Annotated in this window: 45 protein-coding genes (1 of these 45 running past the window's edge); 11 read left to right on the plus strand and 34 right to left on the minus strand. The window is 71.4% G+C overall.

Annotation, left to right across the window (positions count from 1 at the left end; translation table 11 throughout):
• The 5 genes from AB0D53_RS37805 to AB0D53_RS37825 all read right to left on the minus strand — a co-directional run.
• On the minus strand, positions 1-452 hold a 452-nt coding region (locus tag AB0D53_RS37805; protein WP_362453904.1), incomplete at its 3' end, for an NAD(P)-binding domain-containing protein.
• A gap of 100 nt (positions 453-552) precedes the next feature.
• Positions 553-1,080: an acetolactate synthase small subunit gene (ilvN, locus tag AB0D53_RS37810; RefSeq protein ID WP_148839397.1), complete on the minus strand. Its 528-nt coding sequence runs from the start codon at positions 1,078-1,080 to the stop codon at positions 553-555.
• Positions 1,081-1,102: 22 nt separating this feature from the next.
• Positions 1,103-2,959, minus strand: a complete 1,857-nt coding sequence (locus AB0D53_RS37815; RefSeq protein ID WP_329813950.1) for an acetolactate synthase large subunit — start codon at positions 2,957-2,959, stop codon at positions 1,103-1,105.
• A gap of 216 nt (positions 2,960-3,175) precedes the next feature.
• On the minus strand, positions 3,176-5,941 hold the full coding sequence (locus tag AB0D53_RS37820; protein ID WP_362453947.1) for an EAL domain-containing protein: 2,766 nt from the start codon (positions 5,939-5,941) through the stop codon (positions 3,176-3,178).
• A 346-nt stretch (positions 5,942-6,287) separates the two neighbouring features.
• A complete protein-coding gene (locus tag AB0D53_RS37825) occupies positions 6,288-7,250 on the minus strand; it encodes a 2-hydroxyacid dehydrogenase (protein ID WP_362453905.1) in 963 nt (320 codons plus the stop codon).
• A 169-nt stretch (positions 7,251-7,419) separates the two neighbouring features.
• Between AB0D53_RS37825 and AB0D53_RS37830 the strand changes: the two genes are divergently transcribed.
• From AB0D53_RS37830 to AB0D53_RS37840, 3 genes are all read left to right on the plus strand, one after another.
• On the plus strand, positions 7,420-8,376 hold the full coding sequence (locus AB0D53_RS37830) for an aldo/keto reductase (RefSeq protein ID WP_362453948.1): 957 nt from the start codon (positions 7,420-7,422) through the stop codon (positions 8,374-8,376).
• A gap of 189 nt (positions 8,377-8,565) precedes the next feature.
• Entirely contained in the window at positions 8,566-9,723 is a 1,158-nt protein-coding gene (locus AB0D53_RS37835; RefSeq protein ID WP_362453949.1) for a PQQ-dependent sugar dehydrogenase, read from the plus strand.
• Positions 9,724-9,754: 31 nt separating this feature from the next.
• The gene (locus AB0D53_RS37840) at positions 9,755-10,072 is read left to right on the plus strand and encodes a DUF6191 domain-containing protein (RefSeq protein ID WP_362453950.1); all 318 of its coding nucleotides are present in this window, start codon (positions 9,755-9,757) and stop codon (positions 10,070-10,072) included.
• A gap of 24 nt (positions 10,073-10,096) precedes the next feature.
• Here AB0D53_RS37840 and AB0D53_RS37845 read toward each other — a convergent pair whose 3' ends face one another.
• The 6 genes from AB0D53_RS37845 to AB0D53_RS37870 all read right to left on the minus strand — a co-directional run bounded on the left by AB0D53_RS37845 (position 10,097) and on the right by AB0D53_RS37870 (position 17,387).
• Positions 10,097-13,231 (minus strand): AAA family ATPase, encoded by a 3,135-nt coding sequence (locus AB0D53_RS37845; RefSeq protein WP_362453906.1) that lies wholly within the window; start codon positions 13,229-13,231, stop codon positions 10,097-10,099.
• 227 nt (positions 13,232-13,458) lie between these two features.
• Positions 13,459-13,644 (minus strand): hypothetical protein, encoded by a 186-nt coding sequence (locus AB0D53_RS37850; RefSeq protein WP_362453907.1) that lies wholly within the window; start codon positions 13,642-13,644, stop codon positions 13,459-13,461.
• 240 nt (positions 13,645-13,884) lie between these two features.
• A complete protein-coding gene (locus AB0D53_RS37855; protein ID WP_362453908.1) occupies positions 13,885-14,541 on the minus strand; it encodes a hypothetical protein in 657 nt (218 codons plus the stop codon).
• A 101-nt stretch (positions 14,542-14,642) separates the two neighbouring features.
• Positions 14,643-15,734: an alpha/beta fold hydrolase gene (locus AB0D53_RS37860; protein ID WP_362453909.1), complete on the minus strand. Its 1,092-nt coding sequence runs from the start codon at positions 15,732-15,734 to the stop codon at positions 14,643-14,645.
• Positions 15,735-15,844: 110 nt separating this feature from the next.
• Positions 15,845-17,095: a serine hydrolase domain-containing protein gene (locus tag AB0D53_RS37865; protein ID WP_362453910.1), complete on the minus strand. Its 1,251-nt coding sequence runs from the start codon at positions 17,093-17,095 to the stop codon at positions 15,845-15,847.
• Between the two features lie 64 nt (positions 17,096-17,159).
• Entirely contained in the window at positions 17,160-17,387 is a 228-nt protein-coding gene (locus AB0D53_RS37870; RefSeq protein WP_362453911.1) for a hypothetical protein, read from the minus strand.
• Positions 17,388-17,600: 213 nt separating this feature from the next.
• Here AB0D53_RS37870 and AB0D53_RS37875 point away from each other — a divergent pair, with 213 nt between their 5' ends.
• Positions 17,601-20,099: a helix-turn-helix domain-containing protein gene (locus tag AB0D53_RS37875; RefSeq protein WP_362453912.1), complete on the plus strand. Its 2,499-nt coding sequence runs from the start codon at positions 17,601-17,603 to the stop codon at positions 20,097-20,099.
• A gap of 15 nt (positions 20,100-20,114) precedes the next feature.
• Here the strand turns inward: AB0D53_RS37875 and AB0D53_RS37880 are convergent, their stop codons facing one another.
• The 13 genes from AB0D53_RS37880 to AB0D53_RS37940 form a co-directional block, all read right to left on the minus strand.
• Entirely contained in the window at positions 20,115-20,669 is a 555-nt protein-coding gene (locus AB0D53_RS37880) for a GNAT family protein (RefSeq protein WP_362453913.1), read from the minus strand.
• On the minus strand, positions 20,669-22,903 hold the full coding sequence (locus tag AB0D53_RS37885) for an MMPL family transporter (RefSeq protein ID WP_362453914.1): 2,235 nt from the start codon (positions 22,901-22,903) through the stop codon (positions 20,669-20,671). Before AB0D53_RS37885 ends, AB0D53_RS37880 begins: the two co-directional genes overlap by 1 nt.
• A 183-nt stretch (positions 22,904-23,086) precedes the next feature.
• Entirely contained in the window at positions 23,087-24,544 is a 1,458-nt protein-coding gene (locus AB0D53_RS37890) for a hypothetical protein (RefSeq protein ID WP_362453915.1), read from the minus strand.
• Between the two features lie 80 nt (positions 24,545-24,624).
• Positions 24,625-26,745: a phosphocholine-specific phospholipase C gene (locus AB0D53_RS37895; RefSeq protein WP_362453916.1), complete on the minus strand. Its 2,121-nt coding sequence runs from the start codon at positions 26,743-26,745 to the stop codon at positions 24,625-24,627.
• Positions 26,746-26,921: 176 nt separating this feature from the next.
• Positions 26,922-28,430, minus strand: coding sequence for an Asp-tRNA(Asn)/Glu-tRNA(Gln) amidotransferase subunit GatB (gene gatB, locus AB0D53_RS37900; RefSeq protein WP_362453917.1), 1,509 nt, complete (start codon positions 28,428-28,430; stop codon positions 26,922-26,924).
• A 15-nt stretch (positions 28,431-28,445) separates the two neighbouring features.
• Positions 28,446-28,685, minus strand: coding sequence for a hypothetical protein (locus AB0D53_RS37905; protein WP_362453918.1), 240 nt, complete (start codon positions 28,683-28,685; stop codon positions 28,446-28,448).
• A complete protein-coding gene (gene gatA, locus AB0D53_RS37910; RefSeq protein WP_362453919.1) occupies positions 28,682-30,184 on the minus strand; it encodes an Asp-tRNA(Asn)/Glu-tRNA(Gln) amidotransferase subunit GatA in 1,503 nt (500 codons plus the stop codon). The genes AB0D53_RS37905 and gatA overlap by 4 nt, the downstream gene beginning before the upstream one ends.
• A 6-nt stretch (positions 30,185-30,190) precedes the next feature.
• Positions 30,191-30,487, minus strand: coding sequence for an Asp-tRNA(Asn)/Glu-tRNA(Gln) amidotransferase subunit GatC (gene gatC, locus AB0D53_RS37915; protein WP_015036350.1), 297 nt, complete (start codon positions 30,485-30,487; stop codon positions 30,191-30,193).
• 383 nt (positions 30,488-30,870) lie between these two features.
• Positions 30,871-33,030 (minus strand): bifunctional diguanylate cyclase/phosphodiesterase, encoded by a 2,160-nt coding sequence (locus AB0D53_RS37920; protein WP_362453920.1) that lies wholly within the window; start codon positions 33,028-33,030, stop codon positions 30,871-30,873.
• A gap of 344 nt (positions 33,031-33,374) precedes the next feature.
• Positions 33,375-35,567 carry an NAD-dependent DNA ligase LigA gene (ligA, locus tag AB0D53_RS37925; RefSeq protein WP_362453921.1) on the minus strand — a complete coding sequence of 731 codons (2,193 nt, stop codon included), beginning with the start codon at positions 35,565-35,567 and terminating at the stop codon, positions 33,375-33,377.
• A 30-nt stretch (positions 35,568-35,597) separates the two neighbouring features.
• Positions 35,598-36,623 carry a methionine synthase gene (locus AB0D53_RS37930; protein ID WP_362453922.1) on the minus strand — a complete coding sequence of 342 codons (1,026 nt, stop codon included), beginning with the start codon at positions 36,621-36,623 and terminating at the stop codon, positions 35,598-35,600.
• Between the two features lie 52 nt (positions 36,624-36,675).
• Positions 36,676-37,365 carry an SDR family oxidoreductase gene (locus tag AB0D53_RS37935; protein ID WP_362453923.1) on the minus strand — a complete coding sequence of 230 codons (690 nt, stop codon included), beginning with the start codon at positions 37,363-37,365 and terminating at the stop codon, positions 36,676-36,678.
• A 29-nt stretch (positions 37,366-37,394) separates the two neighbouring features.
• Positions 37,395-37,934 carry a TIGR00730 family Rossman fold protein gene (locus tag AB0D53_RS37940; protein WP_362453924.1) on the minus strand — a complete coding sequence of 180 codons (540 nt, stop codon included), beginning with the start codon at positions 37,932-37,934 and terminating at the stop codon, positions 37,395-37,397.
• Positions 37,935-38,035: 101 nt separating this feature from the next.
• Here AB0D53_RS37940 and AB0D53_RS37945 point away from each other — a divergent pair, with 101 nt between their 5' ends.
• The 4 genes from AB0D53_RS37945 to AB0D53_RS37960 all read left to right on the plus strand — a co-directional run bounded on the left by AB0D53_RS37945 (position 38,036) and on the right by AB0D53_RS37960 (position 43,151).
• Positions 38,036-38,371 (plus strand): DUF427 domain-containing protein, encoded by a 336-nt coding sequence (locus AB0D53_RS37945; RefSeq protein ID WP_362453925.1) that lies wholly within the window; start codon positions 38,036-38,038, stop codon positions 38,369-38,371.
• 120 nt (positions 38,372-38,491) lie between these two features.
• Positions 38,492-39,292: an alpha/beta hydrolase gene (locus tag AB0D53_RS37950; RefSeq protein ID WP_362453926.1), complete on the plus strand. Its 801-nt coding sequence runs from the start codon at positions 38,492-38,494 to the stop codon at positions 39,290-39,292.
• 287 nt (positions 39,293-39,579) lie between these two features.
• On the plus strand, positions 39,580-41,223 hold the full coding sequence (locus AB0D53_RS37955; RefSeq protein WP_362453927.1) for an alpha/beta hydrolase: 1,644 nt from the start codon (positions 39,580-39,582) through the stop codon (positions 41,221-41,223).
• 482 nt (positions 41,224-41,705) lie between these two features.
• Positions 41,706-43,151, plus strand: a complete 1,446-nt coding sequence (locus AB0D53_RS37960; protein ID WP_362453951.1) for a hypothetical protein — start codon at positions 41,706-41,708, stop codon at positions 43,149-43,151.
• 55 nt (positions 43,152-43,206) lie between these two features.
• On the opposite strand, the gene mnmA is transcribed toward AB0D53_RS37960, so the two are convergent.
• Positions 43,207-44,340 carry a tRNA 2-thiouridine(34) synthase MnmA gene (gene mnmA, locus AB0D53_RS37965; RefSeq protein ID WP_362453928.1) on the minus strand — a complete coding sequence of 378 codons (1,134 nt, stop codon included), beginning with the start codon at positions 44,338-44,340 and terminating at the stop codon, positions 43,207-43,209.
• Between the two features lie 61 nt (positions 44,341-44,401).
• Here mnmA and AB0D53_RS37970 point away from each other — a divergent pair, with 61 nt between their 5' ends.
• Positions 44,402-45,082, plus strand: a complete 681-nt coding sequence (locus AB0D53_RS37970) for an N-acetylmuramoyl-L-alanine amidase (RefSeq protein WP_362453929.1) — start codon at positions 44,402-44,404, stop codon at positions 45,080-45,082.
• Between the two features lie 74 nt (positions 45,083-45,156).
• Here the strand turns inward: AB0D53_RS37970 and AB0D53_RS37975 are convergent, their stop codons facing one another.
• The gene (locus AB0D53_RS37975; protein WP_362453930.1) at positions 45,157-46,326 is read right to left on the minus strand and encodes a cysteine desulfurase family protein; all 1,170 of its coding nucleotides are present in this window, start codon (positions 46,324-46,326) and stop codon (positions 45,157-45,159) included.
• A gap of 358 nt (positions 46,327-46,684) precedes the next feature.
• On the opposite strand from AB0D53_RS37975, the gene AB0D53_RS37980 reads away from it, so the two are divergent.
• Positions 46,685-50,515, plus strand: a complete 3,831-nt coding sequence (locus AB0D53_RS37980) for a S8 family serine peptidase (RefSeq protein ID WP_362453931.1) — start codon at positions 46,685-46,687, stop codon at positions 50,513-50,515.
• 51 nt (positions 50,516-50,566) lie between these two features.
• Here the strand turns inward: AB0D53_RS37980 and AB0D53_RS37985 are convergent, their stop codons facing one another.
• The 3 genes from AB0D53_RS37985 to AB0D53_RS37995 form a co-directional block, all read right to left on the minus strand.
• Positions 50,567-51,577 (minus strand): helix-turn-helix domain-containing protein, encoded by a 1,011-nt coding sequence (locus AB0D53_RS37985; protein ID WP_362453932.1) that lies wholly within the window; start codon positions 51,575-51,577, stop codon positions 50,567-50,569.
• 198 nt (positions 51,578-51,775) lie between these two features.
• Positions 51,776-52,144: a DUF4190 domain-containing protein gene (locus tag AB0D53_RS37990; protein WP_362453933.1), complete on the minus strand. Its 369-nt coding sequence runs from the start codon at positions 52,142-52,144 to the stop codon at positions 51,776-51,778.
• A gap of 38 nt (positions 52,145-52,182) precedes the next feature.
• Positions 52,183-52,344: a hypothetical protein gene (locus AB0D53_RS37995; protein ID WP_362453934.1), complete on the minus strand. Its 162-nt coding sequence runs from the start codon at positions 52,342-52,344 to the stop codon at positions 52,183-52,185.
• A 117-nt stretch (positions 52,345-52,461) separates the two neighbouring features.
• On the opposite strand from AB0D53_RS37995, the gene AB0D53_RS38000 reads away from it, so the two are divergent.
• Positions 52,462-53,103, plus strand: a complete 642-nt coding sequence (locus AB0D53_RS38000) for a TetR family transcriptional regulator (RefSeq protein ID WP_362453935.1) — start codon at positions 52,462-52,464, stop codon at positions 53,101-53,103.
• A gap of 15 nt (positions 53,104-53,118) precedes the next feature.
• On the opposite strand, the gene AB0D53_RS38005 is transcribed toward AB0D53_RS38000, so the two are convergent.
• From AB0D53_RS38005 to AB0D53_RS38025, 5 genes are all read right to left on the minus strand, one after another.
• Positions 53,119-54,108 carry a YafY family protein gene (locus AB0D53_RS38005; protein ID WP_362453936.1) on the minus strand — a complete coding sequence of 330 codons (990 nt, stop codon included), beginning with the start codon at positions 54,106-54,108 and terminating at the stop codon, positions 53,119-53,121.
• A 45-nt stretch (positions 54,109-54,153) separates the two neighbouring features.
• Positions 54,154-55,032: a thioesterase family protein gene (locus tag AB0D53_RS38010; protein WP_362453937.1), complete on the minus strand. Its 879-nt coding sequence runs from the start codon at positions 55,030-55,032 to the stop codon at positions 54,154-54,156.
• A 104-nt stretch (positions 55,033-55,136) separates the two neighbouring features.
• Positions 55,137-55,808, minus strand: coding sequence for a trimeric intracellular cation channel family protein (locus AB0D53_RS38015; RefSeq protein ID WP_329813908.1), 672 nt, complete (start codon positions 55,806-55,808; stop codon positions 55,137-55,139).
• 18 nt (positions 55,809-55,826) lie between these two features.
• Positions 55,827-56,975, minus strand: coding sequence for a dipeptide ABC transporter ATP-binding protein (locus AB0D53_RS38020; RefSeq protein WP_362453952.1), 1,149 nt, complete (start codon positions 56,973-56,975; stop codon positions 55,827-55,829).
• A 101-nt stretch (positions 56,976-57,076) separates the two neighbouring features.
• On the minus strand, positions 57,077-57,671 hold the 3' portion of the coding sequence (locus AB0D53_RS38025) for an ABC transporter ATP-binding protein (protein ID WP_362453938.1). It continues 506 nt past the right edge of the window; 595 of the gene's 1,101 nt are visible here — the last part of the coding sequence; its start codon lies beyond the right edge, outside the window; it ends in the stop codon at positions 57,077-57,079.

Below are 57,671 nucleotides of genomic sequence, written 5' to 3' on the forward strand. Positions count from 1 at the left end.
ACGATGCACGGAACACCGCGGCCCTCCTCGTACTGACGGCGCACCAGGTGGCCCGGGCCCTTCGGCGCGACCATGCAGACATCCACGCCGGCCGGCGGCTTGATGAAGTCGAAACGGATGTTCAGGCCGTGACCGAAGAACAGCGCGTCGCCGTCCTTCAGGTTGTCCTTGATGGACTCCTCGTAGACCTGGGCCTGGATCGGGTCCGGGACCAGGATCATGATGACGTCCGCCTCGGCCGCGGCCTCCGACGGGGTCACCACGCGCAGGCCCTGCTCCTCGGCCTTCGCCCTGGACTTCGAGCCCTCGTGCAGACCGACCCGGACATCGACACCCGAGTCACGCAGCGACAGCGCATGGGCATGGCCCTGGCTGCCGTAGCCGATGACCGCGACCTTGCGGCCCTGGATGATGGACAGGTCGGCATCGTCGTCGTAGAACAGCTCGGCCACTGGGTTTCTCCTTGGTGTGCAGGTGTTGCGTCCCACCGTACGGCGGGGTGCGTCTCATACGTTTTCGGGTCTCGCCATACGAGCGGCGAGGCGGCGGTCGCTACGCCGTACGGTCGAGGGCGCGCAGCGAACGGTCGGTGATCGAGCGCGCGCCGCGCCCTATGGCGATGGTGCCGGACTGGACCAGCTCCTTGATGCCGTACTGCTCCAGCATCTTGAGCATGGCCTCCAGCTTGTCGGCGCCGCCGGTCGCCTCGATCGTGACGGCCTCCGGGGAGACGTCCACGGTCTTGGCGCGGAACAGCTTGACGATCTCGACGATCTGGGAGCGGGTCTCGTTGTCGGCGCGGACCTTCACCAGGACGAGCTCGCGCTGGATCGCAGCGGAGGGCTCGAGTTCGACGATCTTCAGGACGTTGACCAGCTTGTTGAGCTGCTTGGTCACCTGCTCCAGGGGCAGGTCCTCGACACTCACGACGATCGTGATGCGGGAGATGTCGGGGTGTTCGGTGGTACCGACCGCGAGCGAGTCGATGTTGAAGCCGCGGCGGGAGAACAGGGCGGTGATCCGGGCGAGGACACCGGGCTTGTTCTCGACCAGGACGGAGAGCGTGTGCTTGGTGGACATGGAGTCGGTCTCTCTCTGTCTCTCAGTCGTCTTCGTTGTCGCCGAAGTCGGGACGGACCCCGCGGGCGGCCATGACCTCGTCGTTGGAGGTGCCGGCGGCGACCATCGGCCACACCATGGCGTCCTCGTGGACGATGAAGTCCACCACGACGGGGCGGTCGTTGATGGAGTTGGCCTCCTCGATGACCTTGTCCAGGTCGGCCGGGTCCTCGCAGCGGATCGCGTAGCAGCCCATGGCCTCGGACAGCTTGACGAAGTCCGGGACCCGGGTGCCCTTCGCCGGGACACCCTCGGTGTCCGCGCCGGAGTGCAGCACGGTGTTGGAGTACCGCTGGTTGTAGAACAGGGTCTGCCACTGGCGGACCATCCCGAGCGCGCCGTTGTTGATGATCGCGACCTTGATCGGGATGTTGTTGAGCGCGCAGGTGGTGAGTTCCTGGTTGGTCATCTGGAAGCAGCCGTCGCCGTCGATCGCCCAGACCGTGCGGTCCGGCATGCCGGCCTTGGCGCCCATCGCGGCCGGGACCGCGTACCCCATCGTTCCGGCGCCGCCGGAGTTCAGCCAGGTGGCGGGCTGCTCGTACTGGATGAAGTGCGAGGCCCACATCTGGTGCTGGCCGACGCCCGCCGCGAAGATCGTGCCCTCGGGGGCGAGCCGGCCGATGCGCTGGATGACCTGCTGCGGCGAGAGGCTGCCGTCCTCGGGCAGGTCGTAGCCGAGCGGATAGGTGTCGCGCCAGCGGTTGAGGTCCTTCCACCAGGCGGCGTAGTCGCCGACATGGCCCTCGGTGTGCTCGGCCTGGACGGCCTGGACCAGGTCGGCCAGGACCTCGCGGGCGTCCCCGACGATCGGGACGTCGGCGGCGCGGTTCTTGCCGATCTCGGCGGGGTCGATGTCGGCGTGGACGATCTTGGCGTACGGGGCGAAGCTGTCCAGCTTGCCGGTGACGCGGTCGTCGAAACGGGCTCCGAGAGCGACGATCAGGTCGGCCTTCTGCAGCGCGGTGACGGCGGTGACCGCACCGTGCATGCCCGGCATTCCGACGTGCAGCGGGTGGCTGTCGGGGAATGCGCCGAGCGCCATCAGTGTGGTGGTGACGGGCGCTCCGGTGAGCTCTGCGAGGACCTTCAGTTCGGCGGTGGCCCCCGCCTTGATGACGCCGCCGCCGACGTACAGCACCGGCCGCTTGGCCTGGGTGATCAGCTTGGCGGCTTCGCGGATCTGCTTGGCGTGCGGCTTGGTGACCGGGCGGTAGCCGGGCAGGTCCTGGGTGGGCGGCCAGCTGAACGTGGTCCGCGCCTGGAGGGCGTCCTTGGCGATGTCGACGAGGACCGGTCCCGGACGGCCGGTGGAGGCGATGTGGAAGGCCTCGGCGATCGTGTGCGGGATGTCCTCGGCCTTGGTGACCAGGAAGTTGTGCTTGGTGACCGGCATGGTGATGCCGCAGATGTCGGCTTCCTGGAAGGCGTCCGTACCGATCGCCTTGGAGGCGACCTGGCCGGTGATCGCGACCAGCGGGACGGAGTCCATGTGGGCGTCGGCGATCGGGGTGACCAGGTTGGTGGCGCCGGGGCCCGAGGTGGCCATGCAGACGCCGACCTTGCCGGTGGCCTGCGCGTAGCCGGTGGCGGCGTGTCCGGCGCCCTGCTCGTGGCGGACCAGCACGTGGCGGACCCGGGTGGAGTCCATCATCGGGTCGTACGCCGGAAGGATGGCGCCGCCTGGAATGCCGAATACCGTGTCGGCCCCCACCTCCTCGAGGGAGCGGATGAGGGACTGCGCGCCCGTGACGTGCTCAACGGTGGCGGCGGACGGTCCGCCGTTACGGGCCCGCGGCTGGGGATGGTGGGCCCCGGTGGCCTGCTCGGTCATCGGCATTCTCTTCTCGAAGCTGAGGGTTTCTGCGGGTGTTTTGCAACAGTTTGCGTGGTGCCGGTGCAACAAAAAACCCCTCGTGCCGTGAGGCAAGCGAGGGGAGCGCGTCGGTGCGGTCTGCAGAGTGCCTGGTGGGACTCTGCTTCAGCCGACGCGCTTTCCAAGTACGAGAATTCGGGTGCGCATGGCATTGACCCTCTCTCCGACGCACTCGGCGTGTCAAGTGGGTGGGACAGGCGTCTCAGCATGTGAACCACTGAAGAGGGGGACGGAGCCGCCGGTCAGGACCGGCTGAGCCATGGTGCTGCCGGGCACCGGGAACTCGCCGCGGGCCAGGGCGCGGCGCAGCCGGTACTCGTCGAGCGGCCCGGAGAAGGCCATTCCCTGGCCGTGCGTACAGCCCATGGCGCGCAGCGCGAGGACCTGCTCCGGTACGTCGACCCCGTCGGCCACGGACTGCATGCCGAGGTCGCAGGCGATGCGCAGCAGGCCGCTGGTGATCTTGTGCAGCCGGGCGGACTCCACCACGCCCTCGACGAGGCCGCGGTCCAGTTTCAGTACGTCGATGGGGAGCCGGCGCAGGGCGTTGATCGCGGCGTAGCCGCTGCCGAAGCCGTCGAGCGCGATACGGACACCGATGCGGCGCAGGGCCACGAGACGCTGCTCCAGTTCGTCGAAGGAGATCCGGGGGTCGCTGTCGGCGACCTCGATCATCAGGGCTCCGGAGGGCAGACCGTGCCGGGTGAGCAGCGCCTCGACGGAGCCGTACGGCATCCCCTTGTCGAGGAGCCGGCGGGCGGACAGGCGCACGGAGACGGAGACCGGGTGTCCGGCCCTGGCGCGGTCGGCGGCCTGTTCGACCGCCTCTTCGAGGAGCCAGCGGCCGAGCTCGGCGGTGCGGTCGCCGTCCTCGGCGACGCGGAGGAACTCGGCCGGGGTGAACAGGATGCCCTGGGCGGACCGCCAGCGGGCCTGGGCGGCCACGGCGGCGACCGTGCCGCTGGCGAGGTGCACGACGGGCTGATGGAGCAGGGCGAACTCGCCGTCACGCAGGGCGGTGCGCAGCCGGGCGGCCAGCTCGGAGCGGCGCACCACCTCGGCCTGCATCTGCGGGGCGTACAGCTCGACGCGGTCCTTGCCGCCCGCCTTGGCGCGGTACATGGCGAGGTCCGCGTTGCGCATGAGGTCGCTGGGGGTGATGCCGGGCTCGGCGAAGGCGACCCCGATGGACGCGGCGACCCGGACCTCTCCGGTGCCGATCCGGTACGGCTGGGAGAGGGTGAGGCGCAGGCGGTCGGCGATCTCGTGGACCTGGCACTCCCGGGCGGACTGGTCGCGGGTGCCGTCGCCGAGGATGATCGTCGCGAATTCGTCGCCGCCGAGGCGGGCCGCGGTGTCGCCCGCTCGGACGGATTCCTGGAGGCGGCGGGCGGCCTGGACGAGGAGCTCGTCGCCGGCCTGGTGGCCGAGGCGGTCGTTGACCGCCTTGAAGCCGTCGAGGTCGATGAAGAGCACGGCGGTGCCGGAGTCGCCGGAGCGGCGGCCGCCGAGGGCCTGGCGGACCCGCTTGGTGAACAGGGCCCGGTTGGGCAGGTCGGTGAGCGGGTCGTGTTCGGCGTTGTGCTGCAGCTGGGCCTGCAGCCGGACCCGTTCGGTCACGTCGCGGCTGTTGAGGATCAGGCCGCCCTGGTGGCGGTTGACCGTGGATTCGACGTTGAGCCAGTCGCCCGTACCGGATCTGAAGCGGCACTCGATCCGGGTGGTGGGCTCCTCGCTCGGCGGTGCGGCGAGGAACCGGCGCACCTCGTGGACCACCCGCCCCAGGTCCTCCGGGTGGATGATCGAGGCGAGCTCGGCGCCGACCAGGTCGTCGGCTTCGCGCCCGTACACCCCGGCGGCGGCGGGGCTGACGTAGCGCAGCACACCGGTGGGGGCGGCGATCATGATGACGTCGCTGGAGCCCTGCACCAGGGATCGGAAGTGGTTCTCCTTCTGCGCCAGTTCCTGGGTGAGGGCGATGTTGTCGACGAGCATGATGCCCTGCCGGACGACCAGGGCGAGCACCACCGTGCAGCCGGTGAGGATCACGACGCGGTCCACCCGGCGGCCCTCGACGGCGTTGTAGAGAATGCCGAGGGTGCAGACGGCGGCGGCGAGATAGGGCGTCAGCGCGGCCAGCGATCCCGCGATGGGGCGGCTGGCGGGAAGGGTGCTCCGTGGCGGGAGGGCGTTGTCCGCGGCCCTGTTCGCGCCCCAGGGGGCGTACGCCAGGAGCAGCGAGCCGGCGAACCAGCCCGCGTCCAGCATCTGGCCGGAGTGGTAGGTCTGGCGCAGCAGCGGTGAGGTGAACAGGGCGTCGGACAGGACCGTCAGGGCGAGCGCGGCAACGGCGGTGTTCACCGCGGAGCGGTTGACGTTGGACCGCCGGAAGTGCAGGGCCAGCACCATGGAGACCAGCACGATGTCCAGCAGCGGATAGGCCAGCGCGAGCGCGGCGCGTGCCACGCTCACGCCCTCGGCGTCCACCAGATGCGCGGTGTGGGCGAGGGCGAGGCTCCAGGAGAGCGTGAGGAGTGATCCGCCGATCAGCCAGGAGTCCAGCGCGAGGCAGAGCCACCCGGCCCGGGTGACGGGGCGCTTGGCGAGGACGAGCAGCCCCACGATGGCGGGCGGCGCGAAGCAGACGAAGAAGACGTCGGCCAGGGAGGGGGTGGGCACCGGGAGTCCGAGCACCACCTCGTACCAGCCCCAGACCGCGTTGCCCGCAGAGGCCATGAACGAGGAGAGCGAGAAGAGCAGCCAGGCGGGCCGGAACCGGCTGCTGCCGGCCCGCGCGTAGCGGAAGCAGGAGACGGCGGCGATCAGCGCCGCCGCGCTGAGACCGAAATCCCCCATGACGAGCGCCAGTTGCGGCGAACCCCAGCCGAGGACCGCCCCCGCGGCATATCCGGCCCAGACGACGCCGAGCAGGACCTGCCAGACCATCGCGGACGCGCCGCCCACGGCCGTCCTCCGGGAGAGGAGCGCGCCGAGGGCGTCGGCCGGCGCGCTCACCGGGGCGCCCCCGGTGTCGTCGGGTGCGCTCGCACCCGGCGGCCCGCCATCCCCCGTCGGCTGTCCGGCGGTGTCGGATCATGCACCCATCGGCCGTACATCGCCCGTCGCCCCCTCGCGTGTCGCGTCCTCCCCGGCGCCGTCCCCTTCCCCGGCGCAGCGCCCCTTTCGGGACGATACACCAGACTGGTCACGCAGGGACATAGCTTCTCTACTCTCCGTGACGATCAAGGGTGCTGTCCGGAACAGTGTGCGACCGAGAAGCTCCGCAGCGTGGTCAGTCGATGGTGCGTACCACGTTCTGCACCGGTTCCCCCGCGGCGAACCGGCGCAGCTGCGCGGCCAGCAGGCGCTTGGCGCGTGGCTCGAAGGCCGATGTGCTGCCGCCCACGTGCGGGGTGATCAGGACGTTCGGAGCATGCCAGAGCGGGTGGCCGGCGGGCAGCGGTTCCGGGTCGGTGACGTCGAGGGCGGCCCGCAGCCGGCCGGACCGGAGTTCGAGCAGCAGTGCCTCGGTGTCGACGACGCCGCCGCGTGCGACGTTCACGAGCAGCGCCCCGTCCCGCATCACGGCGAGGAACTCCGCGTCGACCAGCCCCTGCGTGGACGGGTTCAGCGGGGTGGACAGCACGACGACATCGGCCTCGGGCAGGAGTGCCGGCAGGTCGTCGAGCGTGTGCACGGGGCCGCGTGCGGCTGTCCGTGCGGAGCGCGCGACGCGCGCCACCCGCGCGCACTCGAAGGCCGCGAGCCGGTCCTCGATGGCCGCGCCGATCGACCCGTACCCCACGATCAGCACGGACTTGTCGGCGAGCGCCGGGTAGAAGCCGGACCGCCACTCCTCCTTGTCCTGGCCGTGGACGAACCCGGGGACGCCGCGCAGGGAGGAGAGGATCAGTGTGAGGGCGAGCTCGGCGGTGGACGCCTCGTGGACCCCCCTGGCGTTGCACAGCCGCACCCCGGCCGGCAGCAGGCCGAGCCCGGGCTCGACGTGGTCGATGCCCGCGGAGAGCGTCTGCACGACCCGGACGCCCGCCATGCCGCCGAGCGGCCGGACCGCGACTTCGGAGCCCTTCATGTACGGCACGACGTAGAAGGCGCAGTCGGCGGGGTCGGCGGGGTAGTCCGGTTCGCCGTCCCAGAAAAGGTAGTTGAGCCCCTCGGGGAGCCCCTCGATCTCGTCGGCCGGGAACGGCAGCCATACGTCGGGCGTCTTCGTCACGTCGGAGGTCTTCGTCATGGTCAGGAGGCTAATCGGCGGAGGCCGTGCGAGGAGCGGCGGGCGGCAGAGGTTACTTTGGGGTGCGGTGCGGTCCCGTGGACGGCGGGGCATGGGCCCGGTTCGACGGCAGGGCCTGGGGAGGATCGGGGAGTTGGAGCGCAGGAGTCTCGGTGCGGCGGCGCTCGCCGTGGGGGCGGTCGGTCTCGGCTGCATGCCGATGAGCTGGGCGTACAGCGCCTCGCAGCAGCGCGGTGACCGTGCGTTGCGTACGGTGCACGCCGCGCTCGACGCGGGCGTCCAACTGCTCGACACGGCCGACATGTACGGCCCGTTCACCAATGAGCTGCTGGTGGGGCGGGCGCTGAAGGGCCGCAGGCCGGACGCGTTCGTCTCCACCAAGTGCGGACTGCTGGTGGGTGATCAGCACATCGTGGCCAACGGCCGTCCCGGCTATGTGCGGCGGGCCTGCGACGCCTCGCTGCGCCGGCTCCAGACCGATGTGATCGATCTGTACCAGCTGCACCGGGCCGATCCCGAGGTGCCGGTCGAGGAGACCTGGGGTGCGATGGCGGAGCTGGTGACCGCCGGAAAGGTGCGGGCGCTCGGGCTCTGCGCGGTCGGGGCACGGGCCTCGCGCCGGCCGGGCTCGCGGATGTACGACGAAACGATCCGTCAGCTGGAGCGGGTGCAGCAGGTCTTCCCGGTGAGCGCGGTGCAGGCGCAGCTCTCGGTCTGGTCGCCGGAGGCGCTGGAGTCCCTGCTTCCGTGGTGCACGGCGCGGGGTGTCGGGCTGCTGGCGGCGATGCCGCTGGGCAGCGGCTATCTGACCGGCACGCTGACGCCGGGGCAGGGCTTCGAGCCGGAGGACCTGCGCGCCCGGCATCCCCGGTTCACGGCGGAGATGATGGCGGCGAACCAGCCGGTGGTCGTCGGGCTGCGGCGGATCGCCGAGCGGCACGGGGCGACTGCCGCGCAGGTGGCGCTGGCCTGGGTGCTGCGGCAGGGGCCGCATGTGGTGCCGGTGCCGGGCACCAAGCGGGAGCAGTGGGCGGTGGAGAACGCGGGGGCGGCCGGGCTCACCCTGACCCCGCGGGATCTGGCGGAGATCGCCGCGCTGCCCAGGGCGCAGGGGTCCTGGGACTGAGGTCCCCCCGCCCCCGAGCACCGGTCGGCAGAATTGGCGGGCGTCGTGAGCCCCGGGGCGGGGCCGCGGTGTAAGAACAGTGGTCAGGTGGCCGTCGAAGGGATCGGTGCTGTGCGCGGTGTTCTGTTCGGATCTGTACGAGGCCCCGCCGGGCCGCGGGGCCGCCGCCGTGGCCTGCGCCGCGGGACGGTGGCCGCGCTGGCGGCCGGCTCGCTGGTGCTGATCTCGGGGTGCTCCTCGGACGGTGGCTCCGCCGGCACGGCGGGCGTCGGCGGGACGCCACCGGTCGCCCGCTCCTCCTCCGCCCCGAAGCCGTCCGCCTCGCCGTCCCTGCCGCCCGCGAAGGGCTCGGTGCGGGTGGTGTCGACGCTCACCGAGGGCCTGGACTCGCCCTGGGGGCTGGCGGCGCTGCCCGGCGGTGATCTGCTGGTCTCCTCCCGCGACAAGGGCACGATCACCCGGATCGACGGGAAGACCGGCAAGAAGACCCTGCTGGGAGCAGTGCCCGGGGTGTCGCCCGCCGGTGAGGGCGGACTGCTGGGGATCGCGGTCTCCCCCACGTACGGCGCGGACCACCTGGTGTACGCGTACTTCACGACCGAGTCCGACAACCGCATCGCCCGCATGCAGTACGACGAGAACGGCACCACGCCCGGCCGGCTGCTGGGCGCGCCGGACACGATCCTGCGCGGCATCCCCAAGGGGGCGATCCACAACGGCGGGCGGATCGCCTTCGGCCCCGACCACATGCTGTACGCGGGCACCGGGGACACGGGCGACGACTCCCTCGCCCAGGACAAGAAGTCGCCGGCCGGCAAGATCCTGCGGATGACTCCGGACGGGGAACCGCTGCACGGCAATCCGGCGGCCGACTCCGTGGTGTATTCGTACGGCCACCGCAATGTGCAGGGGCTGGCCTGGGACGGGCGGCAGCAACTGTGGGCGTCCGAGTTCGGGCAGGACACCTGGGACGAGCTGAACCGGATCGTGCCGGACGGTGATTACGGCTGGCCGGAGGCCGAGGGCCGGGCGGGGCGGAAGGGTTTCATCGATCCCGTGGCACAGTGGAAGACGTCCGAGGCGTCCCCGAGCGGAATCGCCTTCGTCAAGGGTTCGATCTGGATGGCCGGCCTGCGCGGGAAGCGGCTCTGGCGGATTCCGTTGTCCGGCAGCGGCGGGAGGGAACCTCTCGCGGCGCCGCAGTCGTTCCTGGAAGGGAAATACGGCCGTCTGCGTACCGTGCTCGCCGCGGGCGGCGACAAGCTCTGGCTCGTCACGAGCAATACGGACACCCGTGGCACCCCCGAGCCCGGAGACGACAGGATCCTGGAGCTGGCGGTGCGGTAGCGGCTACAGCAGGTGAAAGGGCGTGCGGCCGGTGTTCAACTTCTTCGAGGAACTCTTCGCACCGGGCCGCAAGCACGCCGCCGAGGAGCAGAAGCGGCTGGAGCTGACCCGGGTGGATCTCGGCGTCGGTGACCCGGGGCGCGGGCCGATAGACCTGGCCTCCGGAAAAGTGGTCGTCAGAGCCCCCGGCACGGACACCGACGCCGCGGCCGGCACGGACCGGGGACCCGAGCAGGCCACCGACGCCCACGCCGGCACGGAGCGGGGACCCGAGCAGAACCCGGGCGCCCATGCCGCCAAGGACCGGGGCCCCGGTCAGGACCCGGACGCCCCCGACGCCCGGGTCTGAGGGAGCGATGCGGGCCGGCCACGGTCAGGGGGTGTCCGGGGTGGGGTACAGCCGGAGCCGGTGGGCGAGGGCGGCCGCCTCGCCGCGGCTGGAGACGCCGAGCTTGGCGAGAATGCTGGAGACGTGCACGCTCGCCGTCTTGGGCGATATGTAGAGCTCCTCGGCGATCCTGCGGTTGGTGTGGCCCGCCGCGACCAGCCGGTGCACGTCCTGTTCGCGCCGCGTCAGCCCGAAGGACTCCACCGCGGCCGCGGCCGCCTCGCGCAGCCGGTCCTCGGTGCGTTCCCGGTCGACGGCACCGTCGCCGGTGCCGTCCTCGGCGGGGACGGTGACGGCGGACGGGATCCCGGGGGCGGTGTCGCGGTCCGGGGCGGTGAGGGCGATGCGGGCACGGCCGGCCAGCAGCTCGACGGTCCCGGTCAGCGGGCGCGCGCCGAGCCGCACGGAGGTGGCGTGCGCCTCGCGCAGCAGGGCGGTGACGGTGGACCGGTCACCGCCGGCGACGAGGAGGGCCTCGGCCCAGCGGTGCTGGATCCGGGCCAGCTCGTACGGGCGGTGCAGGGGCGCGAAGGCGGCAGCCGCGCGGGACCAGTGGCCGGGGGTGTCGAGGCCCTCCGCCCTGGCCAGCTCGGCATCGATCAGGAGACCATGGGCGGCCCAGACGGGGATGAGCATCGGCAGCCCCTTCAGGTGGGCGCGGATGCGCGCGAGAATCGCCGGCCGGCCCGGGTCGGCGGCGGGCAGGCCCCGGGCGTCGGCCTCGGCGGCGGCCGCGACATGGAGCAGCGGCAGGGCGTACCGCTGGGTGCCGGGCGGGAATCCCTGCTCCGATCGGGCCTCGAACTCGGCCCGCGCATCGGTCAGCCGGCCCTGTTGCACGGCAAGGGTCATGGCATGGCGCGCGGGGGCGATGACGTGCTGGGGCTGCGGGTCCCGGGAGCCGAAACTGCGCCGGGCCAGGGCGAGCTGCGCCTCCGCCTCGGCCAGGTCGCCCCGGGCCAGGGCGAGTTCGGTGCGGCGCGAGGCCACGATTCCATGCGCCTTGCCGGACCGGGCGGCGCGGGCCGCCGCGTCGGTGGTGGCCCGGCTCTCGTCCCAGTGCCCCAGGGAGAACAGCGAGTCCGCCCGGTTGCAGCGGACCCAGGCCTCCATGTCGGCGATGCCGTGGCTGAGGCTGATCTCGATGCCGTGGTCCGCGGCGGCCACGGCCTCCAGGGAGCGGCCCATGGATTCGAGGGTGGAGGGGAGGTTGATACCTGCCCGGCTCATGATGCCGACCAGGTGCAGTTCGTCGGCGCGGTCGCGGACGGCGTACATCTCGGCGATGCCCTCGTCGACGCCGCCCGCCTCGGCGGTGAGCCAGCCGCGGGTGAGCCGGGCGTGCAGCTCGATGTACTCGTCGCCGACGAGCCTGGCGTACTCCACCGCCCGGTCGGCGGCGAGCAGGGTCTCGGCGCCGGGGCGGTGCAGGGCGCCCCATCCCGCCACGCTCATCAGGACATCGGCGTGGACGGCGGACGGGGGCAGGCCGCGGACGAGCTTCTGGGCGGTGGCCAGCTCCTCCCGGCCGTCGCCGCGGGAGAGGTCCTGCATCAGCCGGGAGCGCTGGACCCAGAACCAGGCGGCGCGCAACGGGTCGTTCTCGCCCTCCAGGACCCGCATGACCTTCTTGGCGATGGCCAGGGCGCGTTCGCGCTGGCCGCCGAACCGGGCGGCGACGGTGGCCTCGGCCATCAGGTCGAGATAGCGCAGCGGGGTGGTGTCGGGGTCGCAGCCGCAGGCCGGGTAGCTCTCGGCGTAGTCGATGGGCCGCAGGGTGCGGCGCACGTCGTCGGGGGCGTCGTCCCACAGCTCCATCGCCCGTTCCAGCAGGCGGAGTTGTTCGGAGAACGCGTAGCGGCGGCGGGCCTCGACGGAGGCCTTCAGTACGGCGGGCAGCGCCTTGGCGGCATCGTGGGCGCCGTACCAGTAGCTGGCGAGGCGGGTGGCGCGCTCCCCGGCGCGGACGAGGGCGGGGTCGGCCTCCAGGGCCTGTGCGTAGCGCCGGTTGAGCCGGGAGCGCTCGCCGGGCAGCAGGTCGTCGCTGACGGCCTCACGGACCAGGGAGTGCCGGAAGCGGTAGCCGCTGCCCTCCGGGGTGGTGAGCAGCAGGTTGGCGCCGACGGCCGCCCGCAGCGCCTCGATGAGTTGGTCCTCGGTCAGCCCGGCGACCGCGGCGAGCAGTCCGTACTCGACGGCGGAGCCGCCCTCGGCGACGATCCGGGCGACCTGCTGGGCGTCGTCGGGGAGCGCCTCGACCCGTACGAGCAGGAGGTCGCGCAGCGAGTCGGAGAGCCGGGAGTGGTCACCGCTCTCCAGGCTGCAGGCGAGTTCCTCGACGAAGAAGGCGTTGCCGTCGGAGCGTTCGAAGATCTCGTCCGCGAGGGCGGCCTCGGGGGCGGCGGCGAGGATGCCGGTGAGCTGGCGGTGGACCTCGGCGCGGTTGAAACGGGCGAGCTCGATCCGGCGGACGGTGCGCAGCCGGTCCAGCTCGGCGAGGAGGGGGCGCAGCGGGTGGCGGCGGTGGATGTCGTCGGAGCGGTAGGTACCGATCACGACGAGGCGGCCGTTGCGCACGGTGCGGAAGAGGTAGGCGAGGAGGTGGCGGGTGGAGGCGTCGGCCCAGTGCAGGTCCTCCAGGACGAGGACGACGGCGCGTTCGGCGGAGATGCGTTCCAGCAGTCTGGCGGTGAGCTCGAAGAGGCGGGCGGTGCTGTGCTCGCCGGTCGCGTCCCGGTCGGCCTCGCCGAGCTCGGGAAGCAGCCGGGCCAGCTCGCCCTCCTGCCCCGCGCAGGCCGCGGCGACCTCCTCGGGCAGGGTGCGGCGCAGGGCCCGCAGCGCGGTGGAGAACGGGGCGTAGGGCAGGCCGTCGGCACCGATCTCGACGCAGCCGCCGACGGCGACGGCCGCGCCGCGGCGGACCGCGGCCGCGAGGAACTCCTCGACCAGCCGGGTCTTGCCGACCCCCGCCTCACCGCCGACCAGCAGGGCCTGCGGTTCGCCCGGGGTGTCGGCGCCCTCCGCGCCGGCGCGGGCGAGCGCGTCGACGAGCGAGGCGAACTCGCCCTCGCGGCCGACGAACACGGGACTGACGGACCTGGTCTCCACGTCGCCGAGCATCGCACACGGGTCCGGCCGCGCGGGCCCCGGACCAGGAAGGTCCGGGCCAGGAAGGTCCAGCCCCGGGGCAGGAACGTCCCGACCCGGACCGTCCGGCCCCGGACCAGAAACGTCCCGACCCGGACCGTCCGGCCCCGGATCAGAACCGTCGAGCATCGGTCCGGGTCCGTCGGACGCCGGTTCCGCGGTCATCGGTCCACCGGACACGAGGCGCCGTCACCCGGGCTTCACGCGGCGTGGACGAATCGTTTCCGGTCCGTACTCACCGGCCCCTCCGCTTCCTTGGGGCCGGGATGCCGGGCGGCCCTGCGGGCGACCCGGCGGGCGCGAGCGGCCTCCCGGACGAGTCGTTCCTGCTCGGCCCGGCGGTGCAGTTCGGCCATGCGCAGCGTGTGGAGTTCGAAGGTGTACATGTGTTTCTCCCGGAGGACGACGGCCCGTTGGGGCCTGATGGGGTCGGCAGTGGTTCTGCCGTGCCTTCACTGTCGTCCCCCGGGGGGTGTCGCCGCATCGGGCAGGATCCGCATCTTCGCGGGCGGGAAGCCTTAGAGAATCGCGGCCCCTGCCGTATGCGGGACCGGATCCCCCGGGCGGATGCCCTATGCCGTGCCCCCGGGGCGGATGTCCTGTGCCGTGCCCCCCGGCCGCTGTGCTCAGCCGGCGGAGCCCGCGGTCGGCAGCGGCACGATGAGGTCGAAGTACATGCCTGCGGAGATCACCAGGCCGAGGACACCGAGCGCGATGCCGGCGGTCGCGACGGCCCGCACCCAGCCGGGCTGCGGGTCGGCGGAGGGTGCGCCGAAGGCCGGGCGGACCAGGGCGAAGACCCCGGCCAGCAGGGCGAGCAGGGCGAAGAGTCCGTTGACCAGTGCGGTGGAGTGCCAGGCGTCGCCGTAGATCTCGGAGATCTGCTGGGCGGCACTGCCACCGGCCGAGGTCTTGATCTGGCCGATCAGGGTCTCGCGCTCGGCGACGACCTTGCCGGTCCAGGACCCGGTGAGCGCGACGACACCGAGACCTGCCGCGGCCACGGCGGCGGCCGCCGCGCCGAGGCCGGAGGACTGCTTGACCGAGTCGTCGAGGTCGTCGAGGCCGTCCGGGTCCAGGTCGTCGTCCTCGGCGATTGCCTCGTCGGCCCGGTCGGCTCCAGCAGTTCCGTCGGCTCCATCGGCCTCGCCCGCGACTTCGTCCTTCTTGACCATGTCGAGCGCGGCGTCCTCGGTCGCGGTCTCCTCGGTCGCGGTCGCCTCGGCATCGGATACCGAGGGGGCAGTGGGGTCGGTGGGGTTCGCGGAAGTCGTGGGGTTCATGTTCCGCACGCTAGGCGGCCCGGATGAGAGCGCCCTTAACGACCGCCCGGCCGACGGGCGGGCGCCCGCCGGCCGGGGGCCGGGTCTGCTCCCTTCCGGGGTCAGCCCGCCGTGTCGAACGAGTCCTGGAGCCGGGGCACGTAGTCGGCCAGCGCGGCGGCCCAGCAGCCGTAGTTGTGGCCGCCGTCGCAGGTGGGCGCGAGCGCCGACCCGTCGCCGTAGTCGACCAGGCGGCTCGGCAGACCGAGCGTGTCCATGCGGGTCCTGACGTTCCTGGCGGCGATCGCGGTGAAGTGGTCGATCACGTCGTTGTCGCCCGTGTAGAGCGTGACGTCGGTTCCGGCGAGTTCGGCCAGGTTGACCGGGGCGGCCGGGTCGACCGCCTTCCAGATCCGGTCCGCGTTCAGGACCGGGTACGGGGAGCCGAAGATCGCGTCGCTGTCGACCGTGGGCCCGTATCCGGTGCACCGGCCCGTCCCGGACGGGGTGGAGGTGCTCACCGCGCACCAGGCGCCGGTCAGATCGAGTTCCGTGGCCAGGACCGCCGCGCGGACCTCCGCCATGCCGAGGTCGATGCCGCCGGACAGGGAGGCGACGTGACCGAAGAGGTCGGGGCGGGCCTCGCCGTAGTGCAGGGCGCCGAAGCCGCCCATCGAGAGGCCGACGACGGCCCGGTGGTCCCTGTCCACGATGGTGCGCAGATTGGCGTCGATGAAGGGGACGACCTGCTTCAGGTGGAAGGTCTCCCAGTTCGCCGCACCCTCGGCGGTGTTCTGCATGACCCAGTCGGCGTACCAGCCCTTCCGGCCGCCGTCCGGCACGACGGTGATCATCGAGTCCGAGCGCAGCGCCGGGGCCGCCGCGGCGTCGTCCGGGTTTCCGGGGCCGCCGTGCAGGAAGTACGCCACCGGCCAACGCTTGTCCGGGTCGGCCCGATAGCCGCTGGGGAGGAAGATGCGGATCTTGTGCTTCCCGGCCACCTGCGGGGTGGTCACGGTGATGGTGAAGTCGGTGTCCGAGTGCACCTCGGTGCCCCCGGCGACCTGGGTCAGGCCGAATCCGTCGGTCAGCACTGGAGGGGCGGCGCCCTCGGCGTGTGCGGGCGGGGCCGCGAGCATCGCGGTCACGGTCAGCGCGGCAGCGGCGACGGCCGTCCTCATCCGCGCCCGCCGGGTGGTCTGCGGTGTTCTCATCGGGTGTCCTCTCCGAGAGCGGGCGGCTCTCGCGGTGAGTGAAGGGCCCCGCCCGGCGGCCGGGCCGCTCATCGGCCCGGCCGCCGGGAGCTCCCTCCCGGTCGCGGTCCTCAGAGGGCGCAGAACGCGTCCGTCATGGCCGTGCCCGTGTGGGTCTGTCCCGGAGTTCCGGCCTGCATATGGAACTCGTTGTTCGCGTGCAGCACCTGCTCGGTGCCGTCCTCACTGGTCATCCACTCGCTGAAGTAGCCGAGCACCGCGCCGTTGTGCCCCCAGACCGACTTCCCGCACGGCAGCTTCACATGTTCGATGCCCAGCCCGTATCCGGCGTCGGCGGTCACCGGGACGGTGGTCTTCATCTCGGCCAGCTGTGCGGGTTCCAGGAGCTTTCCGGTCAGCAGCGCCCGGGAGAACGTGGCCAGGTCGTCCATGGTCGACACGATGGCACCGGCGCTCCCGCTGACCTGCACGTTGGAGACCGTGGCGTCGTCGATGAGGATGGCCCGCAGTACGTAGCCGTGGAGGTAGTTGCCGTAGAGCGCGGGGTCGGCGGTGGGGAAACTGGTGTCGTGCAGGCCGAGCGGCTCGATGATGCGCCGCTGGACCTCCGCGGCCGGTTCCGAGCCGGTGACCGCCTTGATCACCATGCCCGCGAGTACGTAGTTGGTGTTGGAGTAGCCGAACTTCTCCCCCGGTGCGGACGTCGGCGCGCGCAGGCCGAGGCCGATGTCGACCAGGGTCTGCGGCGGCAGGACCTCCCTGGGGTTGGTGTTGAGGTAGTACGGCCCGTTGATCTGGAGGGAGCCGAGGTAGTCGGGCAGGCCCGAGGTGTGGTTGAGCAGCTGACGGATCGTGATCCTGGCGCCGTCGTAGCCGTTGGCCGCGACCGCCCCCGGCAGCCACTTGGCGACGGTGTCGTCCAGCGAGAGCCGCTTCTCGCCCTCCAGTTGGAGCAGCACGGTGGAGATGAACGCCTTGGTGTTGCTGCCGATCCTGAACTTCGCCTTCGGGTCCGCGGCCGCCTTGGTCGCGCGGTTGCCGACACCTGCGTGCACGTACTGGGATGTGTCCCCCTGCCGGATCATGCCGATGACACCCGGGTACCCGTCGGCGACGCCCTGCTGGGCCCCCGCCTCCAGGATGTCGGCCGGGGTCGCGGCGGCGGTGGCCGGGGAGCCGGTGGCCGGGGCGGCGGCGGTCGCCGGGATCGCGCCGGTCATCAGCAGGCAGGCCGCGGTGGCCACCGGCAGCAGCCAGCGCCGGCACCGGCGCACCGGTGAGGGGCGCCCGGCCGCGTCGGCTGTGTCCGGCTGCGCCGATGCGGCCGCGATACCTGCTTCGAAATCGTCGAGCATGCTCATTTTATTTCCTGTCCCTTTCGGTCGGTCGGTCATTCCGGCTGTGTGGCCCGATTCCAGCCGCGCCTCAGCGCCGGCACGCGGCTGCGATGATCAGCAACAGGACGATGATTCCTGCCGCTTGAAGGCATCCGATGCCACCGTTCAGATTCTTCCGATTGGTCTCCACATGGCCACCGGCGGGAATTCCGGGGTGCTGTTTGACGTAGTGGTCCAATTGACGCTGGGCGCCCTCGGATTCCGCGAGCCACTGCGTCTTGAATCCGCATTCGCCGCACCAGAACCGGTAGGCCATGTCAACTCCTCATGAGTCGTAGCAGGAGAGAGCCGTGCGAGGCGCTTCCCGGATGCCCGGCGGAGTGCGCCGCCCCGTGTCGGCGCACCGGCCGGGCACCACTGATCGTGCGGTTCGCGCCATTCGGTTAACAGGACAGGCGACCGGCCATATATGACCGGCCGTCACCGGTAAGGTCATCGCGACCGCGCTCGGTGGTGGAGGGATGTCGAAGTGGCGGATCAGCTGGGCACCTTGCTGCGTCGGCTGCGCAATCGGTCGGGGCTCACGCAGGAGCAGCTGGAGGCACGCTCCGGAGTGAGCGTGCGCACGATCCGCAGACTGGAGAACGGCAGATCCGGCGATCACCGACTGGGTACGGTGAACCTGCTCGCGGACGCGCTGGGGGCCGGCCCCGAGGACCGTCAGCGGCTCGCCGCCACGCTCGCGAAGTCGCAGGCCGAGCCGGCCGGCGGCCCCGCGGCCCCCGATCCCGGACCAGCGCACGAACCCCGATCCGGTTCCGTTCCCGAATCCGCTCCCACCACGATTCCCGCGCAGAACTCCGGACCGAACCGCGGAACGAACCCAGGAACGAATTCCGGGCAGAATTCCGGACCGCGAGCCCGTCCCGCAGCTCTCCCGCTACCGGTTCACAGCGAAATCGCCACCGCCGCCGTCGAATTGGCATGGGAAATCAGGCGCCGCTGGCAGCGCGAGGAGGAACACCGCCGCGTCCACGATCCCTTTCCGCTCCCCGTTCGCTGGCGGGACGCCCCCGAATCCCTGACCGACCATTCGGAGAACATTCAGCGTCTGCCGCCGGGAGCGACGCCCGACCGCATGGATCTGAGCGGCGATCTGGGCAGCGTGGCCGAGGTCTACCGGCGGATCGGGTCCGGGCGGCTGGTGGTCCTCGGCCGGGCCGGATCCGGCAAGTCGATCCTGACGATCAGGTTCGTCCTGGACCAGCTGGAGGCCCGGGAGCCGCACGACCGGGTGCCGGTGATCTTCGGCATCGGCTCCTGGGATCCGTCGGCCGTCGCGCTGCGGGACTGGCTGATCGACCGCCTGGTGCGCGACCACCCGCACCTGACCCGCCGGGCCCCCGGCGGGTCGACGCTGGCGGCCGCCCTGGTCGACGCGGATCTCGTGCTGCCGGTCCTGGACGGGTTCGACGAGATCGCCGAAGGTCTGCGGAGCACGGCCCTGGAGGTGCTCAACTCCACCTCGCTCCCGCTCGTCCTGACCAGCCGGCGCGGCGAGTTCGCCGAGGCCGTGCAGCGGACGAACGCACCGCTGGTCTGGGCCGCCGGTCTGGAGCTCATCGATCTCACCCTCGACGACCTCTCCGCCTACCTGCCCAGGACGTCGCGGCCGGTCCCCCGCGACGACGGCGGGAGCTCGGCGGTCTGGACCCCCGTACTGGACCGGCTGCGCGCCCGCGAGAGCGGCGCGAGCACCCCCCTGGCCAGGGTCCTGAGCACCCCGCTCATGATCATTCTGGCGCGGACGATGTACAGCGAGGCGCCCGACCGGAATCCGGCGGAGCTGCTGGACGCCGAGCGGTTCCCGGACGAGAACTCCTTGGAGGAACACCTGCTCGCGGGCTTCGTGCCGACGGTCTACCGCCGGCGCGTCGCCGAGCGGAGCGCCGCCGGCCGCCGGGAGCGGAACCGGGACCCGGAACGCGCCGAGCGCTGGCTCGGCTACCTCGCCCACCATCTGGCCCGGCTCGACCGTGAGCAGCAGGACCTCGCGTGGTGGCGGATCGGCGATTCGCTGCGGCTGTCCACGCGCCTTCTGTCGGTGGTCGTGTCGTCGGCGCTCTGCGTCGCCCTCGCCGAGTGGTTCGTCAACGTGATCAACCTGCCCTTCCCCGTCGACGAGGCCCTCCTGCTCGGGGGTTCGATGGGTGCGGTCGCCGGTCTCGCCTTCGGATGCGTCCACGCGATCCTGGCCCGGTTCGGCACCACGGCCTTCGAACCGGCCCATGTGCGACTGCGGCTTCCCGGCGCGGGCACCGGCATCGGCCGCAGACCCGTGCGTGCGTTCGTCGCCCGGTTCGGTGCCGTTCTGCTGGGCGGATTCGTGATGGGCGTCGGATGCGCCTGTGCCCTCGCCCTCCAGCGCCGGCTGTTCTACGGGATTCCGCTCGCGAACGAGCTGGTGATCAAGGGCACGCTCATCAACATGCTGGTCCTCGGCCTGATCTTCGGGGCGGGCGCCGGAGTCGTCTTCGGGATCATGGCCGCGCTCGAAGCGCCGCTGGACGTCACCTCGGCGGCCACCCCGGCCGGCCTCCTGGCCGCGAACCGCGCGACGGTGCTCCGGCAGGTTCTCGTACTGGTACCGATGCTCACCCTGGCGATCGCGGTCGGCGGGCACCTGATCACCGGCCTGCTCGACGGAATCCTCGGAACGCTGGGCTGGAACGTGGCGGACGGGCTCGTCATCGGTGCCGTCGGCGGGATCGGCGGCACGTGTTCGTATGCGCTCTCGTTCACCGCCTGGGGACGCTGGCTGGTCCTGTCGCGCGTCTGGCTGCCCCTGACCGGCAAGCTGCCCTGGGACACGGTGGCGTTCCTGGACGACGCCTACCGCCGGGGCGTGCTGCGCCAGACCGGCGCGGTGTACCAGTTCCGCCACGTCCGGCTCCAGCACCACCTGGCCCGCTCGTACCGCGAGCACCAGAGCAGATACGTACCGGCCAGCTTCGGCCCCGGCGCATAGGGCCTCCCGTTCGGATCAGTCCTTCCGCGCCCGCCACTCCGGGGCCAGCACCGACCAGATCTCGGAGTCGTGCCGCTCGCCCCGGTACAGGTAGTTCTCGCGCAGCACCCCGTCGCGCGTCATGCCGAGCCGCTCGGCGACGGCGATGCTCGCGGTGTTCGCCGCGGACGCGTCCCACTCCACGCGGTGCATGCCGCGCTCGTACACCGCCCAGTCGATCAGCTTCCGGGACGCCCGGGTGATCAGGCCGCGCCCCTGGCCCGCCGGCTCCAGCCAGCAGCCGATCTCACAGTTCCCCGACTCCGCGTCGAAGATCCGGAACATGACACCGCCGACGAGCGTGTCCTCCAGCCAGATCCCGTAGATCCGCCCCTCGTCCGCCGCCTGCTTGTCCGCGTACTTCCGCAGCAGCGCACGCGCCGAGTCCAGGTCGGTGGCGAAGGAGGCGAAGGGGATCCATGGATCGATGAGCTCCCGGGCCCGGTCCATGTGGTCGAGGAACTCCTGCGCCTGCCATATCTCCAGCGGCCGCAGTTCCGCTCCGTCGTCGCCCAGGGGTACCGCGAACATCATGCTCCTTCTCGAACCGCTTCCACCGCTTGCGCCACCGGTTCCGGTCGCGCCGCCTGCGGGATCTTCGCATGCCGCGGCCCGGATCCCGATTCGGGAGGCTCGATGCTGATCCGCGGCAGCAGCCGGTCCAGCCGGCGCGGCAGCCACCAGTTCGCCCCGCCCAGCAGATGCATCAGTGCCGGGACCAGCAGCGTACGCAGGACGAAGGCGTCCAGCAGGACGGCGGCGGCGAGCGCGATGCCGAACATGGCGATGACCCGGTCCCCGCTGAGGACGAAGGCGAGGAAGACCGAAATCATGATCACGGCCGCGGAGTTGATCACCCGGCCGGTCTCTGCGAGGCCCACCCGGACGGCCCGCCGGTTGTCACCGGTCTCCAGCCACTCCTCGTACATCCGCCCCACCAGGAACACCTGGTAGTCCATGGACAGCCCGAAGAGCACGGACACCATGATCACCGGCAGGAACGGTTCGATGGGCCCCGAGCTGCCGAGCCCGAGCAGTTCGCTCCCCCAGCCCCACTGGAAGATCGCGACGACGACGCCGAACGAGGAGGCGACGGCGGCCACATTCATCACCGCGGCCTTGAGCGGAATGCCGATCGACCGGAAGGCCAGCAGCAGAAGCAGACAGCCGAGCCCTATGACCACACCGACGAAGAGCGGGAGTTTGCCGATGATGATCCGGGCGAAGTCGTCGTAGCTGGCGGTCACTCCCCCGACGTGGGCCTGGAGCGAGTTGTTCTCCTCGGCCTTCGGCAGGACGTCCGTGCGCAGCCGGTCGACGAGTTCGCTGGTCCCCTGGGACTGCGGCGACGACTTCGGTACGACGGTGACGAAGGCCGTGCTGCCGCTGCTGTTGTACGTGACCGGGCCGACCGAGGCCACGCCCTCGGTGGACCGCAGGGTGGCGGGCAGACCGTCCATCGCGAGCCGGTCGTCGGCGCCGTCCAGCTGTGCGGCGATGGTCAGCGGTCCGTTGACGCCGGGGCCGAATCCGTCGGCCAGCAGGTCGTAGGCCTGCCGGGTGGTCGACGAGGAGGGGTTGTTGCCCTGGTCGGAGGTGCCCAGGTGGAGGGAGAAGGTGGGCAGCGCGAGAACCAGCATCACCACGGCGGCGCACGCCCCGAGCAGCTTGGGGTGGCGTTCGACGAAGGCGGACCAGCGGGCCGCGAAGCCCGTGGGCACCTCGGGCTGCGGGCCGTGCTCGGCGAGCCGTCTGCGCTCGCGCCGGCTCAGCGCCCGCGGGCCGATGAAGGAGAGCAGGGCGGGCAGCAGGGTCACGGAGGCGGCCACGGTCAGGACGACGGTGAGCGAGGCCGCGATCGCCACACCGTTGAGGAAGCCGAGCCGCAGGATCAGCATGCCGAGCAGCGCGATGCAGACGGTCGCCCCGGCGAAGACGACAGCGCGGCCGGTCGTCGCGACGGCGGTCTGCGCGGCCTCGGTGACCGACAGGCCTCTGCGCAGTCCTCTGCGGTGTCTGGTGACGATGAACAGCGCGTAGTCGATGCCGACGCCGAGCCCTATGAGCATGCCCAGCATGGGCGCGAAGTCGGCGACGGTCATCAGATGGCCGAGCAGTACGGTGCCCGCGTAGGCGGTGCCGACGGAGACCAGCGCGGTGGCGATGGGCAGCATGCTGGCGGCGAGCGAGCCGAAGGCGAGGAAGAGGACGACCGCCGCGACGACGACCCCGACGGCCTCGCTGAGGTGGACGGCGGGTGCCTCGGTGAGGGCGACGGCGGGGCCGCCCAGCTCCACCTGGAGGTGGTCCCCGGCGGCCGCCTTCGCGGTGTCCACGACCGCCCTGACCTGCTGCACCGGAATGTCCTCGACCTGCCGGTCGAAGGTGACCGCGGCGTAGGCGGTGTGTCCGTCGGCGCTGATCTGCGCGGTGCCGGACGCCCCGTAGGGTCCGGTGACCGCGCCGACCCCGGGCAGTTCCTCGACCGCGTGCAGGGTCCGGGTCATCGTCTGCCGGACGTCGTCGGCCCGCACGGTGGAGTCGGAGGTGTGCCAGACGATGGTGTCGGTGTCACCGCCGAGATCCGTGAAGCCGCTCCTGAGGAGCTCGGTGGCCCGGCCGGACTCCGTACCGGGCACCTCGTAGTCGTTGGAGTAAGCGGAACCCGCGAAGCCCGCCGCGGTGGCCGTGCCGCCGAGGGCGAGCAGCCAGATGAGGACGGCGACGAGACGGTGCCTGATGCACCAGCGGGCAATGGCAGCCAACGGACGAGCTCCCTGCTGGTTCGTGGCCCTTTGCCTGCACAAAGCATGAATTACCGGCAAAGGGCACATGACCTGAGAACCGTCACTCTGGCAGCCTGAAGTGATCCTTTGTCCCTTTCGTGGCCATACTCACAATGGCCGCGGGGTTCGCCGTGGCCCCCTTCGCAACGGCCTCCGGCCACCTCACCCGGCCAGTCGTTCCTCCTCCGCCTCCAGCTCTTCCTCGAACTGCCCCTCGATCTCCGCGATGCCCTTCGTCACGACCTCCGCCAGATGGACGGGGCAGGTCAGCACCTCGCTGCCGAAGCCCTGGCCGGAGTCCGGGCCGGGGGCGGGGTCCGCGTCGGGGACGTAGAGGCGCGCGATGCGTGCCAGGCGGTCGGACGTGCGCTCGTGGCCGTCCGCGTGGTCGCATGCGCCGCCGGGCAGGGTGGTGGCAGCGGTACGGAGGATGCCGAGGATCTCGCGGGCGATCCCGTACGACATTTCCAGGGAATCGGCCGCCGTGCCCATCAGGAGCAGTAGGACGGTCCGGTCGAGCGCGGGTCCGTCCGGGCCGAGCTGCTCGTACCGCCGGGCCGCCCAGAGCGCCGCCTCCTCGGAGGCCGTCTCGTCCTTGAACGGGACATGCCGCTCGCTCAGCGAGTCGATGTCGAGCCGGCCGTCGGGGCGCAGATACACCTGGTCCAGATGTGCCGTCTCCCGGGTGCCGAAGAGTCTGTCGACCGATTCGCGCAGATGGTCGCGGGCCTCGACGGCGAGGGTGCGCAGGAAGGTGGTGCACGTCCATGCCTCCAGCGAGGCCCCGTATCCGTCCGCGTGTTCCTCGCGCAGGACGGTCCGGCCGCCGGGGCTCTGCAGGTGGATGCCCTCGGAGGCCTGCTCGGCGCTGCCGGAGCGCAGTGCCGGGTGCTCGCCGTCCTCGTGCGCGCAGGCCTCGTCCGGCAGCTGCGGCAGTACGGTCTCCAGGCCCTCGATCATGTCGTCGAGCAGCGACCGCTGTCTGATCCGGCCCGACCCCGCGTACCAGCAGTTCGCATGGGCGACGACGACATAGCCGGCGAGAGCGGCCCGGGAGAGGTCGCCGGGCGGTCCGGCATGGATGTCCAGGTCCCAGAACGGATCACCGTTCGGATAGTCGTTGAGCACACTGTCCAGGCTGCGGATGTATCTCTGATGGTCTTCGGGGATGATCTCGGGGATGCCGTCCGTGCTGCCCGGCAGGATCACGTCGGCGGCCGTCCGCGCCCATCCGGCGGCATTGCGGGGGCAGGCCTCGGCCGCGTCCCACTCATCGAACGGAATCTCGACGTCCGTCGCGTCGAGCAGCCCGTCCACGTCCGTGTCCCACTCCTCCAGACTGTCGGTGTACGGATGGGCCTCGTGCCCGCACCCGCGCCCCTGCTCGTCCATGGCCTCGGCGGCGGCGCCGAGCGCGTCCACCACGGCCCGCTCGACGGCTGTGCCGCGTCGCCCGAGGACGTACCGCGCCATGCTCACCAGCCCGAAGGTGAGCAGGACCGCCTGCTCACCGTCCGGTTCGGCGGCGAGCAGGCGGGCGCACTCCAGGACGACGGGGTCCGCCTCGTCGGGGGCGGCACCCGCCGTGACTCCGTCCCATTTCTCGATCAGTTCGCTCATGATCAGGGACACGCGGGCCGCGGCACGGTGGTTCCGGGTGGGCGCCGGACTCCCGTGCGGAGGGCCTGCCGGGCGGCTCGTCAGCCCGAGACGCTCGCCCGGCCGTTCTCGATGTGTCCCATCAGCCGGCGCCGGAAGGTGTCGTCCCCGTCGACGGTGACGGCCAGGTCGTACCAGCCGTGCGCGTCGGCCGCCGAGTGCACCACCGTGCGGGTGCGTCCCGGCTTGACCTTGATGGTCCGGGTCCAGTCCCGCAGGTCCGCCTCGTCGGCGTAGCCCAGCGGCTCCACGGTGAAGGTGAGCGTCGTGCGCCCCGTGTTGCGGAGCGTGAGATGCAGATCGCGCTCATGGGCGTCGATCCGCGAGGCGACCTCGGCCGGGGCGCCGTCCTTCGCCGCTCCGGCGAACTCACGGCGGAAGCCGTTCGGCCCCGTCACCGTGAACCGGTACGCCGCACCGGTGACGGGCACCGTCCACTGCGCCGTGCCCTTCACGTCCCGGTGCTGCGGTGCGGGGAACTCACCGGCGTACGGATACAGCGCGAAGTGCGCGGAGGAGCGCCCCGTGTTGCTGAGGGCCACCCGCACCGCGCCGTCCACCAGCTTCGCCTGCGCGTCCGGCTGGTAGGGCAGCGCGCGGGCCGGGCGTGCGCCGGGCTCCTGCGCGGGCATGTGCTGCACGGCCGGCGGCTTCGGCGCCCAGCGGCCGCTGAACGGCGGAATGACGCCCGGCTGCTCCACCTCGGGGCGGCGGCGTGCGCGCGAGAAGTCGAAGGCCGAGGTCAGGTCGCCGGTGACGGTGCGCCGCCAGTCCCCGATGTTGGGTTCCTTCACTCCGGTCCAGCGCTCCAGGAAGCGGATGACGGAGGTGTGGTCGAAGACCTCGGAGCAGACGTAGCCGCCGATGGTCCACGGCGAGACGACGAGCATCGGCACCCGCATGCCGAGACCGGTGGGCTTGCCCTCCCACTGCTCCTCGGTCACCTCGGGCGAGGCGACCGGCGGCGGCACATGGTCGAAGAAGCCGTCGTTCTCGTCGTAGTTGATGAAGACGGCGGTGTGCCGCCACACATCGGGGTGCTTGCCCAGCGCGTCCAGGACCTTGTAGACGATCGTCGCGCTGTGGATCGGCGAGGAGACGCTCGGGTGCTCGGAGTCGACGGCCGAGGGCACCAGGTAGGAGACCTCGGGCAGGGTGCCCGCCGCCACGTCCTTGGCGAACTCGTCGGCCAGCGTCCCGGTCTCCACCCGGCGCAGCGCCCGCTCGAAGAGGCTGCGTTCGGTCTTGTCGAGGGTGGCGACGCCCTCCTCCAGCAGACCGAACAGCCGCTCCCGCTCCGTGGCGTCCGCGTCGCGCACCGCGGAGTAGAAGGACTCCATGAAGGTGTGGCCGCCGGTCTTCGCGAGCGCCTTGCGGGCGATCGCCTTGAAGGTGGCGAAGAACTCGATCTGGTTGTCGGTGAAGTTCTCCCACTCGGTGTACGTGCGCCAGCTGTGCCCGGCCTTCTCAAGCCGCTCCGCGTACGTGCCCCAGTCGTACCCGGGGTGGGTGCCCTCGTCGTACGCGTCGTTGCCCACGGCCCGCTTGCCGTTCGGCTCGTTGCCCGTCTTCCCGCTCCACAGGTGGTTGCGGTTGGGGCTGGTGGAGGAGTGGATGGAGGAGTGGTAGGCGTCGCAGACCGTGAAGGTGTCGGCCAGTTCGTAGTGGAGCGGGATGTCGCGGCGGTCGTAGTACGCCATGGTGGCGGCCGTCTTGGCGGTCACCCAGCCGCTCATCCACCCGCCGGCCCACGCCTTGCCGCCACCGCTCCAGGAGTGGTCGAGCGCGCCGATGTACTGGAGGTCCTTCTTCTGTGTCTCGGCGGCGTCGCGCACCGGGAACGGCAGCACGGAGGTGCCCGGCGCCGCGGGCTGCTCGAAGACCGGCTTGCCCGAGGGCAGCTCGACGGCGTTGCGGTCACCGAAGCCGCGTACGCCCCGGAGCGTCCCGAAGTAGTGGTCGAAGGAACGGTTCTCCTGCATCAGGATCACCACATGCTTGATGGCTCCGAGCCCGTCACGGCCTCCGGACCCCGCCGAGTGTGCCGGCTGCGCGGCGATCGCGGCCTGCAGCGACGGCGGCAGCAGCGACCCCGCCGCCGCGGCGCCGAGCGCACCGCCGCCGAGAGCGAGGAGCCGTCGCCGTGAAATGTCCGTGGTCAAGTTGAGCCTCCCGATTCCTGTCGTCAGCCGGGAAGCTAATCAAGCCGGGTGACCTGCGGAAGGATTTCGTACGGCTCCATGGTGAACGTCCAACAGGTCCTGCGGGAAAGTCCAAGGGGCGGCGCACCCGTGGTCGTGGGTGTGCCGCCCCTCGGGGGACGCGCCTGCGCGCAGGGTCAGCCCTCGACGCCGAGCTTCTCCAGGATCAGTTCACGTACGCGCGCCGCGTCCGCCTGGCCCCGGGTGGCCTTCATGACCGCGCCGACGAGCGCGCCCGCGGCCGCGACCTTGCCGCCGCGGATCTTGTCCGCGATGGCCACGTTGGCGGCGATGGCCTCGTCGACGGCCGTGGACAGCGCGCCCTCGTCGGAGACGACCTTCAGGCCGCGCTTCTCGACGACGGTGTCCGGGTCGCCCTCGCCCGCGAGGACGCCCTCGATGACCTGGCGGGCCAGCTTGTCGTTGAGGTCGCCCGAGGTGACGAGCTCGGCCACCCTGGCGACCTGCACCGGGGTGATCGGCAGCTCGTCGAGGCCGCGGCCGGTCTCGTTGGCGTTACGGGCCAGCTCGCCCATCCACCACTTGCGGGCCTGGTCCGAGGGGGCGCCCGCGTCGGTCGTGGCGACGATCAGGTCGACCGCGCCGGCGTTGAGGATGGACTGCATGTCGTGCTCGGAGACACCCCACTCCTCCTTGAGCCGTGCGCGGCGCAGCCGCGGCAGCTCGGGGAGGCCCTTGCGCAGTTCCTCGACCCACTCGCGGGCCGGGGCGACCGGTACCAGGTCGGGCTCGGGGAAGTAGCGGTAGTCCTCGGCGTTGTCCTTGATGCGGCCGGCCGTGGTGGAGCCGTCCTCCTCGTGGAAGTGCCGGGTCTCCTGCACGATCGTGCCGCCGGAGGACAGCACGGCCGCGTGGCGCTGGATCTCGAACCGTGCGGCACGCTCGACGGAACGCAGCGAGTTCACGTTCTTCGTCTCGGAGCGCGTACCGAAGGTCTCGGTGCCGTTGGGACGCAGCGACAGGTTGACGTCGCAGCGCATCTGGCCCATCTCCATGCGGGCCTCCGAGACGCCGAGCGCCTTGATGAGCTCGCGGAGCTCGGCGACGTACGCCTTGGCGACCTCGGGGGCCCGTGCGCCCGCGCCCTCGATCGGCTTGGTGACGATCTCGATGAGCGGGATGCCCGCGCGGTTGTAGTCGAGCAGGGAGTGGGACGCGCCGTGGATACGGCCGGTGGCACCGCCGACGTGGGTCGACTTGCCGGTGTCCTCCTCCATGTGGGCGCGCTCGATCTGCACCCGGAAGATCTCCCCGTCCTCCAGCTGGACGTCCAGATAGCCGTTGTAGGCGATCGGCTCGTCGTACTGGGAGGTCTGGAAGTTCTTCGGCATGTCCGGATAGAAGTAGTTCTTCCGGGCGAAGCGGCACCACTCGGCGATCTCGCAGTTCAGCGCGAGGCCGATCTTGATGGCGGACTCGACGCCGATCTCGTTGACGACCGGCAGGGCGCCGGGCAGGCCGAGACAGACCGGGCAGGTCTGGGAGTTGGCGTCCTGCTTGAGCTCGGTCGAGCAGCCGCAGAACATCTTGGTCTTGGTGCCGAGCTCGACATGGACCTCCAGGCCCATGACGGGGTCGTAGGACGCGAGCGCGTCCTCGTACGACACCAGGTCGATGACAGTCACGGTGAAACTTCCCTCTCAGCCCAGCAGTACGTCGTCATCGCCGAGGCGCTTGAGCTCGCGCAGCAGCAGGGCGACACCGGTGGCGATGGCGGCGGCGGAGACAACGGCGTCGATCAGTCGGAGCGTGTCGTGCTCGTGGCGTGCCTTCCTGGCCTGCTTGAGCACGCCGACCGCACCGAAGGCGGTGGTGCCGATGGACAGGTACGTGCCGGTCTTGGACTTCTTGAAGCCCTTGGCCTTGGTCAGTGCGCTCACAACGACGGAGCCTCCTCCAGCAGCGGGTGACCCCACTTTTGCACGAAGGCGGCCTCGACGGCGGCTCCGACCTTGTAGAGACGGTCGTCCTTCATGGCGGGGGCGATGATCTGCAGCCCGACCGGCAGGCCGTCCTCGGGGGCCAGGCCGCAGGGCAGCGACATGGCGGAGTTGCCCGCGAGGTTGGTCGGGATGGTGCACAGGTCCGCGAGGTACATCGCCATCGGGTCGTCGGCGCGCTCGCCGATCGGGAAGGCGGTGGTGGGCGTCGTCGGGGAGACGATGACGTCGACCTTCTCGAAGGCCTTCTCGAAGTCCTGCGTGATGAGGGTGCGGACCTTCTGCGCCGAGCCGTAGTACGCGTCGTAGTAGCCGGAGCTGAGTGCGTACGTACCGAGGATGACGCGGCGCTTGACCTCGTCGCCGAAGCCGGCCTCGCGGGTGAGCGCGGTGACGTCCTCGGCGGAACGGGTGCCGTCGTCGCCGACGCGCAGCCCGTAACGCATGGCGTCGAAGCGGGCCAGGTTGGAGGAGCACTCGGACGGCGCGATCAGGTAGTACGCCGACAGGGCCAGGTCGAAGGACGGGCAGTCCAGCTCGACGACCGTGGCGCCGAGCGACTTGAGCAGCTCGACCGACTCGTTGAAGCGCTGGACGACGCCTGCCTGGTAGCCCTCACCGGCGAACTGCTTGACGACGCCGACGCGCATGCCCTCGACGCTGCCGTTGCGCGCGGCCTCGACGACCGGCGGGACCGGGGCGTCGATGGACGTGGAGTCCATCGGGTCGTGCCCGGCGATCGCCTCGTGCAGCAGGGCCGCGTCCAGGACGGTACGGGCGCAGGGGCCGCCCTGGTCCAGGGAGCTGGAGAAGGCCACCATGCCGTAGCGGGAGACGCCGCCGTAGGTGGGCTTGACGCCGACGGTGCCGGTGACGGCGGCGGGCTGGCGGATGGAGCCGCCGGTGTCCGTGCCGATGGCGAGGGGGGCCTCGTACGAGGCGAGCGCGGCGGACGAGCCGCCGCCGGAGCCGCCCGGGATGCGGGTGAGGTCCCAGGGGTTGCCGGTCGGGCCGTAGGCGCTGTTCTCGGTGGAGGACCCCATGGCGAACTCGTCCATGTTGGTCTTGCCGAGGATGACGACGTCGGCGGCCTTCAGCTTCTTGGTGAGGGTCGCGTCGTACGGCGGGATCCAGCCCTCCAGGATCTTGGAGCCGACGGTGGTCGGCATGTCCTGGGTGGTGAAGATGTCCTTGAGCGCGAGCGGGACGCCGGCCAGCGGGCCGAGCTTCTCGCCGGCCGCCTTCTTGGCGTCGACGGCGCGGGCCTGCGCGAGCGCGCCCTCGCGGTCGACGTGCAGGAAGGCGTGGACCTTCTCGTCGACCGCGTCGATCCGGGCCAGATGGGCCTCGGTGACCTGGACGGCCGTGAGCTCGCCGGAGGCGATCTTCGCGGCGATCTCGGCGGCGGTGAGCTTGATGATGGTGCTGTTGTCCGTCATGGCTGTTTAGTCCTCCCCCAGGATCTGCGGCACCTTGAAACGCTGCTGCTCCTGGGCCGGGGCGCCGGAGAGCGCCTGCTCGGGGGTGAGCGACGGACGGACCTCGTCCGCGCGCATGACGTTGGTCAGCGGCAGCGGGTGGGAGGTCGGCGGTACGTCTTGGTCGGCGACCTCGGAGACGCGGGCGACCGCGCCGATGATGTCGTCGAGCTGACCGGCGAAGTGATCGAGCTCTTCGCCCTTCAGCTCCAGACGCGCCAGCCGGGCGAGGTGGGCGACCTCCTCGCGCGTGATGCCAGGCATGCAGCGATCCTCAGGGGTTGGTGTGTGGTTCTGGCCGGGGGCCGGCGGCACATTTCCACTGTCCGTCCGAAGGACGGGCCGCGCGGCGTCCGGTGCGTGCGATCGCAAGGCGCCGGAGCGCGCTCGTGGCGGAGCCACGTGGGCGCTTCGGCAACGCGGCGAGCGTGCGTGCCAGGCGTCGCGCGGCAGGTGGAAATGTGCCGCCGACCTCCAATCCTATGGGGTCACCCGCCACCGCTCCCGCCACCCGGGCGAACGCTCCTGGTCGGACGAGGATTTCCGGCTCCCCCGCCGCCTGCGGCCCGGCCTCGCGCCCGGGTGCGGGGACGGGGGGCCGCCGGACGCGCCGCCGGTGGCCCCCGCGGGATCAGGCCGTCGCGGGATCAGGTCGTCGCGGGCCGCGAATTGACCGGGCGGCCCGGCTGCCGCTGCTCCAGCTCCGGCGGAGCGCCGGCCGCGGCCGCTGCCGCGGCGGCCGCGGCGGCCAGCTCGGCCGGCCGCCGCCAGCCGTGCTCGCCCCGCGCCCGCAGCCAGGCCGTGGTCTCCTGCGGCGGCATCGCCGCGGCGACCAGCCACCCCTGCACCGCGTCGCAGCGCAGATCCCGCAGCCGCTCCCAGGTCTCGTCGTCCTCGACGCCTTCCGCGACGACCAGCAGGCCGAGCGAGTGGGCCAGGTCGATCGTGCAGCGGACGATCTCCGCGTCCTCGTTGTCCACGGCCAGCCGGGCGACGAACGAGCGGTCGATCTTCAGTTCGCTGACGGGCAGCCGTCGCAGATGGACGAGTGAGGAGTACCCGGTGCCGAAGTCGTCGAGGGACATCTTCACGCCGTGCCCGGTCAGTCCGGCGAGGGTGTCGGCGGCGCGCTGCGGGTCCTCCAGCAGCACGTGTTCCGTTATCTCCAGCTGGAGCGCCCCGGCAGGGACGCCGTGCCGGGCGAGCCGGGCCGCGACGCCGCCCGCGAACCCGGGGGTGTGGACGTCGCGCGGGGAGACGTTGACGGCGACCGGGACGAAGAGGCCCTGCGCCCGCCACCGGGCGACCTGGGCCAGCGCCGTCTCCAGGACGTACTCCGTGAGGTGCGGCATGAGGCCGGACGACTCGGCGATGGCGATGAACTCGTCCGGGGGGACCCTGCCGCGCTCCGGATGCACCCAGCGCACCAGGGCTTCGAGGCCGGCGACCTGGCCGTCGAAGCGGACCTTCGGCTGGTAATGGAGCTCGACCTCACCGGCGTCCAGCGCGCGGCGCAGATCGCCCAGGAGTCCGAGCCGGTCCGGAGTGTTGCTGTCCCGCTTCGACTCGTAGACCTCGACGCCCGTACGGTCCCGCTTGGCCTGGTACATCGCGACGTCGGCGCGCCTGAGCAGCCCTTCGGCGTCCAGTGCGTGGTCCGGGTAGACGGCGACCCCGGCGCTGGCCTCCAGCACCAGGGTCAGACCGTCGAGATCCAGCGGGGAGGACAGCTCGGCGACGAGATGGCGGGCGACCCGCTGGGCGCTGGTGGTGGAGTCGGCGGTCGGCAGGAGCACCGCGAACTCGTCGCCGCCGAGCCGTGCGGCCTCCGCCCCCCGGGGCAGCGCCAGCCGGAGCCGCTCCGCTATCTGCAACAGCAGCCGGTCCCCCGCCAGATGACCGAGGGTGTCATTGACCGCACGGAAACGGTCGAGGTCGATCAGGACCAGAGCGGATCTGGCACCGACGGACTCGGCGTCCTCCAGGGCCGTCCAGGTGCGCTCCAGCAGCCACTGCCGGTTGGGCAGTCCGGTCAGCGGGTCGCGCAGCTGCTCCTCGGCCCGGGCCCGGGCGATCCACAGGGCGGAGTCCAGGGCGATCAGCGGGACCGCGAAGAGCGGCAGGAGCAGGGGGGTGGCCATCGCGACGACGCAGATCAGCGGTGCGATGCCGAGCAGGGCGACCGCGACCAGGCCCTGGCGCAGCAGGGCGGTGCGGGCGACGGTCGGCAGTCCGCCGCCCTGGGGGGCCCGGGCGTACCACAGCAGGACCCGGGTGACCAGGAGGTAGGCGGAGGCGGCCAGGAGGACCTCAGGGACGGCACCGATCCCCCAGTCGAGTGGGTGCCACGGTGACTCGACGGTCTGCACCTCGCCGAAGGCGGCGAGCACCAGGGCCGCCGCGCCTATCCCCAGGATGTCCACCGCGCCGTGCAGCAGCCCCTGCCACCACCGGTGTCTGCGGGCGACGCCGACGAGGACGACGACGACCAGGCTGACCAGCCCGGCGGGCACCCAGCCGTAGAGCAGCAGCACGGCCAGGGTGAGGGAGGCCCCGGAACCGGTGCCGCCCCACCAGCGGTCGCGTCCGAGCGCGACGAGATGGCCGACGATGATCCCGGTCAGGACGGCGAGGGACCAGCCGGCCCGGCCGTCGGGGAAGAGCGCGTGCCCTTCGCTCACGGTCCGGTAGAAACCGGTCGCGATCTGAACAACGGCGATCGCGATGACGACGGCACCCACTTTTGGTGTGAGGCCGACGAAACCTTGCAGCCGCGACACCGGTGCGGCGCTCTCGGTCGGTTTCATTCCGTCCCTCTCACAGCCGGCGATGCCGATGTCACCTGATGGTTCCGTTCCACGCCGCCACGACCCGGTTTCCCACCCCGCGGCCGGGCACGGCAGGTGCACGTCTCAACAGTAGGCCGCGGAAGGCTTCTACGGGCAGCGCTCTGACGCTCTTGCCCGAATGCGGACCGACCATCCGTCAGCATCTGCTATGCGCCGATCGGGTGAACCGGACACCACGCGAAATTCTTGCCCCCGTCTGTACCGTCGCACCCCTTATCCGCCCCCTTGTTCTCCGCGTGCCCGCCGGACCGTCCTCCGTCAAGTCCCCGCCCCGCGCCATCGGTCCAGGACGCGAATCTGTCCTATTCCGCCGGTTCTCCCACCGGAACGGCCGCCTCGCGCGCCGCATCCGGACCCTGTTCGAGCAGTACGGCGAAGCCGTCCTCGTCCAGCACCGGCACCTTCAGCTGCATGGCCTTTTCGTACTTCGAACCGGGGTTGTCACCGACGACCACGAAGGAGGTCTTCTTCGAAACGGAACCTGTCACCTTCGCTCCGCGGCTCTGCAGCGCCTCTTTCGCGCCATCCCTGGTGTGACCGGCCAGCGTGCCGGTGACGACGACGGTGAGACCTTCGAGCGGACGCGGTCCCGTGTCCTCCCCCGTCTCCTCGTCGGCCATCCGGACCCCGGCCTCCCGCCACTTGCGCAGGATCTCCCGGTGCCAGTCCTCGGCGAGCCACTGCTTCACCGATGCGGCGATGATGGCCCCGACCCTGTCGGCGTCGACCAGCTCCTGCTCCGTCGCCTCGTCGATCCGGTCGATGGAGCGGAACTGACGGGCCAGCTCCGCGGCGGCGATCGGTCCCACGTGCCGGATGGACAGCCCCGTGAGGATCCGGGCGAGCGGTGCCTCCTTGGCCGCCGCGATGGCGTCGAGCATGGCGAGGGCGTTCTTCTTGGGCTCGCCCTGCTGGTTGGCGAAGACCCAGGCGGTCTTCTCCTCGCCGGTCTTCGGGTCGCGCTTGGGCAGCCCGCTGTCCTGGTCCCGGACATAGGCCCGGATCGGCAGCAGCTGCTCGACGGTCAGCCCGAAGAGATCGCCCTCGTCGCGCAACGGCGGCTCGGCGGGCTCCAGCGGCTGGGTCAGGGCCGCGGCGGCGACATAGCCGAAGTGGTCGATGTCCAGGCACTTGCGGCCCGCGAGATAGGCGAGGCGCTCACGCAACTGGGCCGGGCAGGAACGGGCGTTGGGGCAGCGGACATCGACATCGGCCTCCTTCATGGGCTTCAGCTCCGTGCCGCACTCGGGGCATTCGGCCGGCATGACGAACGCCCGCTCGGTACCGTCGCGGAGGTCGACGACCGGGCCCAGGATCTCCGGAATCACGTCGCCCGCCTTGCGGAGCACCACCGTGTCCCCGATGAGGACGCCCTTCGCCTTCACCACGTTCTGGTTGTGCAGGGTGGCGAACTCCACCTCGGAGCCCGCCACTTCGACCGGCTCGACCTGCGCGTACGGTGTGACCCGGCCGGTCCGCCCGACGCCGACCCGGATGTTGACCAGCTTGGTGTTGACCTCCTCCGGGGCGTACTTCCAGGCGATCGCCCAGCGCGGGGCGCGCGAGGTGGAGCCGAGCCGGCCCTGGAGCGGGATCTCGTCGAGCTTGACGACGACCCCGTCGATCTCGTGCTCCACGGAGTGCCGGTTCTCGCCGAAGTACCTGATGAACTCCCGTACCCCGTCGAGGGAATCCACCACCTTGTTGTGCCTGGCGGTGGGCAGGCCCCATTCGCGCAGCAGCTCGTAGGCGTGCGAGAGGCGGTCGATGTCGAAGCCCTCGCGGGCGCCGATGCCGTGCACCACCATGTGCAGCGGACGGGTGGCGGTGACCTTCGGGTCCTTCTGGCGCAGCGAACCCGCCGCCGCGTTGCGCGGATTGGCGAACGGTTTGTCGTCGGCCTCGACGAGCCGGGCGTTGAGCTCCTCGAAGGCCTCCATCGGGAAGAAGACCTCGCCGCGGATCTCGACCAGCGCCGGGATGCGCTCGCCCTTCAGCCGGTGCGGGATCTCGGCGATCGTACGGACGTTGGGGGTGATGTCCTCGCCGGTGCGGCCGTCGCCGCGGGTGGCGGCCCGGGTCAGCCGCCCGTGCTCGTAGGTGAGGTTGACCGCGAGGCCGTCGACCTTCGGCTCGCACAGGAAGTGGTAGTCGCCGGTGCCGACCTCCTTGGCGATCCGCTCGCCCCAGGCGGCCAGCTCCAGGTCGTCGAAGGCGTTGTCCAGCGAGAGCATCCGCTCGCGGTGCTCGACGGAGGTGAATTCCGTCCGGTACGGGCCCGCGACCTTCTGCGTCGGCGAATCCGGCGTACGCAGCTGGGGGTACGCCTCCTCCAGCTTCTCCAGCTCGCGCATCAGCCGGTCGAACTCGGCGTCGCTGACGACCGGCTGGTCGCTCACGTAGTACCGGAAGCGGTGCTCCTCGACCTGCTCGGCCAGGAGCGCGTGCTGCTCCTGGACCTGTGCGGGCATCGCCGTCTGCTGTTCGCCGGCCATCGTCTCGTCCTCCCGTTACCCGTTGCCCCGTTACTCAGGGTTGTCTGCGAGCGATCTCGCGGCCCGGGCGCAGTGGGCGAGCGCGGCGCGCGCGTACGCGGGCGAGGCACCCGCGAGCCCGCACGACGGGGTGATCACCACGGATTCCGTAAGAGTCCCCGGATTCAGCCCCAGCCTGCGCCACAGCGTCCTGACACCCATGACGCTACCGCCCGGGTCCGACAATCCGCCCGAGGCCGGGTCGGTGCCCGGCACCACTCCGAGGAAGAGCTGGGTGCCGCCCTCGACGGCTTCCCCGATCGCTTCCTCCTCACGCTCGGTGAGCAACGAGAAGTCGAACGAGATGCCGTCGGCCCCGGCCCGGCGCAGCAGCGCGAACGGCACCTCGGGCGCGCAGGTGTGCACGAGCGTCGCCCCGTCCCCGCCCGCCGCCAGGACGTCGCGCAGCGTGCCCTCCACTACCTGGCGGTCCACGGCCCGGTAGGTGCGGTAGCCGCTGGCCGTCCTGATCCGCCCGCGCAGCACGCCGGTCAGCGACGGCTCGTCGAGCTGGAGGATCACGTCGGCGCCGGGCACCCTGCGGCGCACCTCCGCGAGGTGGGCGCGCAGCCCCTCGGCCAGCGAGCCCGCCAGGTCGCGGCAGGCCCCCGGGTCGCCGAGCGCGGCCTCGCCGCCCCGGCGTTCCAGCGCGGCGGCGAGCGTCCAGGGCCCGACGGCCTGGACCTTGAGCGGTCCCTCGTACCCCTGGGTGAACTCCTCCAGGGCGTCGAGGTCCTCGCCGAGCCAGGACCTGGCCCGCCGGGTGTCGCGGCCGGGCCGGTCGCTGATCCGCCAGCCGCTGGGCTCGACGTGCGCGTACAGATCGACGAGCAGCCCGGTGGTCCGCCCGATCATGTCCGCACCGGGCCCGCGGGCGGGCAGTTCCGCCAGGTACGGCAGGCCCTCGCCGTCCCCGAAGGAACCGGTGACGGTCTTCGCCGCCTCCCGCGCGTCTCCCCCGGGCATGGACCCGATCCCGCTGGCCGGGCAACCGCTGAACTTGCTCTTCTCGCTCACACGGGAAGCCTAGGGCGTCGCCCCGCAAGCGTCGCCGCCCGGCCTGTGGGGGTCAGCGCCCGGGGCGCACCGTGAGGTCGTTGACCTCGGCGTCGCGCGGCAGGTCGACCGCCATCAGGATCGTGGTGGCCACCGACTCCGGGTCGATCCAGCGGGAGGGGTCGTACTCCTTGCCCTCCTGCTGGTGGACCTTGGCCTGCATGGGGCTGGCGGTACGCCCCGGGTAGACGGAGGTGACCCGGACGCCGTTGCCGTGCTCCTCGTGGCGCAGCGAGTCGGCGAGGGCCTTCAGGCCGTGCTTGCTCGCGGCGTACGCGCTCCACTCGGCGTGCGCGGCGAGGCCGGCGCCCGAGTTCACGAAGAGGACGTGGCCCTGGGCGACGCGCAGCTGCGGCAGGAGGAGCCGGGTCAGCTCGGCGGGCGCGACCAGGTTGGCGTTGAGCTGGAAGTGCCAGGCCTTGGGCGTGAGGTCACCGACGTTGCCGAGCTCCACGACTCCGGCGATGTGCAGCAGTGAGTCGACCCGCTCCGGCATCGCCTGCTGGGCGAACGCCCACGAGAGCCGGTCCGGATTGGAGAGATCGCCGACGAGCGTGCGGGCGCCGGGGTGCATCCCGGCGAGCTCCTTGGCACGGCCCGCGTCGCGGGCGATCAGCACGGTCTCGTCACCGCGCTCCAGGAGACGACGGGCGACGGCGGCTCCGATGCCGGAGCCGGCACCGGTGATGACATGAGTGGGCATGCCCGCCATGATCGCACCCCGCCGCCCCGTCACCGCAGGCCGGACCACTCCTCCAGGTAGGCGAGGGCGCCCACGCCGTCCTTGGCGAAGAACACCAGCTCGGCCAGCGGGACGGGCAGGAAGCCCTCGTCCTCCATGCGCTGGAACTGCTGGCGCAGCCCGTCGTAGAAGCCCGCCGTGTTGAGCAGGACGACCGGCTTGTCGTGCTTGCCGTGCTTCTTCAGCTCCAGGATCTCGGTGGCCTCGTCGAGCGTCCCCGTGCCGCCCACCATGATCACGACCGCGTCGGCCTTCTCCAGGAGCAGCGCCTTGCGCTCGGCGAGATCGCGCGCGATCACCATCTCGTCCGCGTCGGTCCTCGCCTTCGCGGCCAGGAAGTCCACCGACACCCCCACCAGCCGCCCGCCCGACTCCTGGACCCCGTCGGCGACGACCTTCATCAGCCCGCTCTCCGAACCTCCCCACACCAGGGTGTGTCCGCCCTTGCCGATCAGCTCGGCGAATTCGCGGGCGGGCCGGGTGTAGCGCTCGTCGAGGTCGGCGGCGGAGAGAAAAACGCAGATCTTCATGGACCAACCGTAAGGGCCGCCACCGACACGACCGGCCACCTTGGCGGAACGGGGGGGGAGGCACCGGGAAGAATCCGGTCCGCGAAACGGCTGACCCTTGTATGACTACGTCACCAGGACACCGCATCACGGTCGAGCCCGGCACCGAGCACGTACGGGTGGTACGCGACGGGCAGGTGCTCGCCGAGAGCCGGCGCCCGCTCGTCCTGCGCGAGACCGGCTGTCCGGTCCGCTACTACCTGCCGCCCGAGGATGTCCGTACGGAACTCCTGACGGCCTCGGACACCCGAACCCACTGCCCGTTCAAGGGAGATGCCTCCTACTGGTCGCTGCCGGACGCCGCGGACCTCGTCTGGGGCTACCCGGACCCGAAGCCCGAAGTCGCCGCGATCAAGGACCACTTCTGCTTCTACGAAACCGAGGAGGTGGCCGGCTGATCGCCCTGAGCGATCAGCCGACTGATCGTCAAGAACGACCCTGACCAGGGAGTTCGAGGAACTTCAAAAAACCTTCGCCGGGAGCGATGAGTTTTCCCGGGCCCGGCGGTCCACCCTCGCATGGACAAGATTCTCTCCCGCGACGGCACCATGATCGCGTACCGGCACCGGGGTGAAGGGCCGCCGGTGATCCTCGTGGGCGGCTCGCTGGGCACGGCGGCGAGCGAGGCGCCGCTGGCGCGCCTGCTCGCGCCGCACTTCCACGTCGTCACGTACGACAGACGCGGCCGCGGCTCCAGCGGCGACAGCGGCCCGTACGCGGTGGAACGCGAGATCGAGGACCTGGCCGCGCTCGTCACCGCGGTGGGCGGCCGGGCCTCGGTCTTCGGCACGGGAGCCGGTGGCGCGCTGGCCCTGGAGGCGCAGGCCGCAGGCCTCCCCGTGGACCTGCTGGCGGTGTACGAACCGCCCTACACGCCGAGCGCCTCGGGCCTGCAGTACAAGGCGTGCTGCACGTCCCGTCTGCACCGGCTGCTGACGGCCGGGGACCGCGCGGGAGCCGTCGAGCTGTTCCTCTCCGTGACGGGCGTACCGGCCGACATGATCGCCCGCATGCGCCGCGCCCCGCTGTGGAGCGACCTGGTGGCGATGGCCCACACCCTCGCGTACGACGACGCGCTGCTCGGCGACGGCGCGATCCCGGCCTCCCGGTTCGCCGCCGTCACGGCCCGCACCCTGGTGATCTGCGGCGGCTCCAGCCCCACCGGCGCACGTCTGTCGACCCGCGCCCTGGCGGACGCGCTCCCCCGCGCCCGCCACCGCACCCTGACCGGCCAGACCCGCGACCTGGCCCCGCAGGCGGTTGCCCCGGTTCTCACGGAGTTCTTCGCCAGGAGCGTCCCGCTGCGCCAGGCGTCCTGAGCCCACGACCCGCTCCGCGCGGTCCCGCCCGTACAGGGGTCGGACGCGACCGCGCGGGGCGCCGCTGTATCCGCGGTCCAGGCACCGGGCGCGAGCTCGAACCAGACAGCCGAGGAGGGTATCGCCCGTCACTGAGGGCAGCCCGTCACCTACAACTCATGGACCAACAAAGACTGTTGTGTCATTCCCAGGATGGAGGAGAGGTGTAGCCCGGCGAGGGATCCGCATATGTGGCGGGTTCCTGAAAGATCTTTCCTGTCCGAACGTTCGACGGAAGGATCGATATCGTGCGCAGACGACGTCTCGCTCCCCTGCTGGCCGTCAGTGTCACGGCAACGCTGGCTCCCGCGCTCGCCACCTCGACGGCCACCGCCGCTCCGGCCGCCATCCCTTCGACCGCCTCCTCGTCCGCCGGCACGGGCGCGCTGAACCGGTATGTGAAGCAGAAGCCGCAGTGGAAACGGTGCGAAGCCGACTCTCCGGCGGAGTTCGAGTGTGCCACGATCAAGGTCCCGCTGGACTACCGGGTTCCCGGGGGCAAGCGGATCGACTTAGCCATATCCCGGATCAGGAGCACCGCGCCCGACAAGCGGCACGGTGTCCTGTTCTCCAACCCCGGCGGCCCGGGGGGACAGGGACTCTACATGCCGCTGGAGATGCAGGAGATGCTCCCCGAGTCCGTACAGCAGAAGTACGACCTCATCGGCTTCGACCCGCGCGGTGTGGGACGGAGCAGCCCGGTTTCCTGCGATCTGGAGCCGGAGGAGGAGAACTGGCTGCGGCCGTACAAGGAGGAGACGTTCGACAAGGACGTCGCCTGGGCACGCGAGGTCGCGAACAAGTGCAGGGAGAAAGCCGGCGACACGCTCCCGCACATCACCACGCGCAACACCGCACGCGACATGGATCTGCTCCGGGCGATCCTCGGTGAGAAGAGGATCTCGTACGTGGGTTACTCGTACGGCACCTATCTGGGTGCCGTCTACACCCAGCTCTTCCCGGGCGGGGCCGACCGGTTCGTGCTGGACAGCGCGGTCGATCCGGCGCGCGCCTGGCGAGGGATGATCCAGTGGTGGGCGGAGGGCGCCGAGCCCGCGTTCGACCGGTGGACCGAGTGGGCCGCCGAGCGTTCGGAGAAGTACGGCCTCGGTGACACCCCGAAGCAGGTCGACCAGACCTTCTGGGACCTGGTCGCACGGGCCGACGAGAAGCCCATCGAGCTGGACGGGCAGCTGATCAATGGTGACGACATCCGGAGCGGTGTGCGCGGGGCCGTCTTCAGCCCGGAGTCCGCCACCGAGGGGTTCGTTGAGCTGAAGAAGGCCGCGGCCGGCGAGCCCGCCTCCACGAAGACGCTCGCGGCGTTCGCCGGATCCCGGGGGACCGGGACTTCAGGCGCGTCCGACGCCGCCGAAGTGCCGTCCGACAACATGACGGCGAGCTTCTGGGCCGTGGTGTGCGGCGACAACTCGGCCGCGTGGTCCCGCGATCCTGAGAGCTACCGGCAGGACGCCATCGAGGACAAGCGCCGCTACCCGCTCTACGGTGACTTCGCGTCCGGCATCAAGCCTTGTGCGTTCTGGAAGAAGTCCATGGAACCGGCGACCAGGGTGAACAACAGGATCGGCTCCCTGATCGTCCAGAACGAGTGGGACTCGCAGACTCCGCTGCCCAGCGGTCAGGCCCTGCACGCCGACCTGAAGGACTCAATAATGGTCACCGTCCTCGGCGGCGAGGGCCATGGCGTCTACCCGAACGGCAACGCCTGCACGGACGGTACGGTCACCGCCTACCTGCTGACCAGCAAGCTCCCGGCGAAGGACGTGACCTGCAAGGCAACGGCCGAATCGAACGCGGGGGCACGGAAGAACCAGAAGCCGGACGCGCTCCCCGGGTCTCCGCTCCCGGAGCGTGCCCCGGACCGTTTCTGAGCCCGGTCGAACGACCCATTTCCGCATGACCGATTGACGATGGGGGCGGGGCCTCCAGGCGGGGTCCCGCCCCCATCGTGCGTCGTCGGCGCCGGAGTAGGAGCAGAACGGTTCGTCAGGCCTTGTGCTACGGCCGCCTTTCCGTAGCCCCGCCAGTGACTGCAAGAAACCGGATTCCACGTTCGTTCGACAGAACCTTGTCCGAACCGAACTGGCTCAAGCCCTCGTTCTCCGAGCCCTCCGGCAACAATTGTGCCGGAGCGCGGCGGTGGAGACGAACCGCATCGCCCTCCGCGAGCGCGAGAGCCCGGCCGACGGAAGCGCATGTTCGACCGGAGCGGCAAGAAGGACTTCAGCGATCCTCACTCTCGCTGACCCAGGGCATTTTCCTCGCACGCGGCCATCCGCCTGACGTCTCCTCTCGCAAAAAGCCTGGGGATGGCTTTGGTCCGCACCGCCACCTCAAGGACCTGAACACCTTCATGGCTTGCCACATAGTCGTTCTCCGGCGCCGCCTTCCCGTATGGCTGATCCCGCTGTTGTGGACCCTCGTCCTCGGCCTGTGGGGGCTGTCCCGGCAGCAAAGCGTGTGGCGGGACGAGGCCGCGACCTGGCAGGTGGCCCGACGGTCCGTCGCCGACATCTGGCACATGCTGGGGCACGTCGATGTCGTGCACGGGCTCTACTACCTGCTGATGCATGGACTCTTCGAATGCTTCGGGCCAAGTACCACGACCCTGCGGTTGCCTTCCGTGCTGGCCATGGCGGTGGCGGCGGCCTGTGTGGCGGCTGTCGGCCACCGGCTGGCCGGGGCGTGGGCGGGCTTGGGGGGAGGGCTGGCGTTCGGGCTGCTTCCGGCCGTGCAGTTCCATCTCCAAGAGGGCCGCCCGTATGCGCTGATCGCGGCAGGGGCCGGCATCTCGACACTGCTATTGGTGACCGTGCTTGACGGACGTGGTCGAACAGTGCGCTGGGCGGCCTATGGGGGCACGGTCCTGGTGTGTGCGCTGCTGAACTGGCTGTCGCTGCTGATTCTGCCTGCGCACTTGGCGACCCTGGCCTGGACGAAGGCCGGGCGCGGAATATGGACACGCTGGGCGGCGTCCGCGACGGCCGCCGCGGCGGCTTCGCTGCCATTGATCCTGTTCAGCCGGAGCCAGTCGGACCAGGTGTCCTGGATCCCGCCACTGACGTGGCACATCATGATCGGCCCGGCAGTCCTCCTGGCGATCGGCGGTCTCGGGGCCCTGCTGGATCGGCCGCGGGCGGGCCGGCTGTCGGTGGCGGCCGTCGGGCTGCCACTGCTGGCGGTGCCACAGATCGGCCTGATTGGTCTCTCCCTGATCCAGCCGCTGTTCCTGGACCGCTACGTTCTGTTCGGCATGCTGGGCCTGGCACTGCTGATCGGCACGGCGCTGGGTGCGGCGGTACGGTCGACCGGGCCTCGGTTCCCGCGAGCGTCGCCATGGCTCGTTCCGGCAGTGGTCGTGGTGGCGGTGGTTGCGCTGTTACCTCAGTCGCTGGCGAAGCGGTCTCCGGCGAGCCGAGTGGACGACGTCCTGTCGGTGGCGGCGGAGGTGCGGCAGCTGAAGAAGGCCGGGGACGCGGTGCTCTTCATACCGGCAGCCCGGCGCGATACTGCGCTCGTCTCCCCCGACGACTTCGCCGGCCTACGGGACATCGCGCTGACGGAGAGCCCTGCGGCGTCCGGGACGTTGAAGGGCAAGGAGGCCGGTCCGGACCGGATACGGACCGCGATGTCGGCCCAGCAGCGGATACTGCTGGTCACTGACGCGCCCGAGGTGGCCCGGCCCGTGTCGGCGGAGCGGGACCTGGCGAAGACGGCCGTGCTGAAGGAATGCTTCACAGCGATCGCGGACGAGCAAGTCCGCGGGCGGCGGGTGACGGTGTACGAGCGGCGCGGGTAGGGGGCCATCGCAGCTGCGGCCTACGTCGGCCGCAAGCCGGTGCCGCTCCTGCCGGTCAGCCGGCCACTGCCCCGGCCTCGGTGCGCCGCACCGTCGTCGCGATCGTCGCCGAGCCGACCACCCGGGTGCCGTCGTAGAGGACGACGGCCTGGCCGGGGGCCACGCCCCGTACCGGCTCGGTGAAGGTGACGTTCAGGGTGCCGCCGACGAGGTCCGCCGTGACCTCGGTCTCGCCGCCGTGGGCGCGGAGCTGGGCGGTGTAGGTGCCGGGGGCGCTCGGGGCGGTGCCGCACCAGCGGGGCTTGATGGCGGTGAGGGCGGTGACGTCGAGGGACTCGGCCGGGCCGACCGTCACCGTGTTGTTCACCGGGGAGATGTCCAGGACGTAGCGCGGCTTGCCGTCGGGGGCGGGGTGGCCGATGCGCAGGCCCTTGCGCTGGCCGATGGTGAAGCCGAAGGCGCCCTCGTGGGTGCCGACCTTGGTGCCCGACTCGTCGACGATGTCGCCCTCGGCGGTGCCGAGCCGGCTCGCCAGGAAGCCCTGGGTGTCGCCGTCGGCGATGAAGCAGATGTCGTGGCTGTCGGGCTTCTTGGCGACCGCGAGGCCCCGGCGCTCGGCCTCGGCGCGGATCTCGTCCTTGGTGGTGAGGGTGTCGCCGAGCGGGAACATCGCGTGGGCGAGCTGCTTCTCGTCCAGGACACCGAGGACGTACGACTGGTCCTTGGCCATGTCGGAGGCGCGGTGCAGCTCTCGGCTGCCGTCCTCGTTCAGCACGACGGTGGCGTAGTGGCCGGTGCAGACCGCGTCGAAGCCCAGCGCGAGGGCCTTGTCCAGGAGCGCGGCGAACTTGATCTTCTCGTTGCAGCGCAGGCACGGGTTGGGCGTGCGGCCCGCCTCGTACTCGGCGATGAAGTCGTCCACGACGTCCTCGCGGAAGCGTTCCGCCAGGTCCCAGACGTAGAACGGGATGCCGATGACGTCCGCCGCGCGGCGGGCGTCGCGGGAGTCCTCGATCGTGCAACAGCCGCGCGCCCCGGTACGGAAGGACTGCGGGTTGGCGGAGAGGGCGAGGTGCACACCGGTCACGTCGTGGCCCGCCTCGGCGGCGCGGGCCGCGGCGACGGCGGAGTCGACACCGCCCGACATGGCGGCGAGGACTCGGAGGGGGCGCTGGGAAGTCTCAGTCATAGCTCCACCAGGGTACGGGGCGCCGGGAACCGAACGCTCTCGGATAAGCGTTGTGGATCACATGGGGACCAAGGGGACACCGGGCGCCAAGGGCTCCGGGGACGCGAAGTCCGGGCACGGCATCAGCCGGCGCGGGCTGCTGATCGGCGCCGCGGTCACGGCCGCGGGCACGGCCCTGCTGGCACGCGAGCAGCTGGAGCGTGCCTGGTGGCGGCTGCCCGGGGTGGAGAAGCCCCGGAAGCCCGGCGAGGTGGATTTCGCGCGGGCCCAGTGGATAGCGGCGTCCTCGGCGAACTGGCGTCGTGCCGACCGCCCCGACGACTACCCGATCGACCGGGTCGTCATCCATGTCACCCAGGGCAGCTACCAGAGCGCGGTGAAGGTCTTCCAGGACCCGGGACACGGAGCGGCGGCGCATTACGTGGTGCGCAAGGACGGTCATGTGACGCAGATGATCCGTGAGCTGGATGTGGCGTTCCACGCGGGGAACAGGTCGTACAACGAGCGCAGCGTCGGCATCGAGCACGAGGGCTTCGTGGACCGGCCGCAGGACTTCACGGCGGCGATGTACGGGGCCTCTGCGCGGCTCACGGCGGCGATATGCGGGCGGTACGGGATGCCGGTGGACCAGGAGCACATCGTCGGGCACGTGGAGGTGCCGGGCACGGACCACACCGATCCGGGCAAGCACTGGGACTGGGACCGGTATCTGAAGCTGGTCCGGGCAGCGGGAAAACGGTGACCGAGGGGCATCGGCGGTGAGCTCGGGGCCCCTCCGGCCGCCGGACGGGCCCGGATCGGCCGGAGTCACCGGAGTCAGCTGAGTCCCGCGGTGCGTGCCCGCTCCACCGCCGGGCCGATCGCGCGGGCCACCTCGTCGATGTCCTGCCGGGTGGACGTGTGGCCGAGTGAGAAGCGCAGGGTGCCGCGGGCCAGGTCCGGGTCGGTGCCGGTGGCCAGCAGTACGTGGCTGGGCTGGGCGATCCCGGCGGTGCAGGCGGAGCCGGTGGAGCATTCGATGCCCTGGGCGTCCAGCAGCAGGAGCAGGGAGTCGCCCTCGCAGCCGGGGAAGGTGAAATGGGCGTTGGCGGGGAGCCGGCCGTCGGGGGCCGGGTCGCCGCCGAGGACGGCATCGGGCACGGCCGCCCGCACGGCCGCGACCAGTTCGTCGCGGAGTCCGCCGATCTCGTGGGCGAACTCCTCGCGTCCGTCGGCGGCCAGCCGCCCCGCGAGAGCGAAGGAGGCGATGGCGGGCACGTCGAGGGTGCCCGAGCGGACGTGCCGCTCCTGGCCACCGCCGTGGAGCACGGGTACGGGGGTGTGTTCGCGGCCGAGCAGCAGCGCGCCGACACCGAACGGACCGCCGATCTTGTGCGCGCTGACCGTCATCGCGGCCAGCCCGGACCGGGCGAAGTCGACCTCCAGCTGCCCGAAGGCCTGCACCGCGTCCGCATGCATCGGCACATCGAACTCACGGGCCACATCGGCCAGTTCGCGTACCGGCATGATGGTGCCGATCTCGTTGTTGGCCCACATCACGGTGACCATCGCGACATCATCGGGGTCGCGGAGGATCGCCTCGCGCAGGACGTCCGGGTGGACGCGTCCGTGCCGGTCGACGGGGAGGTATTCGACGTTCGCGCCCTCGTGTCCGGCGAGCCAGTCGACGGCGTCCAGCACCGCGTGGTGCTCGACGGGGCTGGCCAGCACCCGGGTGCGGCGGGGATCGGCGGCGCGGCGGGCCCAGTACAGGCCCTTCACCGCGAGGTTGTCGGCCTCGGTGCCGCCGGAGGTGAAGACCACCTCGCTGGGGCGTGCGCCGAGGGCATCGGCGAGGGTCTCTCTCGACTCCTCGACGGTACGGCGGGCCCGGCGCCCGGCGGCGTGCAGTGAGGACGCGTTCCCGGTGACGGCGAGCTGGGCGGTCATCGCCTCGATCGCTTCCGGAAGCATCGGCGTGGTCGCGGCGTGGTCGAGGTAAGCCATGGTGGGCTCGATTCTACGAGCCCCCGGCGGGGCGTACGGCGGGCGCATGGTGCCCCGGCACCCGCGCACGGCCGGATGCGGTCCTCCTCGCCCCGTTCCCGGGCCCGTCCGGGCGGGAAGGGCGTCGGGCGCCGCGCCGGGTTCAGCCGGCGAAGTCCCTGGCGACGAGGCCGTTGCCGGTGACGAGGAGGGGCCGCTCGGCCCCGGTGACTTTGCCGGTACGCGCGGTGGGGGGCGCCGTGTCGTGTTGGCGACATGTCGCAAGCACGGCACGGAAAAGGCTGGTGCGGCCGATCAGTGGGGCCCCAGTCTTGAGCCGCACCGCGTGTCCATTTCCTTGCCACCTGGAAAGGTTCCGATGCACAGACGGTATCGCTCTGCCGCCGTACTGGCGGCAGGAGTCCTCATCGCCACCCTCGCCCCCACCTCCTACGGCGCGAGCGCCGCCCCGGCGCCCGCCTCCGTCGGCGCGAACTCCGCCGGCCGCCCCCAGGTCAGCTCCGTCACGCTCGTGACCGGTGACCGGGTGCGGCTGGAGACCTTCCCCGGCGGCCGGAAGGCCGTGTCCGTCGAGCCGGCCGCGGGCGCTTCGCAGGCCGACTTCACCCAGCTGGAGATCGACAAGCAGCTGTACGTACTGCCCCGCGCCGCGCTCCCGTACATCGCCTCCGGCAAGCTGGACCGGCAGCTGTTCAACATCACCTCCCTGGTCAAGCAGGGGTACGACGACGCCCACACCTCCGCCATCCCGCTGATCGCCCGCTACACCGGCGGCACGAACCCCACGTCCAAGGGGGCGCCCACCGGTTCGCGCAAGGGCCTGGTCATCAAGAGCCTGCGCGGCTCGGCACTGAAGGCGGACAAGAAGCAGGCGGGGCGCTTCTGGAAGGCCATCGACGACGACGCGCTCGCCGGGAGCGGCGCCGGGAGCGGCGCCGGGAGCGGCGCGAAGAACGCTTCCAAGAACGCTTCTTTCAAGAACGCGGCCTTCGAGGGCGGCGTCGAGAAGCTGTGGCTGGACGCGAAGGTCCACGCCTCCCTCGATCGCAGCACCGCGCAGATCGGTGCGCCCGAAGCGTGGAAGGCCGGCTACGACGGACACGGCGCGACCGTCGCCGTCCTGGACACCGGCGCCGACGCCACCCACCCCGACCTGGCCGGACGACTCGGCGAAGTACGCAACTTCACCGACGAGTCCACCGCGAACGACGGCCACGGCCACGGCACCCACGTCGCCTCCACCATCGCCGGCAGCGGCGCGGCCTCGGGCGGCTCGCGCAAGGGCGTGGCACCGGGGGCACGGCTGCTGATCGGCAAGGTGCTCGACAACAACGGCTCCGGCTCGTACTCCGCCATCATGGGCGGCATGGACTGGGCCGCCCACTCGGGCGCCGACATCGTCAGCATGAGCCTGGGCGGCGAGCCCACCGACGGCACGGACGTACTCAGCCTCGTCCTCGACGGCCTCAGCGAGGAGACCGGCACCCTCTTCGTCGTCGCGGCGGGCAACACGGGCTCCGACTACTCGGTGGGCTCCCCGGGCGCCGCGGCGAGCGCGCTGACCGTGGGCGCCGTCGACCGCGACGACAAGCTGGCCCCCTTCTCCAGCCGCGGCCCGCGCGTCGGGGACAACGGCGTCAAGCCCGACCTCACCGCCCCCGGCGTCGGCATCGTCGCCGCCCGCGCGGCCGGCACGTCCATGGGCAGCCCGGTGGACGCGGCCTACACCGCCGCGTCGGGTACGTCCATGGCGACCCCGCACGTGGCGGGCGCGGCAGCGATCCTGGCCGGGCGCCACCCCGACTGGAGCGCCCGGCAGCTCAAGGACGCGTTGATGAGCACGACGCGTACCGCTCCCGACCAGACGGTCTACGAGCAGGGCACCGGCCGGGTGGACGTGGCCCGCTCGGTGCGCCAGCAGGTGCGCGCCACCGGCACCACCTCCTTCGGCTCCCTGGCACCGGATTCGGTCCCGCGGCAGGTGAGCGTCACCTACACCAACGACGGCGACGCGCCCGTGTCGCTCACCCTGGGCACCACCTTCGACAAGCTCTACGGCTCCCCGGCCCCGGCAGGCGCCATAGGCACCCCCGCCCAGGTCACCGTGGACGCCCACGGCACCACCGACGTGACCGTGACCCTCGACGCGCCCGCACTGCCGGAGGGCGTCTACAGCGGCCGCCTCACCGCCACCTCGGCCGACGGTCAGACCGTCGCACACACCGTTCTCTCCGCGACGAAGGACCCGGTCACGCACAAGGTCACCGTGCGCGGCGTCGATCGCGCCGGGCAGCCGGCGACCATCTGGCCGCTGATCCTGCTGGGCCCCACGGGCCGCTTCGACGTCATCCAGGCGGTGCCGGCGGGGGAGAGCCTGACGGTGGGCCTCCCCGAGGGCAAGTACTACCTGCACGGCGTCATCACGCAGGCCTCGGAGGACAACGTCACCAGCAGCCTGGTGGTCAACCCCCAGCTAACGGTGAGCGGCGCCACGGACCTGGTGCTCGACGCACGCAAGGCGGTCCCGGTGAAGATCCAGACCCCCGATCCGGCCGAGCAGCGGGGCCCGCTGGTCTTCTCCACCCACTGGAAGACCGGCGACCGGGAGTTCGCCAGCTACTTCACCGGCGGACACAGCGGCGGGCAGCTCCTCTACGTCACGCCCACCGAGAAGTACACCGAGGGAACCTTCGAGTTCACCTCCCGCTGGCAGCTGGCCGCACCGATGCTCAGCGGACGCGCGGTCTCCGGCACGGCCGCATCCGGTGTCCCCGTCCGTCTGCTGCACAACTCCCCCGCCGTGGAAGGCGTGCGGCGCTTGCGGGTGGTGGATGCCGGTCACGGCCGCCCCGAGGACTACGCGGCGCTGCGCGCACGGGGCATCGACGTCCGCGGAGCGGCGGTGCTCGTGGAACTGGAGAGCGTGGAGTACGACGATGCGGTGACCTCGGCCGCCCGGGAGGGGGCCGCGGCCGCCGTCACCACCGCCGGCGGCGACAGGTACGCGGCCGCGACCTGGCAGCCGGTGGGCCGGCGGCTGCCGGCGATCGGACTGTACGCCTCCCACGCCGCCACACAGCGGCTGCGCGCGCCGGGCACCGTGCTGGAGCTGAAGGGGACCCCGGAAAGCCCCTACGTCTACGACGTCGTGCAGCTCTCCGAACAGCGCATCCCCGAGCACGTCGTCCACAAGGTCGGGCCGAGGAACACGGCCACCGTGGTCTCGCGCTACCCGGACACGAACGGGGCGCGCTACGTCACGGAGAACCGGCCGTCCTGGCGTCCGTGGGAGGGCGTGTACCTCGCCCAGCAAGCCCGGTACGTCCGCACCGGGCAGGTGCGGAAGGAGTACGTGAGCGGTCCCGCCGACACCCGCTGGCTGCACTGGGTCAACCCCCGCAACGCCTGGGCGGGCCAGGCAGCGGGGACCGGCATGTTCGGCTCCCTGCGCACCTACCGGCCCGGTGAGCGCGTCACGGAAAGCTGGTACACCCCCGTGGTGCGCCCGGCGATCCCCCGAGGCGTCGAAGGGCTCGCCTACCGCAAGGGCGACCAGCTGACCATAGGGATCCCCGAGTTCGCCGACACCGCCTCCGGCCACTACGGCTACGCCCTGCTCCGCAAGGACGCCAACACCCCCTACCCCGACGAGACCCGCGCCGTACTGCGTCACGACGGCGAGATCCTCGCCGAAGGCCCCCGGGCGTGGGGCGCCTTCCCCGCGGGCGGGGACGACGGCCGCTACCAGTTGGACCTGGACGTGAGGCGCACCAGCCCCGAGGGCACCCTCTCGCGGGCCACCAGCACCCGCTGGTCGTTCACGGCCCCTCGCCCGGCCGAGGGCAAGGAGTCCCTGCTCCCCCTCCTCCAGCTCGACTACGACGTGGCCACCGACCTCCGGGGCTCCGCCCCCGACTCCGGGTCCTTCGCCTTCGGAGTGAGCGCCCGCCACCAGGACGGTCTGACGGGCCGTTCCGTGAAGGGCATGGAGGTGTCCGTCTCGTACGACGACGGCGAGCACTGGCGGGCGGCGAGCACTTCCGCCCGGGGCGACGGCGCCTACCGTGTCCGGGTCACCCACCCCTCGACCGCCCGCACCAGCGGGTACGTCACACTGCGGGTCCGCGCCTGGGACGACGCGGGCAACGAGGTGACGCAGGAGATCGAGCGGGCGTACGCGCTGAGGTAGTACGCGGGATCCGGAAGCCGCGACCGGCCCCGGTCGCGGCTTCCGTGCGTCCTACGACAGCCAGTCGCGCCGCGCCGCCTGCCACACCAGCTGCGTACGCGTCGTCGCGCCCGCCCGCTGCATCAGCGCGGTGATCCGGCGCTGCACCGTGCGGTGGCTGACACGCAGCTGGGTGGCGATCGCCTTGTCCGTCACGCCCGCGACGACCAGGGAGAGCAGATAGCGCTCGTCGTCGGCGATACTGCCGCCCGGTCCCATGCCGCCGGCGAAGTCGGCCAGCTCGCCCGCCTCCGTGACGTGCAGCGGGGTCCCCGCCGCCCACTGGATGTCGAACAGGGCGACGAGGGCGTCCAGGAGAGTGCTGCTGCGGATGATCGCGGCGGTCGGCTCGCCGTGGGCGCCGGTCGTGCTGCCCGGCATCAGCGGGCAGACGGCGACAGAGCTGTCGACGATGACCATGCGCACGGGAAGTGTGCTGGTGGCACGGGCGACTTCACCGGCGCGGATGCCCTGGGCGACGTTGTCGACCATGCCGGGCTGTTCCAGGCAGGCCCGTTCGTAGATCGCCTCGTAGCGGATGCCCTGGGCGAGCAGCTCGAACTCCTCGTCGTTGTCCTGGGCGCGCAGTGCCACGGGATCGGCCTTGCAGAACCACCGCAGGTCACTGCGGGCCCCGTAGGCGAGTTGACGCAGCTGCTGACGGATGGCGCCGGCCCCGGTGATCACCTCGACCAGTTGCCCGGCGTCATGGCGCCGGCCGCCCGCCCGGTACTCCTCGGCCAGCTGTTCCACCCCACGCCGCGCCCACTCCAGCGCTTCCTGGCCGCGCGCCAGCAGAGGCTGCAGCGCCACGTCCGGCGGGACGGGTACGTACCGCATGCCGCCGTCGCCCGGCAGCCGCCCGACCATGCCCTTGTCGTGCAGGGAGGACAGAAGCGACGTCGCCTCGCGTTCCCGGATGTGGAGCCGTTGGACGATCTCGTCCACGGCCGCACCTCGTACCTCCACCAGGTGGCGGTAGACCCGCTCCTCCGCCGCCCCGATCCCCGCTATCTCCAGCACGCGCCCACTCCCTCGCCGCAGCCCACCCCGGACGGACGCCCACTGTGCCATCCATGATCGAAATCGAACAGGATGCGGGCGGCCCTGCCGGACGATCGGAAGAGACCACGGTTTCCGCGAGCCCGGGGCGGGGCGTACGGCGGGCGCGTGGTGTCCCGGGACCCGGGCACCGCGGCGGCGGGGTCCGCTCCGCCCGGTTCAGCCGCCGAAGTTCCAGGCGGCGACGCCGTTTCCGGTGACCAGGCAGGCCAGCACCACGAGGTCGGCGATGCCCAGCGCCAGCCCCAGGAAGGCGCGGCCGCGGCGGGAGGTGGAACGGACGAGGGCGATCACCGCCATGACGATCGCGGCCGGGCCGAGCAGGATGTTCATCACCAGCAGACCGACGAGCCCGAGTACGAACGAGGCGACGGCCAGCCCGTCGGCGTCCCGGGTCCGGGCGCTGCGGCTGTCCGGCCGGGTCGCGGAGGTCTCGGAGGCCGACACGGGCTCGGTGCCGGTTCCGGGGCCGGTGGCCATCGTCGCGGCATCCGCTTTCGGGCGATGGACCGGTGCGGTGAGTGTCATGGTGCGGGCTCCTTCTGGTCGGTGGCCGGGACGGCGGGTCAGCGCGAACGGCGCTGCGCGCCGGCCCGTTCCCGTACGGCGAAGATCAGCAGCCAGCAGCCGATCACGGCGGCCAGCGCGAGCGACAGCGGCAGCGGAATCTGGACCACCGCTCCGAGCACGACCCCGAGCAGGAGCAGGGCGACGACGAGGACGATCATGTTCAGCCTTTCCGCGGGCTCTCCACGAGCATTTGAGAGTACGACTGTTCACTGACTTGTCAGTCTAGACCCGCTCGCCACTTCCCCGTCCCGGAGAACAGTTGTTTACTGAATGGCATGAGTCACACCGTCGGCGTCCGTCAGACCCAGAAGCTGAGAACCCGTCAGGCACTGCTGGATGCCGCACTCGGACTGCTGGAGCACCAGAGCCTCAGCAGCCTCGGGCTGCGCGAGGTGACCCGGGCCGCGGGCGTCACGCCCACCGCCTTCTACCGGCACTTCGACGACACCGCGGCGCTCGGTGTGGCGCTCGTCGAGGAGGCGCTGGGCAGCCTGCACGGGATGATCGGGGCGACGCTCGCCGAGACCGGTGACAGCGAGGAGCGCCTGGACCGCAGCATCGAGCTGATCATGCGCCATGTCGGCGAACAGCCCTCCCACTTCCGGTTCATCGCCCGTGAGCAGCACGGCGGCGTCGGCCCGGTCCGCGAGGCCATAGCGGCCCAACTGCGGCGGTTCGCCGAGGAGGTGGCGGCGGCGCTCGCCGAGGAGCCGGAGTCCCGGGGCTGGAGCGAGGAGGACCTGCTGATGCTCGGCGGCCTCTATGTCGACCACATGGTGCTCACCGCGTCGGCGCTGCTGGACGCCGGGCCGGACGGCGAGCGGGAGGTGGCCGGGGTGGCCCGCCGCCGGCTGAGACTGGTCACCCTCGGCAGGCTGCACTGGCTGGACGACGCAGGCGGGGCCGACGCGCCTTAGGGCCTCCCGTACGGATCAGGGCGCGCCCGCCTGCCCGTACAGCGCCACGACCGCCGCCGCGTGGCGGGCGAGGACGTCCCGCGCCTCGGGCGGCGAGAGCACTTCCACGTTCGGGCCGAAGGAGAGCAGGGCGCGGGCCCACTCGACCGAGTCGACGGCCAGCTCGGCCCGCAGCCACTCCCCGAGCCCCTCGGGCGCCTCGGGCACCTCGGGCCGCGGCTCCCCCGTCAGCGCACCGGCGTGCAGGCGTACGAACAGGTCGAGCCGGGAGCGGTGCACGCGCACCCGCAGCCTTACCCGCCCCGGCCGTTCCTCGACCTGTCTGCGCAGCTCGTCCCACAGGTCCGCCAGCTCCACCCCGGGCCGGCGCACGACCGCTTCGTCCATGAGCGTGGCGCGCCGCACCCGGTCGGCCCGGAAGAGCCGGGGCTCCCCGTCCCGGTCCGCCACCAGGTACCAGACGCCCGCCTTCACGACGAGGCCGTACGGATCGACGGTGTAGGTGCGCGGGGTGCTCGTACCGCTGTGGCGGTAGTCCAGCCGCAGCCTCCGGTCGGCGAAGACGGCCTCGTGCAGTTCGGCCACATCGACGGCCGGCTGCGGGCCGCTCATCCAGCGCACCGGGTCGACCAGGATCCGCCTGCTGGTCAGTTCGGCGGCGGGCCGGTGCGGTGCGGGCAGGGCGGCCATCACCTTGCGCAGCGCGGAGCCGAGCGCCTCGTCGAGGCCGAGCGCGGCATGGGCGCCCTCGGCGGCGAGGACGAAGAGAGCGCGCGCCTCGTCGGCGGTGAGCCCGGTGACATCGGTACGGAACCCCGGCAGCAGCGCGATGCCGCCGTGCCGCCCACGTTCGGCGTAGACCGGGACACCGGAGGCGGAGAGCGCCTCGATGTCCCGGTAGATGGTGCGTACGGAGACTTCGAGACGCTCGGCGAGCTCGGTGGCGGGCACCAGGCCGCGGGTCTGGAGCAGCAGGAGGATCGAGAGCAGCCGGTCGGATTTCACCTCACCAGCTTCCCCCGGCCACTGCCCCTTCCCCGCCGCCGGACGTCAGGAGCGCGGTGCGCGTGCCAGCTGGCGGGACTGGGCCACCAGGCGGTCCGCGCTGTCCCAGACGTCCGCGTCCTCCTCCAGGAAGCCGCCCGCGAGGTTGCGGGTGGTGATGGAGACGCGCAGCGGCCCGGGGGCCGGGCGGCAGCGGATGTGGGTGGTGAGCTCGATGGTCGGCGTCCAGCCCTTGAGGCCCAGCTCGAACGAGGTGGGCGGCAGCGCGTCGACGGTGAGCAGCAGCGAGAGCGGGTCGGCGTCGCGGCCGTCCGCGAGGCCGAACCAGCCGCGCATCTCGCCCTTGCCGGAGGGTGCGCCGACGGCCCAGCCGACCGTCGCCGGGTCGAGCTTGATGTCGAGCCGGCCGGTGATGGCGGAGCTGCCGGGGATCGGGGCCGGGCCGTCGCCCGGGCCGAGGCAGTGCTCCATCGGCGGGATGGCCGGCGGCTTCGCCGAGGTGCGGACCTCGTCGGAGAGACCGTCCAGGTCGCCGTAGGTGGCGATGACCCGGATGCGCTCGACCTCGGTGCCGTCCTCCGCGAACTGGAAGAGGGAGGCCTGGCCGGTGGAGAGCGTGCGGCCGGTGCGGACGGTCTGGGTCCGGATCACCGCGGGGCCGGGGACGGACGCGGTGAGGTAGTGCGCGGAGACGGAGAAGGGGTCCGGATGCGGCAGGGCCTCGCCGAGCGCGCGGCCGAGCATGGCCAGCAGGTAGCCGCCGTTGACGGCGTTGATGATCGTCCAGCCGGCGGAGAGTTCGGCGTCGTAGACGCCCTCTTCGCGAAGGGCGACGGCGGTGTCGCGGTCGAACTCGCTGTTCCCGATGGTCGCCGGTCCGGCCTGCGCCGCCCGCCCTGCTGCCTGCTCTGCTGCCTGTGCCATGCGATGCACCGTACACCGATCATATTACTGAGCGGTAGCTTTTTTGTTCACAGCACCGGATCACCGGGGCCGGGGCTTCTGCCCCGAGGGGCCGCGGCCCCGCCTCAGGTGGTCGCGGAGCTCTCCTCGGCCGTCGCGGACTTCCGGTTGTAGGCGCGCGGGGCCCGCCAGTGGTAGCGCATCGACAGCAGCCGCAGCACGAAGGCCGCGACCACGGCGGTGCCGCTGGTGAACGCGTCGAGCACCCCGAAGCGGATGCACAGCACGGTCGTCGCGGCGCCGACGATGGCGGGCACCGCGTACAGATCGCGGTCCCAGCGCAGCAGCGAGGGCACCTCGTTGGCCAGTACGTCACGCAGCACACCGCCGCCGACCGCGGTGGCGAGCCCCAGGGCCGCCGACGCGGTGAGGCCCAGGCCGTAGTCGTACGCCTTGACCGTGCCCGTGACACAGAACAGCCCGAGGCCCGCCGCGTCGAAGACATTGACCCCCACCTGGATCCGTTCGACGTGCGGATGCAGGAAGAACACCAGGACGGCGGCGAGGAGCGGGGTGGTGAAGTAGCCGAGATCCGTGAACGCCGCGGGCGGGACCGCCCCGATCACGATGTCACGGAACAGCCCTCCGCCCAGCGCGGTCACCTCGGCGAGCACCGCGATGCCGAAGACATCGAAGTTCTTGCGTACGGCGAGCAGGGCGCCGGAGATCGCGAAGACGAAGATTCCGACGATGTCGAGCGCATGCTGGACGGAGGGCGTGAACAGTTCGTTGAGCACCGGGCAATTGTGCCGGTACTACTCCTTCGTGCTGTCCTCCGGCGTATCGGTCGAGTCGGTGCCGCCGTCCGCCTCGGGCCCGGCGGCCTCCGGCTCGGCACCCTCCGGCTCGTCCGCCGAGGGCTTGCGGACCTCGACGATCTCGATCGCCTCGCGCGCCGCCGCCGTCACCGTCTCGCCCGGCACCTGGTCGGGTGCGTTCTCCGGGTGGTGGCAGGCCACCTGGTGCCCGGTCTTCAGCGCGGCCAGCGGCGGCTCCTGCGTCTTGCAGACCTCCGTCGCCTTCCAGCACCGGGTGTGGAAACGGCAGCCGCTGGGCGGCGAGATCGGCGAGGGCACGTCCCCCTTCAGCAGGATCCGCTCGCTCTTGGCCGAACGGCGCTTCGGGTCCGGGATCGGGACCGCCGAGAGCAGCGCCTTGGTGTACGGGTGCATCGGCGCCTTGTAGAGCGACTCGCGGTCGGCCAGCTCCACGATCTTGCCGAGGTACATCACCGCGATCCGGTCCGAGACGTGCCGGACGACCGAGAGGTCATGGGCGATGATCACGTACGTGAGGCCGAGCTCGCTCTGGAGGTCGTCGAGCAGGTTCACCACCTGCGCCTGGATCGAGACGTCCAGCGCGGACACCGGCTCGTCCGCCACGACCAGCTTCGGGTTGAGCGCGAGCGCGCGGGCGATCCCGATGCGCTGACGCTGACCGCCGGAGAACTCGTGCGGGTAGCGGTTGTAGTGCTCGGGGTTCAGGCCCACGACCTCCAGCAGCCGCTGGACCTCCTTCTTCACACCGCCGTCGGGCGTCACGCCCTGGAGCTTGAAGGGGGCGCCCACGATCGTGCCGATCGTGTGGCGCGGGTTCAGCGAGGAGTACGGGTCCTGGAAGATCATCTGCATGTCCCGGCGCATCGGGCGCATGGCGCCCACGCCGAGGTGCGTGATGTCCTTGCCCTCGAACTCGACCTTCCCCGCGGTGGGTTCGAGCAGCCGGGTGATCAGCCGGCCCATCGTCGACTTCCCGCAGCCGGACTCACCGACGACGCCCAGGGTCTCCCCCGAGCGCACCTCGAAGTCGATCCCGTCGACGGCCTTCACGGCACCGGCGTTGCGCTGCAGCATCCCCTTCTTGATCGGGAAGTGCTTCTGCAGCCCGGTCACCTTGAGCAGCACCTCGCGGGAGGCGGTGTCACCGGCCGGCGCGCCGTGCCCGGCAGACCTCTGCGCCGGAACGTCCACACCCTTGTCCTCGCTCGTCACGGCCTTGTCCTCGCTCACAGCTTGGGCGCAATCTCTTCGGTCCAGATACGCTCCCGCTGCTCCGGCGACATGTGGCAGGCCGCCCAGTGCCGGCTGCCGACCTCCTGGAGCTCGGGCCGTACGGTGCGGGTGACGTCGTCCTTGGGCACGTCCGCGTACGGGCAGCGCGGGTTGAAGGCGCAGCCCGAGGGGATGTTGATGAGCGACGGCGGGGAACCCTTGACCGGGATGAGCCGGTCGGTCTGGTCGCGGTCGAGGCGCGGCATCGAGCCCAGCAGACCCCAGGTGTAGGGGTGCCGGGGCTCGTAGAACACCTTCTCGGCCGGTCCGCGCTCGACGCAGCGCCCGCCGTACATCACCAGGAGGTCGTCGGCGAGCTCGGCGACGACGCCCAGGTCGTGGGTGATGATGATGACCGCGGAGCCGAACTCCTTCTGCAGGTCCCGGATCAGGTCGAGGATCTGCGCCTGGACCGTCACGTCCAGCGCGGTCGTCGGCTCGTCGGCGATCAGCAGCTCGGGGTTGTTGACCAGCGACATGGCGATCATCGCGCGCTGGCGCATGCCGCCGGAGAACTCGTGCGGGTAGCTGTCGACGCGCTTGTCGGGC

This window comes from Streptomyces sp. NPDC048295 (genome assembly GCF_040652135.1).
GTDB lineage: Bacteria > Actinomycetota > Actinomycetes > Streptomycetales > Streptomycetaceae > Streptomyces.

Bases quoted from the DNA above. Each gene is read 5' to 3' on its own strand.
- ilvN (WP_148839397.1), bottom strand. From the start codon at position 1,080: ATGTCCACCAAGCACACGCTCTCCGTCCTGGTCGAGAACAAGCCCGGT.
- AB0D53_RS37815 (WP_329813950.1), bottom strand. From the start codon at position 2,959: ATGCCGATGACCGAGCAGGCCACCGGGGCCCACCATCCCCAGCCGCGG.
- AB0D53_RS37820 (WP_362453947.1), bottom strand. From the start codon at position 5,941: ATGGTCTGGCAGGTCCTGCTCGGCGTCGTCTGGGCCGGATATGCCGCG.
- AB0D53_RS37825 (WP_362453905.1), bottom strand. From the start codon at position 7,250: ATGACGAAGACCTCCGACGTGACGAAGACGCCCGACGTATGGCTGCCG.
- AB0D53_RS37845 (WP_362453906.1), bottom strand. From the start codon at position 13,231: ATGCTCGGCGACGTGGAGACCAGGTCCGTCAGTCCCGTGTTCGTCGGC.
- AB0D53_RS37850 (WP_362453907.1), bottom strand. From the start codon at position 13,644: ATGTACACCTTCGAACTCCACACGCTGCGCATGGCCGAACTGCACCGC.
- AB0D53_RS37855 (WP_362453908.1), bottom strand. From the start codon at position 14,541: ATGAACCCCACGACTTCCGCGAACCCCACCGACCCCACTGCCCCCTCG.
- AB0D53_RS37860 (WP_362453909.1), bottom strand. From the start codon at position 15,734: ATGAGAACACCGCAGACCACCCGGCGGGCGCGGATGAGGACGGCCGTC.
- AB0D53_RS37865 (WP_362453910.1), bottom strand. From the start codon at position 17,095: ATGAGCATGCTCGACGATTTCGAAGCAGGTATCGCGGCCGCATCGGCG.
- AB0D53_RS37870 (WP_362453911.1), bottom strand. From the start codon at position 17,387: ATGGCCTACCGGTTCTGGTGCGGCGAATGCGGATTCAAGACGCAGTGG.
- AB0D53_RS37880 (WP_362453913.1), bottom strand. From the start codon at position 20,669: ATGTTCGCGGTACCCCTGGGCGACGACGGAGCGGAACTGCGGCCGCTG.
- AB0D53_RS37890 (WP_362453915.1), bottom strand. From the start codon at position 24,544: ATGAGCGAACTGATCGAGAAATGGGACGGAGTCACGGCGGGTGCCGCC.
- gatA (WP_362453919.1), bottom strand. From the start codon at position 30,184: ATGACGGACAACAGCACCATCATCAAGCTCACCGCCGCCGAGATCGCC.
- gatC (WP_015036350.1), bottom strand. From the start codon at position 30,487: ATGCCTGGCATCACGCGCGAGGAGGTCGCCCACCTCGCCCGGCTGGCG.
- AB0D53_RS37920 (WP_362453920.1), bottom strand. From the start codon at position 33,030: ATGAAACCGACCGAGAGCGCCGCACCGGTGTCGCGGCTGCAAGGTTTC.
- ligA (WP_362453921.1), bottom strand. From the start codon at position 35,567: ATGGCCGGCGAACAGCAGACGGCGATGCCCGCACAGGTCCAGGAGCAG.
- AB0D53_RS37935 (WP_362453923.1), bottom strand. From the start codon at position 37,365: ATGCCCACTCATGTCATCACCGGTGCCGGCTCCGGCATCGGAGCCGCC.
- AB0D53_RS37940 (WP_362453924.1), bottom strand. From the start codon at position 37,934: ATGAAGATCTGCGTTTTTCTCTCCGCCGCCGACCTCGACGAGCGCTAC.
- AB0D53_RS37945 (WP_362453925.1), top strand. From the start codon at position 38,036: ATGACTACGTCACCAGGACACCGCATCACGGTCGAGCCCGGCACCGAG.
- AB0D53_RS37950 (WP_362453926.1), top strand. From the start codon at position 38,492: ATGGACAAGATTCTCTCCCGCGACGGCACCATGATCGCGTACCGGCAC.
- AB0D53_RS37960 (WP_362453951.1), top strand. From the start codon at position 41,706: ATGGCTTGCCACATAGTCGTTCTCCGGCGCCGCCTTCCCGTATGGCTG.
- mnmA (WP_362453928.1), bottom strand. From the start codon at position 44,340: ATGACTGAGACTTCCCAGCGCCCCCTCCGAGTCCTCGCCGCCATGTCG.
- AB0D53_RS37970 (WP_362453929.1), top strand. From the start codon at position 44,402: ATGGGGACCAAGGGGACACCGGGCGCCAAGGGCTCCGGGGACGCGAAG.
- AB0D53_RS37975 (WP_362453930.1), bottom strand. From the start codon at position 46,326: ATGGCTTACCTCGACCACGCCGCGACCACGCCGATGCTTCCGGAAGCG.
- AB0D53_RS37980 (WP_362453931.1), top strand. From the start codon at position 46,685: ATGCACAGACGGTATCGCTCTGCCGCCGTACTGGCGGCAGGAGTCCTC.
- AB0D53_RS37990 (WP_362453933.1), bottom strand. From the start codon at position 52,144: ATGACACTCACCGCACCGGTCCATCGCCCGAAAGCGGATGCCGCGACG.
- AB0D53_RS37995 (WP_362453934.1), bottom strand. From the start codon at position 52,344: ATGATCGTCCTCGTCGTCGCCCTGCTCCTGCTCGGGGTCGTGCTCGGA.
- AB0D53_RS38000 (WP_362453935.1), top strand. From the start codon at position 52,462: ATGAGTCACACCGTCGGCGTCCGTCAGACCCAGAAGCTGAGAACCCGT.
- AB0D53_RS38010 (WP_362453937.1), bottom strand. From the start codon at position 55,032: ATGGCACAGGCAGCAGAGCAGGCAGCAGGGCGGGCGGCGCAGGCCGGA.